Here is a 54976-nt window from a genome sequence, read left to right as displayed (position 1 = left end):
CGGATGCTGCTCGGCGGGATCGTGCTCAGCCTGCTGACCGTACGCCCCGCCGGACTGCGGACCCTGCGCCGGCCCGGAGCGGCCCGGTGGCTGGTGCTGAGCGTGCTGGTGACGGCCGCCTTCCAGGTCTGCTTCCTCCAGGCGGTGGAGCGTACGGGCGCCGCCCTCGCGACCGCCGTCGCCTTCGGGACCGTGCCGGTGGTCGGCGGCCTGTGCGCGCGCCTGCTCTCCGGCGAGCGGCCGACCCGGCGGTGGCTGTGGGGGACGGGTTGCGCCGTGGTCGGGATCGGCCTGTTGCTGCTGCCCGGCAGCGGGGCCCGCGCGGACGCGGTGGGCGTGGTCTGCGGCATGGTGGCCGGCGCGAGCTTCGGCGTGTACATCGCCGCGACGAAGGAACTGGGCTCCCTCGGCGTGGACCTCGGGGCCGCGGCGCCGGTGAGCGTGCTGTGCGCGGGGCTGCTGGTCTCCCCGTACCTTCTGATCGACCCCGAGGGACTGACCGCCCCGCGGGCGGTCGCACTGATCGGCTGGTTGGGCCTGGGTACGACCGCCCTCGGCTACCTGCTGTTCACCAGGGGCGTGGGGCGCCTCGGCGCGGCCACGACGGGAACGTTGAGCCTGACCGAACCGTTGGTCGCCACCGTGCTCGGAGTGGTGTTCCTCGGCGAGCGGCCCGGACCGCTCGCCGCTGCCGGTGGCGCCCTGCTGCTGGCCGGGCTCGTCCTCGTCTCGCTGCCGGAACGCCGGCGGGCCGCGGCCGCTCCGGACCCGGTGGGCGTCCGGGAGGTGCCTTCGGGTAGCCCCGGTGCTCCCTAACGGTCTTGGTAGGACGTCATGTTGTCGCGCACCCGGGAGGAGAAGAACATGGGCCCGACCGCGTCGGCCCAGGCCATCCCCTCCAGGGTCAGCCCGAACGACCCGTCGGTCTCCCGCACCCACCTCTTCTCCAACAGGGCGCCGAGCTGCGGCGCGAAGTCGTCCTCGAAGCGGGTGGCGAACTGCTGCTCGTAGCCGGCGGCGTGCAGGCCGGTCGACTCCAGCAGTTGCTGGAGCACGTACATGCGGCGCCGTTCGCCCTCGTCCATCCGGAACGCCCACTGCGCGCGCCGGAACTGCTCGGTGGGGGTGGCGATGTAGTCGTCGATGATGCGCCGCACCTCGGGCACGGCCACCGCGTAGTCGGTCGTGTAGTGCAGGTCGGTGGTGAACGAACGGGCGCCGACGCCGAGTCCGACCATGCCGGCCTGCTGGTTGTACTCACTGATGCTGCTGCCGTCGGCGTCCTCCACGGCGGCGGTCCCCAGCCGCCGGAAGACCCGCATCGACGTCTGCTCGTACCCGGCGGAAAGAAGGTGGTCGCGGCCGAAGCGGTAGAGCCGCAGCCGTTGGTCGTTCCAGTCCTGCAAGGTCTTGGCGTGCCGGCTGCTGAGTCCGGTCAGCGGGCGCACGTACAGCGGGTAGAGGTACACCTCCTCGGGCTCCCAGGCGAGCGCGGCGTCCAGCGACACCTTGAACGTGCGCTCGGTCTGCCCGTCGATGCCGTAGATGAGGTCGATGTTGAGGATCGGGAACCGGGCCTCCTTCAGCAGGGCGAGGGCGCTCTCGACCTCCTCGCGCTTCTGCGGACGTACGGCGGCGCGCGCCTCCTCGTCGATGAAGGACTGCACACCGATGCTCAACCGGGTCGCGCCCCGCTCGGACAGGACGGCGATCCGATCGGCGGTCGCCGTGGCCGGCGAGGTCTCCACCGACCAGGAGGCGGCCCTCAGATCGGCGCCCATGACGTTCTCGCTGATGTCGCAGAGCCGCGTCAGCTCGTCCGCCGTGAGGTACGTGGGCGTCCCACCGCCGAACGCCGCCAACGTGAACCGGATCGGCGCCCCCTGGGCCTCCAGGGCCTCACGCGTCACCCGGGCCTGCCGTTCCAAGGTGTCCAGGAACGCGCCCGTGACCTCCTCGGGGGCCCCGGTGCGGGTGAACAGGTTGCAGAAACCGCAACGCATCTCGCAGAAGGGTATGTGCGCGTACAGCGACAGCGTGTCGAGCCTTTCCTTGCTCCAGAGCTCGCTCAACAGCGGGCCGTCGTCCAGCAGGCGGTACGCCTTCTGGTGGGGGTAGGCGTACACGTACTGCTCGTACGGGGTGTCGGGCTCGGTGAGCGGAAGGGAGCCGCGGAGGGCCGGCATCGGGAGCGCAACGGTCTTTTGCACCACGGGAATTGACCTGCTTTCAGATCGAACGGACGCACTGTTCGTGACAGGGCGTCACTTTAGGTCGCCCTCCGCGTCGATCTCTGTAGTGGAATTCCCATGAGATGGCTTTCGCCGTATGGAGGTTCATATGTTCTTTCCGGAAGTAGGTCGCCTTCCTCCACGAATGTCGTCCTGTGGGCGGTCCGGACGGGTGGCGGTGCGCCGCTCGCCGGGATATTCGTGTCCGCCATGACCACCAAGCGACTTCTCATCGCGGCGGGCGGTGGCGGCGACGCCATCACGGCGGCGATGGTTCACGCCGCCCTCCACGGGGCCACCGCCCCCGCCCTCGTCCTGACCTATGCCTGGGAGCGCCTCGTCGTCGACCCGGTCCCGGGGCCGCGCCGCCCCGCGGACTTCACCGGTACGGAGCCGGCCGCGCCCGGTCTCGCCCTGGTCACCCCCGGCACCAGGCCCGTCCCGCCGGCCGGTTCGCTCCTGCCGCCCCTGGCCGCCGCACTGCGCCCCCGACTCGGGCTGCTGGACCCGTACGGGGGTGCGGTCGGCCTGGCCCGCCAGATCGCCGCGGCAGCCCGCTGGTGCGGAGCCGAGCGCATCGACCTCGTCGACGTCGGTGGCGACATCGTGGCCCACGGCGACGAACCCACCCTGCGCAGCCCCCTCGGCGACGCCCTCGCCGTCGCCGCCTGCGCGGCCACCGGCATGCCCACCAGCGTGTACGTCGCCGGGCCCGGCCTCGACAACGAGGTGCCCCTGTCCGCGCTCGTGCCCCGGCTCGGAGAACCGGCCTTCGCCCTCACCGCCGAGCACACCGAAGGCGTGCTCGGGGTCTTCGACTGGCACCCTTCGGAGGCGAGCGCGATGCTCGTCGCCGCCGCCCGCGGGGTGCGCGGCGTCTGCGGAACCCGCGACGCCCCCGCCCCCCTCGTCCTGGACGAGGCCTCCCGCGGCGTCCACCGCCTCGGCCTGCGACGCACGCTCGAACTCAGCCCCCTGGCCCGCGCCCTGGAAGGTTCCACGACCCTCGACGCCGCCGAGGAGGCCTCCCGCGAGGTCTGCGGGTTCTCGGAGATCGAACGCGAACGTGGGCGCGCCGCTGAGTCCGAACGCGCGGGAACGCCGCGCACGCCGCACGCCACGCGGACCGCTCCTCCGAGCGCGGCGACGCTCCGGTCCCGCTTCGCGGCCTGGGAACGCGACACGCTGGCCGGGGGCATCGAGTACGTCACCACCCGCAGGATCGCCGAGGAACTCGAACTCACCCCCACGGAGGGCCGGCTGCTGTTCGACGACCTGCGCGCCGGACTCTCCGTACCACGGGCGGCGCCCCTGTGGAAGCTGACGGCCGACCGCGGCCAGGAGCCGGGCCGGGAGGGCGCGCAGGGGTGAGCGGGGTGGGGGAGCGGGCCCGTCCGTCCGCCCGCTTCGACCGGGGGCAACCCGTAGGGTGTTCCGGTGAGTTGTTACGTGGTGATGGGATTCGGGGCCGCCGGGGCGGCAACCGCCCGCCTGCTCGTGGAGCAGGGGCACGCGGTGCGGGTGGTGACCAGGTCGGGCCGCGCGGCGGAGCCCGGGATCGAGCACGTCGCCCTGGACGCGACGGACCCGGCCGGGCTGACCGGGGTGGCGGAGGGCGCGGACGCGATCCTCCAGTGCGCCGCGCCGCCGTACGACCGTTGGGCGAGCGACCTGCCGCCGCTAGCCGCCTCGGCGTGCGCCGCCGCGGAGGCGACCGGGGCGGTCCTCGTCATGCTCGGCAACCTCTACGGGTACGGGCCGGTGGACGGCCCGATGACCGAGGACCTCCCGCTGTCGGCGACCGGCCACAAGGGGCGGGTCCGGGCCGCCGCCTGGGAGCAGGCCCGCACCCTGCACGAACAGGGCCGTATCAGGGCGGTCGAGGTACGGGCCTGCGACTTCTTCGGACCCGGCGTGACCGACGGCGGCCACCTCGCCGCACGCGTCATGCCGGCGCTGCTGCGCGGCCGGCCCGTCTCGACGCTCGGCGACCCGGACGCGCCGCACAGCTGGACGTACCTGCCCGACGTGGCCAGGGCCCTGGCCGAGGTCGCCGGCACGGAGCGGGCCTGGGGCCGGGCCTGGCACGTTCCCACGGAACCCGCCCTGTCGGTACGGCAGATGGTGGAGCGGCTGGCCGCCGAGACGGGGACCGGCCCCGTCCCGGTGCGCGGACTCCCGGCGGCGGTACTGACAGTGGGCGGGCTCTTCTCGCCGCTGCTGCGCGAACTGAAGGAGATCCGACACCAGTTCACGAGCCCGTTCGTCATCGACGCGAGCGCCTACGAGGCGGCGTTCGAAGTGCGGGCCACGCCCCTCGACCAGCAGGCCAAGGCGACGGTCGGTTGGTGGCGGGAACGACTTGCCGACGCGGCACGTCGGCCGTGACCACCGAAGCCTCCCGCGGCCGGCGGCGTCGGAGGGACCGCCGCGGCGCGAGCGGTCGGCGCGGCACGAGCGGTCGGGCGGGATCAAGCGATCGGAGGGGGCGGAGCGGTCAGAACAGCGTGCGTTCGATCCGGTTGAGCATTTCCGTCCTGCCGGACCGCTCGTCCCCCACGTCCGAGGAGGGGCCCTCCGCGGTGCGGCCCACGCGCTGGGAGAGGAGGTAGGCGATGACCTCGGCCTCCTGCTCCTGGACGTCGTCGTAGGTCGCCCGCAGGAGCATGTCCCGCACGAGGTCGGGGTCGAGGTTGGGGAAGAGGAAGCGGGAGCCCGCCTCGTCCAGCCAGCCGGCGCCGCGGTGGCGGCAGATGATGTGCCCCAGCTCGTGCAGGACGATGTGCTCCTGATGCGCGCCGGTCGTGTTGGCGTCGTAGAAGATCAGGTCCTCGTCGCGTGCGGCGACCCACATTCCGCACGGTTGGGACGCCGGCATCTTCATCGGTATGAGCGTGATCGGCCGCTCCCGGACATCGCCGAGGTAGCGACAGAGCTCGGCGACGTCGGCCCCGTCGGGCAGGCCGAGCTCGGCTATGCGCCGCGCGCCGTTCTTCCGGAGCTTCTTGAGGCGGCTGCGGCGGTCCTGGTCGGCCGCCCTGCCTTTCCCGGGGACCCTCACTCCGATGCCGCGGGGTCCGCGGGTTCCGCAGGGTCGGTGACGGGCGGCAGGCCCTGCATCTGCCGGTACTGGTCCATGATGGCCGTGATGGCCTGGAGGTTCTCCTTCTTCATGCCGGCCGCGCGCATCGCCACGGAGCGGACCCCGGCCTGGCGCAGCGCCTCGATGGCGGCGACCTCGCTGAGCACCGACTCGGCGACCTCGTCGTCGAAGAAGTAGGCGACGGACACCCCGAAGAACTTGGCCAGAGCGGCCAGCAGGTCGGGTGAGGGGTTGGCGCGCTTGCCCGTGCGGAGCTGGGACAGGTACACACCGCCGGCCTTGAGGTCGGGGTTGACCCGCTTCAGCTCGTCGGCGACCTCCGCGTTGGTCCAGTGCTTGCCCTTGGGACGCACCGTCTTGAAGAGGTTGTCCAGGCGTACTGCCAGCACCGGTCGTTCGTCAGTCTCGGACACTGCGCATCTCCCTTCCCTCCACCTCCTCGGCATTGCTCTCAGCTATCCGTCAGTTTTGCAGATTAGCGGTCAGTTGACAATCTGCCCGGAGTCCGTCACCGTGGACCTCGCCGATAGCTGCCAGCTAACTTTGCTCACGGGGGTGGTCAAGTCCGCAGGCGGCACCGTTCGGCGCGTTCCGTGCCGGCCCTCGGGGGATGAGGGCCGGCACGGAACGGCCGCATTCGGCCCCCGCCCGGGCCCGCCGTACGCGGAGGCGCCCCGGGACGGGTCTCATTTGCCGAGCGCACGCTTCAGTTCGGCCTTGTCCATGGACGAGCGGCCCTTGATGTTCCGCTGCCTGGCCTCGTTGTAGAGCTGCTCCTTGGTGGGCCCCTGCGCGCCGCTGTGGGAGTGCAGTCCGCCGCGCCGGGATGAGGACATGTCCTGGAGCGAGGACCGGCTCGCGGTCTTCGATTCGCCCGCCCGGGCCCGTTCCTTGTTGACGGTACGGGCGGCGATCTCCTTGGCGCGACCGGGACTCTCCCCGCGTTCCTCGGCGCTCTCCTTGATGTGCTCGTACTGGCGTTCACGCTTGGGGCTGGAACCGCGCGGCATGGGGACTCCTCGGGTCGGGTGCGCTCACTTCCTGCGGGCGGCGCCTACCCGGGGTCGCGCGGCGGCATTCCCGCACGGGTCGCGGGAGCGGCTCAGGGCCCCTGGTCGTAGGTGCCCGCCTGGACTTCGAGCGCGAGCTGTTGCAGCACCTCGATCGAGGAGACGTCGGTGCGGCCCGAGTCGTGTGCGATGGCGAGGCTGGTGAAGGCCAGGCTGAACCCGGAGACCATCGTGTGCAGGGCCGGGCCGAGGGCCACCGCCACCACCCGGGCCACCTCCTGGGGGGAGGCGTCGGCGGGCACCTTGATCGACGGGAGCATCTCGTTCAGGAGCTGCGTGGCGACCCCGGCCGTCGCCCCGGGGCCGTCGTCCTCCTCCCCGGCCTCGACCGCCCGACGGATGTCCTGGGCCTCGGTCAGGATGCCGATCACTCGCTTGAGGACTTCAGCACGTTCCATTCCCGCAGGGTAGCCCCGGAACGGCACGCCGCGGCAGGGCGCGTGCCGACGGTCGTGCGGCACGCGGGCGGTGGGCCGTTGTCAGTGGCGTCCCGCATGATCGGTGCGTCGATTCCTCACTTCGAACGGACGGTGGCGTCATGACGATCACGAACGAGCAGGTGGCACGGCACGGTTTCCTGCGGCAGCTCTACGCGGACTCCTACTACCCGGATCATGTCGTCGACAAGGGCAAGGAGATCCTGCTGCGGCTGTGCGGGCGGATCGAGGCCGAGCAGCCCTCCGACCTGGCGGCCCTGTACGCGCTCACCCACGCCGCGACGGAGGAGTTCAACCTCCTGCAGGCGGAGTTCGAAGCCGCCGGCAGCGACATCGAGACGGTGGCGCGGGAGGAGATCGCCGAGGACTTCTGGCGGGTCGCCCAGGCCTACGGGTTCGAGGGAGCGGACGTGGAGGAGCTGATCGCCACCCGCGATTGGTGAGGCGTCCGCCGTGCTCGCATCCTGCTTCGCCGTGCGTCCGCTGTGACTTCGCTCCGCGTGAGCCGTGCGGCCTCTCGGACGGGGGCGCGATGTGTCACATGTGGGGCTGGCCGTAGTAGCGGGCGAACTGCTCGAACGGGTTGGGGTCGCCCTCGTACTTCGCGTGGTCGTACTCCGGAGCGTTCTTGATCTGTTCCTTGGTCCGCTCGACGTACACCACCTCCTCGGCCGTATCGATCCGCCGGATCGTGCCCGCCGGTAGCAGTACGTGCTTGCCGAAGATCCAGCCCCCGGTGTCGACGACCAGGTACGAGGCCCCGACGTCGTCGGAGTGCTTGTCGATCTTCCCGATCGAGCCGTCGGTGGCCTCGACCTTGTAGCCGATCAGGTCGAGGCCCCTCTCGTGGCCCGCGTCCCGCCGGTACCCCCAGATGTTCTCCGTGGCCATGGCCGCCGCCTCACTTCCCCTGCGTCGCGGATCCGTCGTCCTTGCCGTCGGTGGGTCCCACCCAGCGCTTGCGGCCCGAGCCCGCGTCCGGTGCGGGGTGCGGCCGGTCGAGCCGGCTCGCCTCGTCCGTGTCGGCGGCGGGCGTGCGCCCGTCGTCGGGGCGCCCGCGGCGCGGTCTGCGGGGCGCCTGGTGGCCGTCGTGCGGTGGGACGCCTCCGGCGCCGCCCTGCTCGTCCATGGCTGCCTCCTCCGGTGTCCCCCCGGCCTGCGGGCCTGCCTGACGGGCGGCTGCCCGGCCGGGACCGGGCGAAACCCCGCGGGCCGATCGAGGGCCATGACGTTACGGAACGCGACCGGTGGGTAGGTGCGGCGTACGGGGTGCGGCTCGGCCACCCAGGCTGCGACGGGGTCGCACCCCGGCCCGCCCCCTCGATCCCCGGAGCCGCACCGGCCCGTGCGGCGTGGGTGGTCCCCGGTGGGGCTACGAGCGGGCCGGGTAGTCCGTGTAGCCGCGGGCGTCGCCGCCGAAGAAGGTGGCCGGGTCGGGGGCGTTGTAGGGGCCCTCGGTGCGCAGGCGGTCGGGCAGGTCCGGGTTGGCGAGGAAGAGGGCGCCGAAGGCCAGCAGGTCCGCGGTGCCGTCCTCGATCAGGCCGAGCGCCCGGTGGTCGGTGGGTCCCTCGGTCGCCGGGTTCAGGACGAGCGGCCCCGTGAACTGCTTGCGCAGCGCGAGGGTGGCCTCCCGGGCGTCGGGGCCGTACTCCATCACGTGCAGGTAGGCCAGTCCCAGCCCGTCGATCTCCTTGACCAGGGCCTCGTAGACGGGCTGCGGATCGGGCTCGGAGATGTCGTTGTACGGGTTCCCGGGCGATACGCGCAGCGCGGTGCGTTCGGCGCCGATCGCCGCGGCGACGGCCTTGACCACCTCGACGGCGAAGCGGATGCGGTTCTCGGTCGTGCCGCCCCATTCGTCCGTCCGCAGGTTCGTGCCCGGCGCCAGGAACTGGTGGATCAGGTAGCCGTTCGCCCCGTGCAGCTCGACGCCGTCGAATCCTGCCTCCACGGCGTTGCGGGCGGCGGCCGCGTAGTCGGCGATCGTCGCCCGCACCTCGGCGCCCGTCAGCTCGCGCGGCGTGACGAAGTCCTTGGGGCCGTCACCGGTGAAGACCTGGCCCTGGGGTGCGACGGCCGAGGGGGCGACCGGCACGAGGCCGTCGGGCAGCAGAGACGGGTGGCCGATCCGGCCCGAGTGCATCAGCTGGGCGAAGATCCGGCCGCCGGCCGTGTGTACGGCGTCGGTGACCCGGCGCCAGGCGGCGATCTGCTCCGCGTTGTGCAGACCCGGGGTGAAGGGGTAGCCCTGCCCGACGACGGAGGGCTGGATCCCCTCCGAGATGAGCAGTCCGGCCGAGGCCCGCTGGGTGTAGTAGTCGGCGACGAGGTCGGTCACGAGGCCGCCGTCCGCCGCCCGGCTGCGGGTCATGGGCGCCAGGGCGATCCGGTTGGGAAGGGTGTCGCCCGCGATGCGTACCGAGTCGAAAGCGCTGGTCATGTCTGCCTCACAGAATGATTGGTCGGCCAATGATTGGCTGTGGAAGCAGCGTACCTCATTACTTGGCCGGCCAAGGTAAAATTTCCGGGGCGGGTAAAGTTCATGACGAAGAGCAGAGACCGGAGGCCGGAGGCCAAGCCGGAGGGCCGGCGGCCGGCGGGCCGGACGGTCGGAAGATCGCAAGGCCATGGACCGGACCTGCCGGTCCCGACGGAGGAGGAGCGCCGCCATGACCGCGGAAGCCGCCCAGGAACCGCGTGCCACCCCGGAGTGTTCGGTGCCCGGCGCCGTGCTGGAAGGGCCGGTGAGCCACGCGATCAGCCGGGTGGCCCGCCTCCACCGGATCGCGGCGGGCCGGGCCCTGCGCGACCTGGGTCTGCACCCGGGGCAGGAGTTCCTGATGATGCACCTGTGGGACAACGGGGCCGTCCGCCAGTCCGAGCTGATCAAGACGGTCGGCCTGGACCCCTCCACCGTGACCAAGATGCTCCAGCGCCTGGAGCACGCCGGCCATGTGAGCCGCCGCCCGGACCCTTCGGACCGACGTGCCTCTCTGGTGGAGGCGACGGACAGCAGCTGTGGTCTGCTCGTCGAGGTCCGCCGGGCCTGGGGCGAGTTGGAGCGCCAGACCCTGGACGGCCTCGACGAGACGGAACGGGACGAGCTGGCCCGCCTGCTCGGCAAGGTGGAGACGACCCTGTGGGCGGAGGTCGCCCGCGGCGGGGGCGCCGAGTGCGGTGCGACGGGCGGGGAACCGGGCCTCTGCTGAGGTCCGCCGGACCGACGGGCGGGCAGCACAAGGCCGTTCAGCCGACGTTCACGCCGTGGTCGCAACGCCTCCCTAGGCTCCCGGCGTCCGTCATCCGCAAGGGAAGGGAATCCGGTGTCCTTCACCGCCTCCGTCCGTACGGCCGTCCTGCCCGCCGCCCTCGCGGCCCTCATCCTGGCGGCCGCCCCCGCGCACGCAGCGTCCGTCTCCGTCACCGCGACCGTCGAGACCGCCCCGGTCTCGCACAGCGGTGACGCGGCCGACGACCCCGCCGTCTGGGTCCATCCGACGGACCCCGCCAAGTCCGTGGTCGTGGCCACGGACAAGAAGGGCGCCCTGGAGGTCCACGACCTCGCCGGCACCCGGATACAGCGGATCAACGGCGACCACGGCAACAACGTCGACCTGCGCGGGAACATCGTCGTCTCCGCGGACGACGAGGCGGCGGGCGGCGACGGAGCCATGCACGTCTACCGCATCGACCCGGCCACACGGCAGTTGCGACACCTCGAGGACGTCCCCACCGAGGTCACCGCCCACGGCATCTGCCTCTACACCTCACCCGCCTCCGGGAAGCTGTACGCCTTCCCCAACTCGACCTCCGGCCGGGTCGAGCAGTGGGAACTGGCCGTGACCGGCGACGCGGTGACCGCCACCTCCGTACGCCTGTGGGACGCGGGCTCCGCCGTCGAGGGCTGCTACGCGGACGAGACCACCGGCAAGCTCTACCTCGGCGAGGAGGACGTCGGCGTCTGGGTGTACGGCGCCGAGCCCACCGCCGGTACCTCCCGCACCAAACTGGACTCCACCGGCTCCGGCGGCCACATCACCGCCGACGCCGAGGGCATCGCCGCCGCCGGCAACCGGATCTACGTGTCCTCCCAGGGCAGCAACGACTTCACCGTCTACGACCGCACCACCCGCGCCTACCTCGGCCGGTTCTCCGTAGCCAACGGAACCACGACCGACGACTGCGAGGACACCGACGGCATCGACGCCACCGCCGCCAACCTCGGGCCGGCCTTCCCGCAGGGCGTCTTCATCTGTCAGGACGGCTCCAACGGCGCCCCCGGCAACAGCGGCAACCAGAACTTCAAGTTCGTTCCGCTCCAGCGCATCACCGCGCTCTTCGCCTGATCCCCGCCGGCCGTCCCCTTGGGGGCGGGCGGCACCCCCGCACCGCGGCCGGTTCCCTCACTGCCCAGCACGCGGGCGGTGTGCGGCACCCCCCTCACGGACCGGTGAGCCCGGCCTCGTACGCGACGATCGCGGCCTCCACCCGGTTGCGGGCGCCCAGTTTGCCGAGGACGGCGCTGACGTGGGCCTTCACCGTGGCCTCGACCACCATCAGCCGGCCGGCGATCTCGGCGTTGGACAGCCCGGCCCCGACCAGGGCGAGGACGTCGCGCTCCCGCTCCGTGAGCCGTTCCACCGGCCGACGCGGCGGCAACCCGCCCCGGGACCGGCCGTCGCGCAGCCCGGCGACGACCCGCGCGGCGACGCGGGGCGACAGGTACGCCCCACCGGCGGCGACCGCGTGCACCCCGGTCAACAGCTCCCGGGGGTCGTCCGCCTTGAGCAGGAACCCGCTCGCACCTTCCCGCAGGGCGCGGTCGATGAACTCGTCCTCGCCGAACGTGGTCAGCATGACGACCGCCGTCCCGGGCAGGTCGCGGTGGATCCGCGCACACGCCGCGATGCCGTCGAGGCCCGGCATCTGGATGTCCAGCAGTGCGACCGCCGGCCGGTGCCTGCGCACCGCCTCGACGGCCTCGTGCCCGTCGGCCGCCTCGGCGACGACCTCGATCGCGGCGTCCCGCGCCAGGATCGCCCGCACGCCCGCCCGGACCATCGCCTCGTCGTCCGCGATCAGCACCTGAACCATCGGCGCAGTCTAACGACGTGCCACGGACCGGCCGTTCGGAGGGGGACCCCCGACGAAAGTAGGGGCAGCGGCCACCGCCTCCGGGGTGACGCGCACCCACCCCGACGCTTCCTACGGTCGTTCCCGTACCGGAAACACCGAAGGGACCGCAGTGATCACCCTGAGAAGGCTCACCAAACGCTACGGCGACACCGTCGCCGTCGACGGCCTGACGCTGGACATCGAGGAGGGACGGGTGACCGGCTTCCTCGGCCCCAACGGGGCCGGGAAGTCGACCACCATGCGCATGGTCCTCGGCCTCGACCACCCCACCACCGGCGAGGCGCTCATCGGCGGCCGGCCGTACGCGGCGATCCGCCACCCCCTGCGCGAAGTGGGCGCGCTCCTCGACGCGAAGGCCCTGCACCCCGCCCGCTCCGCCCGCGGCCACCTGATCGCACAGGCCCGCAGCAACGGCATTCCCACCCGCAGGGTGGACGAGGTGCTCGAAACGGTGGGCCTCGCCAAAGTGGCCCGGCGGCGCGCTGGGTCGTTCTCGCTCGGCATGCACCAACGACTCGGTGTCGCCGGGGCCCTGCTGGGCGACCCGCAGGTCCTCGTCCTCGACGAGCCGGTCAACGGCCTCGACCCCGACGGGGTCCGCTGGATCCGCGAACTCGTGAGGGCACAGGCCGCGCAGGGCAGGACCGTCCTCCTGTCCAGCCACCTGATGAGCGAGATGCAGCTCACGGCCGACCAACTCGTCGTCATCGGGCGGGGCCGGCTGCTCGCGAACACCACCATGGCCGAGTTCCTGACCCGGAGCGCTTCGGCCTCGGTACGGGTACGGGTGCCGGAGCCGTCCGAACTGCGCACGCTGATTGACCACTTGACCTCGTACGCAGGTGTGACCGCGGAGCCGGTCGGCGGCGAGCGGGACGAGATCGCCGTCCGGGGACTGACCACCGGGGAGGTCGGAGACCTGGCCCACCGGCTCGGCATCCGGCTCCACCGACTGGACGGCGTACCGGCCTCACTGGAGCAGGCGTACATGGAACTGACCGCGCACAGCTTGGAGTACGGGGTCGCGGGCAACGCCGCCGGCGACGGGGAACCGCACAGGAAGTCACGGGGGTGAACGGCATGCCGAAGGCCGGAGGCACTGAGAGCACGGAAAGCACCGAGAGCACAGGGAACGCCGGGAGCGCCGAGGGCGTCGTGACAGGGGCCGGGGCGCGGGCCGGAACCGCCGTCGGGACCGGACCGGGGAAGCGGTCCGCCGGCGGCCCCTCCGGCCGGGGGTTCGGCGGGGGGTTCGGTGGAGCCGTCGGAGCGGAGTGGGCCAAGCTGTGGTCCCTGCGCACCCCGTACGTCTGCCTCCTCGTGGGCTTCCTGTTGACGGGCGTGTTCACCTACTACTACGGCGCGGTGGCCCGGATCAACGACAAACCGGTCCAGCCGCTCGGCAACGCCCCGGTCTCGTCGGTGATGCTCGGCCAGTTCACCGTGATCGTCATGGCGATGGTGATGGTGACGAGCGAGTACGGGACGGGCAGCATCCGCAGCTCGCTCCTCTGGGTTCCCGTCAGGCACCGGGTGCAGCTGGCGAAGGCGCTCGTCGCGGCCGCTGTCGCCTTCGCCGCCGGAATCTCCTTCTCGGTGCTCGGCATGGCCGTCGCCCGGATCCCCTTCCGCGGGCACGCCTCCTTCGACGCGGCCGAGGCGGCCGGGCAGACCCTGGCCGTCGGCGCGTACTGCGCGCTGGTCGCGGTGCTGACCGTCGGCACGGCGTTCGTCGTACGGACCGCCGCCGGAGCGCTGTCCGCCGTCTTCGTCCTGGTCTCCGTCCTCCCGAGCATCTGCACGGGCCTGGGCGGTGAGTTCCTGCTGGCGGTCAACGACCATCTGCCGCAGACGTCCGGCGGCCACTTCATGCTCGGTGCGGACGGGGCGCCATACCCGCGCCCGGTCGGGCTCCTGATCATGGTGGCGTGGACCGGGGCCGCCCACCTGGCCGGTCGGCTCGTACTGCGCCGCCGCGACGCGTAGGGCGTGTTCCGAACGTGGCGCCGGGCGCCCGAAGGGCGCGGCGGAGCCGCCGGTAGCCTCGCCCGCAGGGCGGGGAGGACGCAACGATCGAGGGGGCACGGCGGTGGGGGAGACGGGATTCCGCGCGGCGAGGGGCACGGTACGGGCGCGGGCCGCGCGGGACTTGGCGCTGTGGGCGGTGCTGGCGGGGGCCGGCGTCCACGGCTACCGGCAGCAGTCCGACCCGTCACCCGTGCTCACCCTGCTGCTGCCGCTGCTGGTCCTGGCGGCAGCGGTGCCCATCGGGCGCAGCAGGCCCGGGGTGGCGGTGTTCCTCGCCAACGCCCTCGTCGCGCTGGGCCTCGCCCGCACCGTGCCGACGGCCAGCCCCTACCTGGTGGCGCTCGCCGTGATGGCGTACCTGCTCGGCAGCAGGCGGGCGGCCGTCCGGGGACCGCTCGCGCTGCTGGGGGCCTGCACGGCCTTCGACCTGGCGGTGTGCGCGGTCTTGGACGTCGACGTCGTGTACTGGTTCTACACGCTGTCGATGGTGCCCGTGGCGCTGGTCCTGCCCTGGCTCGCCGGCCGGTACCGCCGGGCCCGGCGGCACCTGGTCCGCGGGGGCTGGCAGCGGGCACGGAGCCTGGAGCGGCAGCAGCGGTTCGTCGCGGAGCGGGCAGGGCTCAGGGAACGCGCACGGATCGCGGCGGACATGCACGACTCGCTGGGCCACGAACTGAGCCTCATCGCCCTGCGCGCGGGAGCCCTGGAACTGTCGCCGACGCTGGCCGGCCAGGACCGCCGGGACCTCGCCGAGCTGCGGACCACGATCGCGGACGCGGTCGGCCACCTGCGCGACACCATCGGCGTCCTGAGGGCCGGTCCCGAGGGCGGGTACGACACCGACGGTGGTGCTCACGGCGCGGACGGGAGCGGCCACGGCGCCCACGGCGCCGACGGCACCGGTCCGGACCCGGCGTCGGCGCCGTCGTTGACGCCCTCGTCCGCCGAGTCGGTGGAGGGCCTCGTCCGGCGGGTCCGGGAATCCGGCGCGCCGGTGGAGCTCCGCCGAGAGGGCATGGCCCCGGCCCTGTCCCCGCTCGTGGACCGCACCCTGTACCGGGTGGTCCAGGAGTCGGTGACCAACGCCCTCAAACACGCCCCCGGGGCAGCGATCCGGATAGGCGTCACCCACGGGGACGGCAGGACCGTCGTACGGGTCCGCAACGCGGCCCCCGCCGCCCCACCGGCCCGAACCCCCGCGGGCGGCGGCCACGGGCTGGTGGGCCTGCGCGAACGGGTGCGGCTGATCGGCGGCACCCTGCGCACCGCCCCCCGCGACGGTGGCTACGAACTGCTCGCCACCCTGCCGGACCTGGTCCCCCCACCCCGCCCCGCGGCGCCCGCGGCGCGCCCGCCCGACGTGGGTGTCGCGCACCGGCACGCGGAGGCCCGGCGAAGTGCCCGGCGCCGTTTCGCCGTCGCGGCCGCCGTCCCGGCCGGCTTCGCCCTCCTGACCCTGGTCTGCGTCGCGTACCTCGCCCAGCAGCTCACCGCCTGCGTCCTGACGCCGACCGCCTTCGCCACCCTGCGGCCGGGCCAGGATCGGGCGGAGGTCGCCCGCGCCCTGCCCAGCCAGGAGTTCCGCCACGTACCCGACGCGGTGAGGGCCCGGCCCGCGCCGGACGGCACGGTGTGCGCGTTCTACCGCTCGAACGGCAACCTCCTGGACCCCGTGGACGTGTACCGGCTGTGCTACGCGGGCTCCCGCCTCGTGGCGGCCGACGCCCTGCCCGGCTGAGCGTCGGGGCGGGCGGCCCGGTTCCGCCGGGCCCGGTCCCGGACGGTGGTTCTCGCGGGTGGTGGCGGGTAGGCGCCCCCTCGGAGACCGCCGACCTCCCCGCTCCGGACGAGACGCGGGTCCCACAGCACCCGTGACGGCGGCCGGGGCGGCCCCCTCCGCGATCGGAGCCCTGCCATGACCCGCACGCCGTCCTCGCCCCGCACGCCGTCCTCGCTCCGCACGCCGTCGGCGCCCGGTCCCCGCCGGACCGGACCCGGACGCCGCCCCGGCCCCGCCGTCGTGCTCCACCGGGACCGGTGAGGCCGCCATGTCACCGCGCCTGCTCCTCGTCGCCGGAGCCGCCTGCACCGCACTGCTCGCCCCCGCCGCGGCTCCGGTGGCCGCCGCCGAACGGGTCGAGTCCCGCAGCACCGGGACGGCAGTGATGTCCATCCCCGCGATCGGCCTGACCGACCTCCCCGTCGTCCCGTACCAGGGCAGCCCCGACGACGCCCCGGGCACCCGTATCCAGGACCGCGGCCTGGCCGCCAGCCCGCACGGCCCCGAGGGCGGGGCCGGCCCGGGCGAGATCGGCAACTACATCGTCACCGGCCACCGGGTCGCCGCGGGCGGGCCGCTGCGGGACCTGCCGTCGTTGCCGACGGGCTCCTCGGTGTTCATCACCGCTGACGGAGTCACGTACCAGTACACGATCACCACGACCCGGACCACCTCCTTCCGGCAACCGGCCTCCATGGCGGCACAGCGCGCCGCGGTTCCCGGCTCTCCCGGTGCCGTGCCCCTCCGGGCGATGATCACCGTCACCACCTGCCTCACCCCCGAGGACGACGCGGCGGGCAACTTCTGGCGGGACGCCCAGAACAACCCCGAACACCGCCTCGACAAGATCGGCGTCCTCACCTCCACCAAGTCCTGACCGCCCGCGGTCCATCCCGTCCCGCCCCCATCCCGCGAGGCACCGGCTCCGAACCCCGTCGGAGGAACCCCCGCCAGGTGCCCGTCGCGCGGACCCGCCCGCGGTGTGCCAGTGACGTGCGGCGAGAGGAGACGGCGCGTGACGGCTGTGCGCGACCAAGGGCGGCAACGTCCCCCGACAGCGGCGTGGCCGGACGACCACCTGCTCGCGGTCCGGGCCTCGGAGGGCGACGAACAGGCCTTCGAGACCCTGGTCCGCAGGCACGGGCCCGCCGTGCTGCGGCTCGCCGACCGACTCCTCGGCGACAGGACGGAGGCCGAGGACGCCGTCCACGAGGCGTTCCTCAACGCCTGGCGCAAGCTCCCCGAATGCCGCGGTGACTCCGCGTTCGGCACCTGGCTGCACCGGATGGTGGCCCACCGCTGCCTGAACGTCCTGCGGTCCCGGCGGCCCGTCGCGGACCTGGCCGACGTTCCCGGGCCCGCCGCGCCGGAGCACCGGGGTTCTCCGGGCCGCGCGGCGGAGCCCCGTGCCGCCGTCCGCGAACTCGGCAGGGCGATGCGGACGCTCCCCCCGGAGCAGGGCGCCTGCTGGGTGCTGCGCGAGGTCGAAGGAGTTCCGTACGAGACGATCGCGGACCTGGTGGGGATCAGTCAGGAGGCCGCACGCGCCGGGGTCTTCCGGGCACGGCGCCGTCTGACGGGGGAGACGGGCGTACGACGATGAACCAATCCCTCGGATCCCGGCACGACCCGACGAACGCCGACGGGTTCCTGCCGCACGGCCGGGACCTCCCCGACCCGTGGGAACCCCAGGAACCCTCACCCCCGACCTCACCGTCGGACCGCCCGGACGGCTGCCCCGATCGCGCTGCCGTCCACCCGGCACACCGGGACGTGCCGGGCCGCTCGATGCCGGTGCGGATCACCATCACCGGCACCGGCATCTTGTGAGGGCGGAGGGCGGAGGGCGGAGGGCGGAGGGCGGAGTGCGGAGGGCGTCAGCGGTGGGTGGGCCCGGTTCAGCCGTCCCAGGCGGGCAGGTACGCGCCGAGGAGGGCGAGCACCAGCACCCAGGCGGCGAGCGTCACCGCGGCCGCCCCCACGCGCGGCAACAGCCGGTCGCCGTCCTCGGCCGCACCGTCGGCTCTCCTCGGGGTCGGCACCCGCGCTCCGGACACGGGCACGGCCGCCTGCCGCGAGCACACCCCCTCCGAAGGAACCCGTCCGGTGGACGCCGGGTCCGTGGACTCCCCGTCCGTCGGGCGGGGAGCCTCAGGGGCGCCGTGGGTCGGGGCGGCGGATCCGGGTGCCCTACGGGCGGGTGGGGTGGTCGGGCGGGGCCGGCCGTCGGCGTGTTGGGCGAGTCCCTGGAGGAAGCGCCGGTAGGCCTCGCGGCGCTTCCCCGTCGGCGTGCTGCGTCCCGACTCCCACGAACGGACCGTGGCCGGCCGCACGCCGAACGCGAGGGCCACCTGTTGGGGCGTCAGTCCCCACGCCTCGCGGAGCCTGCGGCGTTCTCCGGGCTCGGGGAGGAGGAGGCGGTGGCCGGTCGGTCGGGCCGACTGCCGGGACAGCGTGTGCGAAGTCGTCATACCCGTAGGACAATCCTCCCGGTCGCCCGTGACGGGGGTCGCCGCGTATTCACCCGTACGCCGCAACGGCCCTACGCGCGAGCCCCTGGGGAGTGCCGTCGAACGCCCCGGCCACCGCGAGGCGCCCGGTAGGCGATCCCGCCGCACCGGGCGTCGCGCGGCCGCCCGTCGCGCGGCCGCCCGTCGGCCGACGACGGGAGTTCGGCGACATGGCCCGGGGGTGGCACCCGGACCCCGGCTCACGCCGCCCCCGCGGCCCGTTCACGGAACGCACCGGCTCAGCTGGGGGGATGCTGTCGCGGCGGTGGGTCGTGCTCGGGCAGGAGCCCGAGGATGTCGAGGAGCGTGTGGAGGTCGGCGCGGTCGGTGGCGTGGGCGGCGACGGCCCTGCGGGCCGCCGCGCGGTCGCTCTTTCCGAACGGGGCGAGCAGGGCGGGGTCGTCACAGCCGAAGGGGTCTTTCATTCCGCTGATGCGACCAGGCTCCCGGCCGGTTCGCAGCCCGGCTTGCTCCAGTTGGCCGCCGGGGCGGCCCCGCGCGCGGGTCAGGTCGCGGGGCCGACGGGTGCCGGGGCGGTGAAGATCCGGTCCAGGTGGTGGTTCAGGACGGCGACGGCCGATTCCGGGTCGCGCTGGCCGACGAGGATGCTGGTGCCCATCGTCGCGGTCATGGCCAGCAGGCTGACCGCCTCCGTACGGGCGTCGACGCCGGGGTCGGCCAGGTCGTCGTCCTGGGCCTGCCGGATCAGGCTGGTCAGGGCGTTCTCGGCGGCATCGGGGTTGGCGATGAACGGCTGGGCGGCCAGCGCCTCGTCGGTCACCGAGAGGATCGCGTAGGAGCTGTAGAGGAGGTGGAACGTGCGGCTCTCCTCGTCGGTCGGGAGGGAGGCCAGCAGCAGTGCCTCCACGGTCGCCCGGGGCCCCGGGTCGGGGCCGACGGCGGCGAGGCGGGCGCCGACGCGCGCGGTGAAGCGCTCGGTCAGGTGCTGGAGTCCGTAGAAGAGCAGGTTCTCCTTGGTCTGGAAGTAGTACTGCACGAGCCGGAGGGAGACGCCCGCCTCGGCGGCCACGTCGCGCATGCCGACGGCGTGCAACCCCTGACGGCCGGCGACCCGGACGAGCGCCTCGGCGATCTGGGTCCGGCGTTCCTCGTGGTCCACGCGCTTCGGCATGTGCAGCGTCTCCGCCCGTCGATGTTCGGTCCGGCACCACGACCGGCCCGGACGCTTCATGGTACCGCCGTACCATCGACATGGTACGGTCGTATCACGAAGGATGGATCTTCCCGGAGGTGCCCCGTGCCCGATACCACGACCACGACGACGACCCGGCCGCGCCGCGACATCGGCCGCTACGCGAACGACACCTTGCGCGACCGCTACTTCGCCGCCTGCGACGCGCTCTACGCGCTCGGCGCCCCGACCCGTTCCGAGACGGACGTCGAGACGAGCTTCGGCACCACGCACGTCTACCGCTACGGCCCGACCGACCCCGCCGCCGAATCCCGTACGCCGATCGTCCTGATCCACGGCGCGGGCTACTGCAGCGCCATGTGGTACCCGAACACCCCCGGGCTCAGCGCGGAACGCCCCGTCTACGCGTTGGACACCCCCGGCGACGCGGGTCGCAGCGTCCACCGCGAGCCGATGTGGCAGCCCGAGCGTGCCGCGCAGTGGCTCGACGAGGCCCTGGACGCGCTCGGCCTCGACCGCGTCCACCTCGTGGGTTCCTCCTACGGCGGTTGGCTGGTCCTCAACCAGGCCCACCGCGGCCCCGACCGGATCGCCTCCGTCACCGCCCTGGACCCCGGCGGCCTGGAGAGGGTGGGCCTGCGCTTCTTCGCCTGGGTCTTCGTGAGCCTCTTCGCCAGCTTCGCCCCCAAGGCGCTGCGACCGCGCCTCGCCGCCTGGCTGGAGCAGCCTGCGCTCGTCGTCCCCGAGCTCCGCACGTTCGTGCAGACCGGCGCCCGGGCGTTCCGGATACGCCGCCCGGCGCCGCTCCCGCTGGCCGAGGACGCGCTGCGCTCCATCAGCAGCCCGCTCTACCTGATCATGGGGAGGCGCAGCCTGCTCGTGCACCCGCAGCGCCAGCTGGAGCGGGTCCCGCGGCTGATCCCCGGAGCCCGGGCCGAGATCATCGCCGCGACCGGGCACGGGCCCCAGATCGACCACCCCGACGTCGTCAACGCCCGCATGCTGGCCTTCATGGAGGACGTCGACTCCCGCGACCCGCACCCCGGCCGCGACGACGCGTGACCCGCACGGCGGGTCACCCGTCGGCGGCGCACCTTCGGCAGCGAGCTCCGGGCGTCCTCAGATGATGTGGATGCGCTCCAGGGCGCCGGCCGCGTCGCGGATCATCAGGTCGTTGCCCTTGGCCCGCTCGCGCTCGATGAACCCGAGGAGCAGGACCGCCCGGTTGATCACGTCCGACTTGCTGACGCCGCTCTCGGCCGTGAGTTCCGAGACGACGGTGACCGCCGGCGGGCAAAGGGTCACCGAATAGCGCTCGCTGTCGGGATGGGAGGGGAGTGCGTCCATGGCATTGCCTTCCTGGTCGAACAACTGGTGCACCAATGTTGCACCAGACATGCGCGTCAGCGCACCGTATTTGCATCGACAGTGCGCGAAGACGCGCTCGCGCGCGGGAGAAGAGGTCAGGAACCGACCGCTTCCCGGGGCAGCATGGAGGGCATGCAGAAGACCTCGGCGCGACTGCTCTCGCTGCTCTCCCTCCTCCAGGCGCGCCGGGACCGGCCGGGCGCCCTCCTGGCGCAACGGCTCGACATCAGCCCGCGCACCGTGCGCCGCGACGTCGACCGGTTGCGCGAACTCGGCTATCCCGTGGTCGCGTTCAAGGGCCCCGACGGCGGCTACCGGCTCGACGCCGGCACCGAACTGCCGCCGCTGCTGTTCGACGACGAGCAGGCCGTCGCCCTCGCCGTCGTACTCCGGAGCGCCGCCACGAGCGGCGCGGGCATCGAGGAAGCGGCGGCGCGCGCTCTGACCACCGTTCGACAGGTCATGCCGGCACGGCTGCGCCACCGCGTCGACGCGCTCCGGATCACCGCCGTGGAACGGCCCGGCGCCACTACGGACGCCCCCGTCCCCGGCAGCGTCCTCGTGACGCTCGGGGCCGCCGTCCACGCCCGCGAGGTCCTCCGTTTCGACTACGCGACACCGGGCCCGACGCAGGACGCAGCGGGAGGGGCTCCGGCCGCGCCCCCGCCGCGCCGGGTGGAACCGCACCACCTGGTGACCCGTGCGGGCCGTTGGTACCTCGTCGCCTGGGACCTCGACCGGGAGGACTGGCGCACCTTCCGCGCGGACCGGATCACCCCGCGCATCCCCACGGGCCCCGTGTTCCTCCCGCGGGAACTTCCCGCGGGAGCCGACGTGGCGACATTCGTCGAGGGCCGCTTCCGGGGCGCGGACGCCTCGGGGGAGTGGCCCTGTCGTGGCGATGTGATCCTCGGCCTGCCCGCGACCGTGTTCTCCCGACACGTCCGCGACGGACTCGTCGAGCCGATCGGCCCCGACCGGTGCCGGCTCGCCCTCGGCTCCTGGTCCTGGTCCGGCCTGGCGGCCGCCATCGGCGGGTTCGACACCGACATCGAGGTCGTCGGACCCCCGGAACTGCGGGAGGCCTTCGCCCGTCCGGCCCGCCGCTACGCCACCGCCGCGGAGCCCGTGCCTGCCGTACCCGCGGCGGGTCGCCCGCGGCAGCGACCCGCCGGAACCCACCCGACATGATCGGGCACAGGATGTCGGGTGCGGCCGGAGGCCCGTTGCCTAGCGTGGTGATCGCAAGAGAGGAAGGTGACCGGGCGTGTTGGACCGACTCAACCAGGTCATGGAGCACATCGAGGACCACCTCGACCGGCCCGTCGACGTGGCCGAGCTGGCGCGCGGCGCGGCGACCTCCGAGTACCACCTGCGCCGGATGTTCTCCGCCCTGGCGGGCATGCCGCTGTCGGAGTACGTCCGGCGGCGGCGCCTGACCGTCGCCGGAGCCGAGGTGCTCGCCGGACGCGAACCACTGCTGGGCATCGCGGTCCGGTATGGGTACGGCTCCGGGGAGGCGTTCGCGCGGGCGTTCCGCACCGTGCACGGCGTCGGCCCGGGCGAGGCCCGCCGCACCGGCACCGCGCTGGTCTCCCAGGCCCGGCTCACCTTCCGCCTCACCGTCGAAGGGAGCAACAGCATGCGGTACCGCGTAGTGGACAGGGAGGCCTTCACCGTCGTCGGTTTCAAGGCCCGGGTGCCCCTGGTGCACACGGGCCCGAACCAGGCGATCATCGACTTCGTCCGAGGCATCGACCCGCAACGAATGGAGCCGGTCGAAGCCCTCTCCGACCAGGAGCCGCAGGGCATCGTGGCCGTCTGCGACGATCTCGATCCGAGCCGCGCGGAAGGCACGGAACTGGACTACTACCAGGGCGTGATCACCTCGGCGCCGGCCCCGGAGGGAACCACCTCCCTGCCCGTACCGGCGGGGACCTGGGCCGTGTTCACCACCTCGGGACCGGCGCCCCAGGCCATCCAGTACCTGTGGCGGGACGTGTTCACCCAGTGGTTCCCCTCCAACCCGTACCGGAGCCGCCCCGGCCCCGAGATCCTGCGCACGCACTTCTTCCCGGAGACCTCCGAGGCCGACGCCGAGCTGTGGCTCCCGGTGGAACGGGAACCGGGACGGGGCGGGCCCGGGCCGGCCTCCGGCCCCGCGGGGGAGGCGGGGGAGTCAGCCCGCTGATCGGCGGGTAGTCGTCCTTCGAACGGATTCGGAACAGCCGGCGGTCAGGGGGTCGCGCACATGTCCCGGAGCAAGGTTCCCGACTACGTGACCGGCAGGCACGGACCGCACTGGACGCATTCCCTGCGCGCGGCGCAGCGGGCGGGCGCCGTGATCGTCGCCGACGATTCCGGCGAGCCCGTCCGCTACGCACGCGCGGACGGCGGCCCCGGCCGGTTCCGCCCCTGGATCGACGTCCACGGCACCCGCTACGACAGCCACGACGTCCACCCCGAGTGGTGACGCGTCCCGCGCGCCCGAGCCGCGTGCGCCGCGCCGGGGCGCGCCGGGTCAGCGGTCCTGCGAGCGGTACGCGCGCATCGCCAGGGGCATGAACACCACCGCGATGCCCACGGCCCACACCAGCGACCACATGATCGGACGACCCGCGGGAGCCCCGAGCAGCAATCCACGGACGGCGTCCGACAGTTGCGTGACCGGATTGACCTCCACCCACGCCTGAAGCCAGCCGGGCATCGTGTCGACGCGGGCGAAGGCGCTGCTGGTGAACGTGATCGGGAAGATGAAGGTGAACGCGTAGACCTGGACCTTCTCGGGGTCGCCCGCCATCATCCCGATGAGCACCGCCGTCCACGAGACGGCGGCGGCGAACACCAACAGCAACAGGGCCGCGGCGAGGAACCCCGCGAAGCCCCCGGTGACCCGGAAACCCAGCAGCACGCCCAGGACGACCATCAGGACCATGGCCCACAACTGCTTGACCAGGTCGGCCGCTATCCGCCCGAAGAGCGGCGCCGACCGCGCGATGGGCAGACTGCGCAGCCGGTCGAAGACGCCCTTCGTCAGGTCCGTGTTCAGGGACATGGCGGTGTAGGTGCTCATGAAGAGGGTGTTCTGGACGATGATTCCCGCGAGCGCGTACTGGAGGTAGTCCCGCGGGGATCCCGCCATCTGCCCACCGAAGACGTAGGTGAACAGGAACACGAACATGATCGGCGTGATGCTGTAGTCGACGAGCTCCAAGGGGTTGTGCTTCACCGAGACCAGGCTGCGCCACGCCATGGTGGCGGTCTGCCGCACGGCGGCCAGGGGGTGCACCCGGCCGCCCCGGCCCGTGCCCCGGGCGATCGTCAGGCCGGTCATGACGGGCGTCCCGTCCGCAGGGGCGTTCCGTCGGGGCCCGCGCCGGTGTCCTGAGCACCGGTGTCGTCCGCGCCGGTGTCGCGGGGGTCGACGTCGGGCGGCGGACCGCCGGGCACCGCGCGATGGCCGGTCAGGACCATGAACACCTCGTCGAGCGAGGAGCGTCGAAGGATGAGCTCGCCGACCTCGATACCCGCCCGGTCCAGCCCGCGCACGACCGCCGGCATCAGCGCCGGGTCGGTGACGGGCACCGTGATCCCATCGCCCTCGATCTTGGTCTGCGGCCCTGCCCGCTCACTGATCAGCGCGTGCGCCGCGCCCAGGTCGGCCGACCTGGCCGGCCGCAGCTCCAGCACCTGACCGCCGACCTGCGACTTCAGCTCGTCGGGGGTGCCGTCGGCGATCACCGTTCCCTGGTCGATCACCACGATGTGATCGGCGAGCCGGTCGGCCTCGTCCAGGTACTGGGTGGTCAACAGGGTCGTCATGCCCTCGGCGACCAGGACCCGCAGCATGTCCCAGACCTCGCCGCGGCTGTGCGGGTCGAGTCCGGTCGTGGGCTCGTCGAGGAAGAGCACCTGCGGTCTGCCGACGAGGCTGGCCGCGAGGTCGAGGCGCCGCCGCATCCCTCCCGAGTAGATCTTGGCGGCCCGTCCCGCCGCGTCGGTCAGGTGGAACCGGTCGAGCAGTTCGGCGGCCCGGGCCCGGGCGTCCCCGCGCGACATGCCGAGCAGCCGGCCGATCATGAGGAGGTTCTCCGTGCCGGTCAGGTTCTCGTCCACGGCGGCGTACTGGCCGGTGAGCCCGATCAGGGACCGCACCCGGCCCGCCTCCCGCACCACGTCGAACCCGCCGACCTCGGCGCGCCCCGAGTCCGGCAGGAGGAGCGTGGCGAGGACGCGGACCGCCGTCGTCTTGCCGGCGCCGTTGGGACCCAGCAGGCCGCACACCGTCCCGGCCGGAACCTGAAGCTCGATTCCGGTGAGTGCGCGGGTCTCCTTGAACCGCTTGGCCAGGCCCTCGGCCCGGATCGCGTGCCTCATGGGACCACCTGATTTCCCCGCGGGAAGCGCCGACAGTTCCTCCCACTGTGACCCATGCCACCGACAGCGCGCTTCCCCGCGGCCCTGCGGGCCGGTTCCGGGACCTCAGCGCCGCGGGCGGCGTCGTAGCGCGGTGTGCACGAGGCATCCCGCCGCCGCGCCGACCGCGTACCAGAACAGGTCGGGCGCGTTGAAGGTGGAACCGAGTACGAGGCGGGCGACGACACTGCGCCGGGACAACTCCGCCGGCAACGGGCCGAGCTGCAGGAACTCGACCGCCCAGCTCGCGGCCAGAGCCACCGCGGCCGCCCGCACGGGCGTCACGCGCGGGGCGGCCAGGACGACGAGCGCGAGCAGGAGGACTGTGTACAGCGCGTCCCCGCCGTACTTCGCGACGCCCCCGGCGGCCACCGCCCTGAGCCCGAGGCCCGCACCGACGGTGACCAGCGCGGCCAGGGCGGCGGCCACACGGATCCGCGTCGGGTCGCTGGCGGGACGGTCGGAACCCGCGGACGTGAGGATCACGCGATCATCCTGCCGGACGTCCGAGCGCGGACCGGCGGGGGAGTCCCTCCCGGGACACCCCGGTCAGTGGCGGCCCCTCCACCGGGCGATGAGTTCGGCGGGAGTGCGGGGCGAGGGGTTCCGCTCGGCCGGCCACTCCTCCTGGGGCGTGAGCGGAACGTTCGGCATGAGGTACCGCATGCCGTCCTTCTCCAACACGCACAGGGGCTCGCCGCCGGGGATGTCGGGGCGTTCGAGACGGACCAGGAACCGCTGCGGGCCGGCGCCCGGGATCTCACCCCGCAGGACGGTGGCCTCCGAGCGGCTCGTCCGCCCCGACACCACGGTCTTCCCGTCCACGAGGACCTCGGCGTGACGGTGCCGCAGGTCCCGGACGACGGTGATCGAGTGTCCGTCCTGGTCCAGGTGGAAACGGTGACGGTCCACCACGACGACCTCCCGGGAGATGTGCCTGCCCCCAGCCTATGGCGCCCGCCGCCCCGCCGCCCTTGCTCACCCGCCGTCCTCAGTGGCGTTGAGTACGGGTACTCAGGCGTGGCGCGCGCGGCCCCGCCACGATGGTGATCACCACGCTCGGCGGCGTGCCCCGCCTCCGCGCCGCGATTCCCGAGGAGAAACATGCGTTCCCCGCGCACGGTCGTCCGCCTGACCTTCTGCAACTGGCTCTCCGGCCCCTACCTAGGGCTCGCCTGCCTCCTCCTGCTGGTCGGCGCCGGCGACGACGGGAACCAGCCGGCGGGTCTGCTCGCCCTCCTGCTCACGGCACCGACCGGAGCCGTCCTCATCGGAGCCGTCAACTCGGCGGGGCCGGGGGCGCAAGGAGACGCGGCGATCTGGATCGCCCTCGCGGTCTCGTACCTCTTCCAGGCCTTCCTGCTCGGCCTCCTGGCGCGGGCCGTGCGCCGGGGCCTCACCCGCGCACGGGGCGGCTCGGCCGCCGGCGACCTGCCCGCCGTCGACTGACCGGGACGGGAGGCCGCTGGCGGCGCGGTCCGCGACCGGGTCAGTAGCGCAGCGCCCTGGCGGTCTCGGCCTTCGCCGTTCCCGCGAGCTTGTGGGTGCTGCGTGCGACACCCTGCCCCGTGCCGTTGCCCGCCACGTCGGACACGGTCAGTACGACCGTGTCGAGCCGGTTGCCGCTCTCGTCCTTGTAGTCGACCTGCACCGCGAACGACTTCTTCGAGGCGTCGGTGTTCTTCACCGTGACCGGGACGACGGTGTACCCCTCGCCGTCGGTCGTCACCGCGCCCAGCGTCACCTCGTCCTTGGCGTCCACACCGTTCTTGATCTCCGCGAACCTGTCCTGGGCCACGGCCGCCGCCGACGACGCGGCGTCCGCGGCGGCGGACGCCGCGGAGGACACCTTGGCCCCGGCCGACTGCACGGCCGACGCCGCCTTCGACGCGGCGTCCGACGCCGAGCCCGTCCCGTCGGAGCATCCAGCCGTACCGCAGACCGCCATCACGATCACCGCACCTGCCACCAGACCACGCCTCACCACGACCACCAGCCTCTCCACGACACTCTCCTTGCCGCCCATCCAACGTCCCCCCGCGCCCGCGCCCGGGCCGACCCGGCGACGCAACCGGGTGAACGCCCGACGGGTCGCCGCACCGGTGAGGAGGAGGGCGACGGGGCGGGCCGGCCTCAGCCGCCGGGAGTGGGACGGGCGCCCGGGTCCGGGGCGCGCCACATGGACCACAGGGTCGGCCCGTCATCCGGCAGCCGGATCTCTCCCGTGACCCGGAAGCCGAGCCCTTCGTAGAAGGGGACGTTGGTCGGCTTGCTCGACTCCAGGTAGGCGGCCTGCCCGAGCCGGTCGCAGTCGGCGAGCTGCTGGCGGACCAGGGCCGTACCGATGCCCGCGCCCTGGAAGGCCGGGTCGGTGCCCAGGGTCGGCAGGTACCAGTGCGGGGCGTCCGGGTGGGCCTCGTGCACCGCGTTCTGGACCTCCGCGGCACGCCGCAGCCCGCCCGGACCGAAGACGCGCAGGTACGACGGCATGGCGGCGAGTTCCCGGACCGGGGTGGTGCTCCAGTGTCCCGGCGCCGACCACAGCGCGGCTCCGAGCAGCCGCCCGTCACCGGTCGCGGCCACCCGGACCGCGCCGGTACGCGGCCGTAGTTGCCGTTGGGCCGGCCGGAAGTAGCGGGCGACACGGGGTTCCCGGTCGGACGGGTTGGGGAGCATCCAGGCCATGACGGGGTCGTCGGCGAAGGCGCGGGCGAGCAGCGTGGCGACCGCGCCCGCCTCGCCCCGTCCGGCGCACCGGATGCCGTACCCGGTGGACAGCAGCGCTGTGCGTGCGTTCATGGGGCCACGGTAGGGAGCGCGCCCGGTCACCCCGGCCGCACGCGCGGGGACACGCCGGGCGGGCCCCCCAAGGTGAGCCTCGACGCGTCCGGCGGACGCAGCGGAGCGCGACCACCGGAGGGCGGCGGCGGTGGCTCCCGGCCGTCCCGCCGGCCCCGTCCGCCGGGGGCGTCCGTCGCGAAGAGGGCCGAGCACGTACCCGTCGGCCGGACGGCCGGGCAGAATCCTCGGTGTGATCATCACCGCGCGCGAACTGAACCGGGCGACCTTGAGCCGCCAACTGCTGCTCCGAAGAGAGCCGTTGACCGCCTCCGAGGGGGTGCGGCGGGTGGTCGCGCTCCAGGCGCAGGAACCGGTCTCACCGTACCTGGCCCTGTGGAACCGGCTCGCCGACTTCGCGCCGGCCGAGCTCGACGGTGCGTTCACGGCGCGGTCGGTGGTCAAGGCGACCCTGATGCGCATCACCCTGCACGCCGTGCACGCCGAGGACTACCCGGCGTTCCGCGCGGCGATGCAGCCCACCCTGTACGCGTCCCGGCTCGGCTCCCGGTTCGCCGAGGCGGGCCTGACCCCGGCGGACGTCGACGAACTGCTCCCCGAACTGGTGGAGTTCGCGCGCCGGCCGCGGACCTCCGCGGAGATGCTGGCCTGGACCGAGGATCGGCTCGGCGCGGAGCGGCGGGACGGCGCGTGGTGGGGGCTGAAGGGGTACGCGCCGCTGCACCACGCCCCGACCGGAGCCACCTGGTCCTTCGGCCCCCGCCCGTCGTTCGTCACGGCCGGAGCCGGAGCCGGAGCCGGAGCCGGAGGCGCAGCCGCATCGGACCCCGCAACCGACCCCGGCCCCGACCACGTGCCCGTTCCCCTCCCCGTTCCCGTTCCCCTCCCCGTTCCCGTACCGGCGAGCCGGGAGGCGGAGCCGGGAGCGCTGTGCGCCCTGATCCTGCGCTACCTGGCCGGGTTCGGGCCCGCGTCCGCCGCGGACGTGGCGCAGTTCGCCATGGTGCGGCGGACGGACGCGCACGCGGCGCTCCGAGCCCTCGACGGCCTGGTGGAGCCGCTCCGGGGGCCCGCCGGCGAGACGCTGTTCGACCTTCCGGGCGCCTCCAGGCCGCCCGCCGACATTCCCGCGCCGCCCCGGCTCATGGCCATGTGGGACAGCACCCTGCTGGCCTACGCCGACCGCAGCCGGGTGATACCCCCCGCCTACCGGCCGCTGGTGATCCGGCGCAACGGCGATGTGCTGCCGACCCTGCTGGTGGACGGCCACGTCGCCGGAGTGTGGCGTCCGGTGGACGGCCACGTCGAGGCCACGGCCTTCCACCCCCTGTCGTCCGCCGACTGGGACGGACTGGCCGAGGAGGCCCGCTCCCTGACCGCCCTCCTCGCCGGCCGCGATACGGCCGTCTACCGCCGGTACCACCACTGGTGGTCGAAGCTCCCCGAGGCCGAGACGCGTCTCCTCCGGCCGTAGTCCACGAAACCGGGGACACCGGGGGACCGGAACCGGGCGCGACGCAGCAGCCCCGCGCCGGGCGGGCCCGGTGTTCTCCGCGGGCGCCGTGGCGCACCATGATGGTTCCATCGGCCTGCGTGGTACGGAACGCGCGACCCCGCACGGCCATGTCCGCGAAACCCGGGGGTGAACCGCACACCATGACCGAAGCACCGCCCGACATCGAGGAACTGGCCGCGACCGTTCTCGCCGTGGCCGCCGGACGGGGGCGAGCCGTCCTGCTCGGCATCGACGGCCCCGGCGCCTCCGGCAAGAGCACCCTTGCCGCGCTGCTCGCCGAGCGGCTCGGCCCGGCCGCCGTCGTCCACATCGACGACTTCCACCGCCCCTCGACGGAACGCCACCGCGCCGAACCCCTGTCCGTCGCCGCCCACTTCGACCTGCGGCGGCTCCACGAGCAGGTACTGCGCCCCGCCGCCGACGGCGCCGCGGTGCGCTACCAGCGCTACGACTGGGACCGGGACCGCCTCACCGGGTGGACGTCACTTCCGCCCGGCACCCCGCTCGTCGTGGAGGGAGTCCACGCCCTCCACGCGGATCTGCGCCACGTCTACACCTACCGGGTGTTCTGCGACGCACCCCGGCAGTTGCGCCTGAGCAGGGGACTCGAACGGGACGGCGAGGAGGCCCGCTCGCTGTGGGTCGACGAGTGGATGCCGGCCGAGGACCGCTACCTCGCCGCCCACGCCCCGCACCGCCACGCGGACGTCGTCCTCGGCACCCCACCGGACCTCCCGGGCCCGGAGTGCACGGACAAGGACACCTCCACGGACACCTCCACGGACGCCGGCAAGGACACCCGTACCGACCAGGACTTGTCCGGGCCGTCGCGCCTGCCCGGTTGGCGGCGGAGCGGGTGGCCGGGTCCTGCCGATTGCCGGCCGCCCCCGCCGCCCCCGCCGCTCCGTGCGATCAAGGCGTTCCGGGACGACGACAGGGGCGGTCGACGTGGTGTCGACCGCCCCTGCCCTACCGCTCCCGCACTACGACTGCTGCGGTCCTACTGCTCCACGACCGCCGGCCTTGCGCTGCCGGCGAGGCTTCAGTTGGTGCCGAAGTGCGCGAACTCCGCCCACTCCTTCTCGCCCTGGCTCGCGCAGGTCGAGGTGTAGGCGGGACCGAACGCGGCCGGCACGGCGGCGGCCGACGAACAGGTGGACGCGAAGCTCTTGTGCCCGCCCGAGAAGTAGTCGCTCTCGACGCCGTCGTTCGCAAGGGCAGCGCCGGCGCCACCCAGCAGGATGCCCGCGGCCAGGACGGAGGCGGTGAGGGCAGAGCGCATACGCATGATTTCTCCCAAGAGGATCTTTGGATGACGCGCCAGGAATGGTGCGCGTCGGCCGGTTCAACGTCACGGAAAGGTCACGGGAAACGGCACTTCACTCCAATGGCCCGCACCGCTCCTGACAGGGCCTGCGCCGTCCGTGTCCTCCCCGCTCCGGACGGGCCGGCGGGGCTGTCGCGTCAGTCCCGCAGGAGCAGCACCACGGCGGCCAGCACGACGGCCAGCGCGAGGGCGAGGACGCCGTAGGACACCCGGTGGTGACGCAGCACCGGCAGGAACCGGTCCACGGCGAAGCGGCCCGGGCCGGTGAGGGCGAGCGTGACGGCGGCGGCGGTGATCAGGGCCTCGAACTCGATCCCCTCCATGCCGACCACGTCGCCGGCCCACTTGGTGGTGATGGCATTGATCATGATGCCGACGACGGCGGCGGCCGACAGGGGGGTCAGGAGACCGAGGATCAGCCCCACACCGCCCAGCGTCTCGGTCAGGCCCGCGATCACGGCCATGGTTTCGCCGGCCGGGTACCCGGCCTTGCCGAAGAACATGCCCGTGCTCTTGACGCCGGGGCCGTCGAACCACCGGAACAGCTTCTGGGTTCCGTGGACGAACATGATCGCGCCGAGCACGAGGCGTAGGACGGGCAGGCCGACGTCGAACGGGGTGGTGGTGTTGCGGGTTCCGGCGAGGGGGGCGACGGGGTAGGCGGTCGTGGCCATCGTGGACCTTTCTGTCGGGGAAGTGCTGCCAGCCGTGCCCACAGTGACGAAAGATCGCCTGAAATGCCCGGTACGGTGATGTGCGAGTCGCCGTCCACCCCCGCCCCCGCCCCGGACCGCCCCCTCACCCCCCGGGGCCTCACACCGACGGCCGCGAACCGCCCCGTCGGCGGCGGATGCTCACCGCGGCCGCCGCTGCCAGCAGCATCCCGAGTGCGCCGGGCAGGACCAGGGCTCCCGGGGCGCCGCTGAAGGAGACCAGGGCGACGAGGGGCAGGCCCGCCACGAGAACCGCGGGCGCCGTGCGCAGGCGGGCGAACGCCGGCCGCCCGACCACAAGCAGCCCGGCCGCCACCGGTACGGCCGAGCGCAGCCCGTCGAGCGGGTGGGGCAGCTGCCATCGCGCCGACGCGACGACCAGGACCGCGGTGGCGGCCAGCGCACCGGCGACCGCGGCCGCCGTGCGCAGGCGCGGCGTCGGACGCAGGTCGGGCGGACAGAGCGCGGGCAGGAGCGCGAGCAGGAGCAGCGGGCCACCGGTGACGGCCGCGAACTCCACGCCCATGCCCGGTCGGAACGCCTGCGCGGCGAAGGTGGCGGCGCTGCCCGCAAGTGCGGTCCACGCCCCGACGCCCCAGCGGCCGGTCAGGGCCACCACGGCCCCCACGAGCGCCACGACGGCGCCCAGTCCCCGCAGGACCGTGAGGTCGACCTGCGCGGCCGGGTCGCCCAGGGTGAAGGGGGCGACCATCAATCCGGTGGAGGACAACGCGTGCACACCGACCGCGAGCACCGCGAACGGCGCCACGGCCGCCAGGAACCGTCCGGCGCGTCCGGTCGAGCCCAGGCCGAGCCGCATGCGCAGCGCGTGCCCGGCGACGTCGCCCGCCTCGCGCAACCGTGCCGTCCGGCCCGCGCCCTCGGTGGCCTCGCGGTAGGCGTCGGCGATCTCCTCGCCGAACTCCCGGCGGTATCCGGCCGGGTACAGCTTCACGAGCGCGGTCACGCGGTCACCGCCGAACCGAGACCGTCGATGCCGCCCGGCGCGCCCAGCCCCAGACGACGGGTCGCCTCCTGGGCGGTACGTGCGATCCTGGCCGCCTCCACGGCCAGGACCTCGCGCCCGCGCGGCGCCAACGCGTAGCTGCGCCGTCTGCGCCCGTCGACCACCTCCTCCTCGTGGACGGCGATGAGTTCCTGTTCGAGGAGCCGCTCCAGGGCCCCGTACAGGGTTCCGGTGCGCATCTTCGTGAGGCCCTGGGAGATCTTCTCGACCTCCTGGGCGATGGCGTACCCGTGGCGTGGCGCGTCGGCGATGGCGGTGAGGATCAACAAGGTCGGCTCGCGCAATGGTTGTTCGTTCACGAAGATCACGATAGCTCGGTCACCGACATATGTCGATGGCCGAGCTATCGGAACGTCCGGCCCGTGCGCGAGGGCGGTTCGCGGCGACCGGTCCCAGCGGCGGGCGTCCACCACCGCGGGGAGCTCGCCGCTCGTCGGGCCGTGGTCCAGGGACCCGCCGTCGACCGCCTCGACCATCAGGTCCAACAACCCCTCCGACACGGCCGACCGGAGCTCCGGACGCCCGGTCCCGCGCTTGCCCACCGTCGAGCCTGATCTGCAACTCCTCCCGGTGTGCGCCCTGTTCGTCGGCCGGCGCGAGGAAACACCGGTGGTCGAGCTCCAGGACGGAGAAGAAGCTGACGAAGCCGGCGCACCTGCCGCCGCAGTGGAACAGGTTGGCCGTACGGTCCCCGACCGGGTCGTAACCGGCGCCGTGCATCCGGGTGCCGTGGTCGTCGTAGCTGAACACCGACAGGGGGGCGCGCCGGTGCTGCCACCGCTGCGGAAGTACAGCTCGGCGTCGGCCCGCGCCGACTTCCTCGCCGACCCCTGTACGTCCTCCTTGCCCGGCAGAGGGCCCGCGGGCCCCGACAGGACGACCGGCGCGGCCAGGACGGTGCGCGACAGGTCGGCGATGTCGGTCACGGAGCCCGGGGCGGCGGCGCACACCTTCGTCGAGATGTCCGACGGATACGACCTGTAGGGCACGTGTCGGCTCCGACCGGGCCCACAATGAACCCATGTGGTCACGACTGGTGTTCGGGGACGGGTTGCGGGCCGAGCTGGGAACACCGAGGAACCCCCGCAGGCTGGGCAGCAGCCCCCGTTCGCGCGTGTGGCGCGTCGAGTTGCCCGGGGCGACGGCGGTGGTGAAGCAGCTCGTCGACGGCCCGCAGGCCGACGACCGGTACGCCCGCGAGGTCACCGCCCTACGGCTCGCCGCCCGCGCGGAGACCCCGGTGGCGCCCGCGCTCCTGGCCGCCGATCCCGCCGCACGCGTCCTCGTACTCGAACACCTGGATCATCGACCGCCCCCCGAGGACTGGGCCGTCGGATACGCGTCGGCACTGGCACGCCTGCACGCCACCGCCGGCCCCGCGGACGCGGGGACCCTGCCCCGATGGCGGGGCCCGGACAGCGCCGACATCGACTCGTTCCTCGCGCTGGCCGAGACCCTCGGCACCCGGGTCGCCCCCGGCGTCCGCGGGGAACTCGACGCACTGGTGGACCGACTCGGGCGGGCTCCCGGCCATTGCCTGCTGCACGGCGACCCCTGTCCCGGGAACGACCTCCACACCCCCGGCGGGACCCGGTTCGTCGACTTCGAACAGGCTTCACTGGGCAGCGGCTTGATGGAGCTCGCCTACCTGCGCATCGGATTCCCCACCTGCTGGTGCGTCACGGCGACGCCGACGGCGCTGCTGGAACGCGCGGAGAGCGCCTACCTCGCGCAATGGCGCAACGCGACCGGCTCGGAGATCGGGGCCGCCGAGTTGCGGGACGGTCTCGCCGACGCCTGCGCCGGGTGGCTGCTGCGCGGCGACGCGCTCGTCGAGCGGGCCCGTCGCGAAGGCCCCGACCACCTGGCCCGGATACCGCGCCGGGACTGGAAATGGGGCACGGCTACGGCGCGCCAACGGCTCGTCCACCGGCTGGGGGTGGTCGCCCGGACGGCCGCCGATCGGCCCGCTCTCACCGGAGTGAGCGGCTTGGCGGGCGCCATGCGACGACACGCCTTCCTTCGGCGGCCCGCACTCCGGCCGGTGCCGACAAAACGGCCGTAGTACCCGCCCGCCAGGGCGGTTCATGATCCCCGTCCGAAATTCCGTGCTCGTTGCTCTCTGGTGATGGGCGGTTCCGCCGTGTAGCTTCAGCTCAGCTGTCGTGGTTCGCAGTTCCTGCCCGCGCCCTGGCGTGGGCGTTTTGCTGTGCAGTGCCGGACCAGGGCGATCACCTCCGGGTCCGCGCGGTGCGGATCCGACATCGACTGAGAGGCATGACCATGGCCAGCGGAACCGTGAAGTGGTTCAACTCCGAAAAGGGCTTCGGCTTCATCGCGCAGGACGGCGGCGGTCCCGACGTCTTCGCGCACTACTCGAACATCAACTCCACCGGCTACCGCGAGCTCCAGGAAGGCCAGGCCGTGACCTTCGACATCACGCAGGGCCAGAAGGGCCCGCAGGCGGAGAACATCACCGCCGCCTGATCCACGTCGCAGGTGGTCAACCGCCCCGGAGCCCACGGCTCCGGGGCGGTCCCGCATCCAGGGTCCGCATCCAGGGTCCGCATCCACGGTCCGGATCCGTCGGACCGGTACCCGACCCGGTCGGGAGCCGCTCGGAGCCCCCTTGAGGGCCGATCGCGAGCCGTCTCCGGGCGAAGCCCCTGCGCCGGGCGCCGTGGGGGTGGCACCATCCGTGCCATGGCAGATGACAGCGGCGCCGCCTTCGAGGTGGGCCAGACGGGACTCATCGTCCCGATCCCCGAGGCGGAGCCGATCCTGCGGGGGTGGCGGGACCGGCTCGATCCGTCGGCCGAGGCCGGGGTACCGGCGCACGTCACCGTCCTCTATCCGTTCCTCGGCGCGAGCCGACTGGACGCGCGGGTGGACTCCGCCCTCGCGGACCTGGTGGGACGCCACCCCGCTTTCGACCTGCGGTTCGCGACCTGCGGGCGCTTTCCGGACGTGCTGTACCTCGTGCCCGAGCCCGACGAGCCCCTGCACCGGCTCACCCGGTCGATCGTCGAACGCTGGCCCGAAGCCCCGCCCTACGGAGGCCGGTTCACCGAGACGGTGCCGCACCTGACCGTCGCCCAGGGCCGGCAGGAACCCGTTCTGGACGCCATCGAGGCCGACCTCGCCGGCACGCTCCCGTTCACGTCGCACGTGACGGCCGTCGAGCTCATGGTGTACGACGGGACGCGATGGCGGGAACGGGCGTCCTACCCGCTCGGCGGCTGAGCCGGGTCCGGGTCGGCGCCCTCAGTCGGAGAAGCGGCCGCAGAGCCAGTTGCCCGGTTCCGCGGGGTCGTCGCTGGTCCAGAACTGGAGCCAGAGCTGAGCGAACTCCTCCCGACCGAGGTGGCCGTCGCCGTTCAGGTCGAGGAGCTCGAAGACGCCCGTGAGGTCCGTGGGCTGCCCGTTCCACGTCTCGACGAGACCGCGGTGCTCCTCCGGGGAGATGCGGCCGTCGCCGTTGGCGTCCACGGCGTCGAAAACGGTGTCCGCCGTCGCGGTGACGTCCGACACCATCGCGGGGAGCTGATCGACGAGGGAGAGCAGTTCACCCATGTCGACCGCACCGTCCCCGTTGGCGTCCCCCGCTTCCAGCAGCGCCGCCCACCAGCCCATCAACAGGGCCTCCACCCGCCTGCGCAGATCCGTTCCCGGCCCCACCCCGGGCAGCCGGCTCCACCGGTCGACCAACGCGGTGAAGTCCTCCTCCCGCAGGTAGCCGTCACCGTCCGCATCGAACGCGGCGAACATCCCCCTGAGCTTTCGCTCCTGAAACGCACTGGCCACGAGCGGCCTCCCTCGACGCCGAACCGAACCGTGAACGCCGCCCGATTCCGAGCGGATCGGCGGGCGGCGGCGCCGGTAACTATAGGTCGGCGCGCACATCCGCTCCCACGAGTACAAATGGGCGAGCGTTCACCCCTCCGACCGTGAACCGCCGACGCGAAACCACGCCGCGGGTCGGGCGGGCCCACGGGCTCGCGGGCCCGGTCGTGCATCGGTCGGGTATCGGTGAGCGCTTGGTCGTGCATCGATCCGGGGGTGCGGGGCGTGTTCGCCGTGGGACGCGGTCACCACACCGATGTCTGCCATATCGTTCCTGACAGGTCGCCGCCCACCACCCACCGCTCGTCCGTCCCGCCGTCCGACCAGGAGCCGTCCGCCCGTGTCCTCGCCCGCCCACCCCCCGGCCTCCCCGCAACCCGTGCGCGTGCTGCTGGTGGAGGACGACGACCTGATGCGCCGGTCCTTCACCGTCGCCCTGGAGCGGTACGGCTACCTGATGCGGACCGCCGCGGACGGGCTCACCGGGCTGGAAATCTTCCGCGACGAGGACTTCGACCTGCTGGTCCTCGACGTGATGCTGCCCGGCCTCGACGGCATCGGCCTGTGCCGCAGGGTCCGCGAGACCAGCCTGGTGCCCGTCCTGATGATGTCCGCACGGGGCGACGGGCTCGACGTCGTCGCGGGTCTGGAGGCCGGCGCCGACGACTACGTCGTCAAACCCGTCGACACCTTCGTGCTCGTGGCCAGGATCCGCTCGCTGCTGCGGCGGGCGACGTACGCACCGACTCGCGCCCCCGGGCCGCCCGCCGCCCAGGAGCCGCCACCGGCCGAGGGCGAGCTGCTGGTCTTCGGGGACCTGACCATCGACACCGGCGGTCTGGAGGTGCGCGTCGCCGGCAGTCCGGTGGCGCTGACCCCGACCGAACTGAAGCTGCTGCTGGAGTTCGCGGCCCGCCCGGGGATCGTCCTGGAACGGCACACGCTGCTGCGCGACGTGTGGGAGTACGGCTGGGACGGCGACAGCCGGGTCGTGGACCTGTGCGTGCAGCGGCTGCGCGGCAAACTGGGCCGCGACCGGATCGAGACGGTCCGCGGCTTCGGCTACAAGCTCAGGCGCTGACGCCGTGCCGCCCTCCGTCCCCGGCCCGGGCCGGCGCCGCGTTCCGCTGCGCTGGAAGATCGCCGCGCTCGCCGCGGCCACGGCATGCCTGGTCGTGGCCGCCGTGGGCGTACTGGTCCACCTGTGGACCGCGCAGGACATCCACCAGCGGGCCCGGGCGCAGGCCCTCAACACCCTGTACGCGGCCATGGACGTCCACCGGCGCACCGGAGCACTGACGGACGGCGCGGAACTCGACCCTCCCGCACTGCCCGCGTCCCTGCGGCACCCTGCGGACGGCGACCGCCACACGGCCGAGGACGACCACGTCGACGGGAACCTCGGGCCGAGCGTCTGGGCCGCCCAACGGGTCGGCGGACCGGGCAGCGCGGTACTGGCCTACCGCGTCAACATGAGCCCGGACCTGCACGATCTGCGACGCCTCGACGTGACCATGGTGCTGGCGTCGCTGCTCGCACTCGCGGCCGCCACCCCCCTGGCCGTGTACGGAGCGGGACTGCTGGCCCGGCGACTGCGCCAGGTCTCCGAGACCGCGGGCCGGATCTCCGCGGGGGACCTGGACGCCCGGACCGGCCCCACCGGGGGACGCGACGAGGTGTCCGACATCGCCGCCACCGTCGACCTGATGGCCGACACCCTCAGCCGACGCCTGCGCAACGAACGCCGGTTCACCGCGGACGTGGCCCACGAACTGCGCACCCCCGTCGGCGGGCTGCTCGCCACCGTCGACCTGCTGCCCGCGGGCGAGACGGAGGACCTGCTCCGGGCGCGGGTGCGCGACCTGCGGGGCCTGGTGGAGGACCTGCTGGAGATCTCCCGGCTGGACGGGGGAACCGAGCAGCCGGTCCGCGTCCGCGTCCCGCTCGGCGCCGTCGTCACGGAAGCCGTGGCACGGACCGGCCTGGAGACGGAGGTCACCGTCACCGCCCCCGGGACCGCACCGGCGGTGGAGACCGACCCGCGTCGCCTCGAACGCATCGTCGGCAACCTCGTCCTCAACGCGCACCGGCACGGAGGAACCCCGGTGCGGGTCACCGTCGAGGGGCGGACCGTCGTCGTGCTCGACCACGGCCCCGGCTTCCCCGCCGACCTGCTGCGCGACGGCCCCCGCCGCTTCCACACGGGCGCCACCGAGCGCGGCTCGGGCCACGGCCTGGGGCTGACCATCGCCCTGGGACAGGCCCGGGTCCTCGGGGCCGACCTGCTACTGGACAACGCACCGGACGGCGGCGCCGTCGCCACCCTGCGGCTCCCCGCCTGACGGCCCCCGCCCGACTGCTACGTGGCCGAGCGGCAGCCGATACACGACGGCCCGGACGCCGATACGTTCCCCGGACACCCTTCGAAGTGCACGCGTCGCACCCCGCGCACCTCGCGCACCGCGCGTCTTCCGCACCTGAAGCACCGAAGTGGAGCCCCCGTGACCGTCGACCCCTTTGTCCCGCACACGCCGTTCCCCCCGCACGCGACGGCGACCGGCACCGCGGCCGCCGGCACTACCGACCTGTCGAAGGTCTACGGCAGCGGCGACACCCGCGTCGTCGCCCTGGACCGGGTCAGCGTCTCCTTCCGGGAGGGCGGGTTCACCGCGATCATGGGGCCCTCCGGGTGCGGCAAGTCCACCTTGATGCACTGCGCCGCCGGCCTCGACTCGTTCACGTCCGGATCCGCCCGGATCGGCACGACCGAACTCGGCACGCTCGGCGACCGGCAGCTGACCCAACTGCGCCGCGACCGGATCGGGTTCATCTTCCAGGCGTTCAACCTGCTGCCGACGCTGACCGCGCTGGAGAACATCACGCTGCCGCTGACCATCGCCGGGCGCCGCCCCGACCGCCAGTGGCTGGACCGCGTGGTGTCCATGGTCGGCCTCTCGCAGCGTCTCGGGCACCGGCCCGGACAACTGTCGGGCGGGCAGCAGCAGCGGGTCGCGGTGGCCCGGGCCCTGGTCTCCCGCCCCGCGATCATCTTCGGCGACGAGCCCACCGGGAACCTCGACTCCCGTTCCGGGGCGGAGGTGCTCGGTTTCCTGCGCGACTCGGTGCGCGAGCTCGGCCAGACCGTCGTCATGGTCACCCACGACCCCGTCGCCGCCGGCTACGCGGACCGCGTGGTGTTCCTCTCCGACGGTCGGCTGGTCGACGAGATGACGCAGCCGACCGCGGACCGGGTGCTCGACCGGATGAAGGCGTTCGACGCCCGCTCCCGCTCCCGCACCGGCTGACACCGGGCCGACGGCGACTGAAGCCGGCCGACACCGGCAGACGCCGCCCCACTCCCACGGACGCAGGACGACACCGACTGACGCCGGACGGCTCCCACGGACGTCGGACGCCCGACGACGGGCGTCGACGGGCCGTCGTCGCCGGCCGCGCCGTCCCCCCGGTCCCGACCGAAAGCCACCCGCTCGCAGTTGCCGAGCCCACATCCCAGGATCCGCACCCCATGTTCCGTACCGCCCTGCGCAACGTGTTCGCGCACAAGGCCCGCCTGCTGATGACCGCGTTCGCGGTCATGCTCGGCGTCACCTTCGTCTCCGGGAGCCTCGTCTTCGGCGACAGCCTGAGCCGGGCCACCGCCGCCCGGGCGACCGACGGCTACGAACGCCTCGCCGTCAGCGTCTTCCCCGAAGGGGCCCCCGCCGGCGGGGGACCGGCCGGCGTCGACGCCGCCACCGTCGCCACCCTGGCCAAGGTTCCGGGCGTCGCCCGCGCCGCGGGCCGGGTCGACGGCTTCGCCGCCGTCGCCGGCCGCGACGGCCGCCCGATCGCGAACGACACGTCCCACCGGGGCGGCAACTTCGCCCCGGGGGCGAACGGCACCGACACCGCCTACCGGTTCGTCCGGGGCTCCGGCCCCACGGGCGACCACACCATCGCCCTCGACGAGGCCACCGCCAGGAAGGGCGGCCACCGGGTGGGCGACAGCGTACGAGTCGGCACCAACCAGGGCGCCTCCTCCTACACCCTCAGCGGAATCTTCCGCACCGACGGGACCAAGCTGCCCTCCGGCGGCAGCCTGACGCTGTTCGACGAGGCCACCGCGCAGCGGCTCTTCCTCCAGCCCGGCCGCTACGCGACCGTCGAGGTGACGGCCGCGCCCGGCACCGACACCGTGCAGCTCCTGGCCCGCGTCGAATCGGTGCTCCCCCCGAACACAGGCGCCGCCACCGGAGCGCAGCTCGCCCGGATCCAGGAGAACCTCGCCACCAACGACAGCGACACGATGAGCCAGATCCTGCTGGGGTTCGCGGCGGTCGCCCTGTTCGTCGCCACGTTCCTCATCTCCAACACCTTCACCATGCTCGTCACCCGACGGACCAGGGAGCTTGCCCTCATGCGGGCCGTCGGAGCGACCCGCAAACAGGTACGACGCATCCTGCTGGCCGAGTCCCTCCTCGTCGGCGCCCTCGCCTCCGTGGCCGGCCTCGCCGCCGGTACCGGGGTCGCCGCCCTGCTCAGGACGGTCTTCGCGTCCTCCGACGCCCCGTCCGGCCCGCTGGTCCTCACCCCGGGCACCGTGATCACGTCGCTGCTCGTCGGCACCGCGCTGCCCACGATCGCCGCATGGCTTCCGATCCGCCGGGCCATGGCCATCCCGCCCGTCGCCGCGCTCGGCGCGGCCGAGCCCGCGGCGCCCGCCCGCACGGGTTCCCTGCGCACCGGCCTCAGCGCCGCCCTGCTGCTCACCGGCGCCGCCGCCTCGCTGTACGGGGCGCTCGCCGCGGGCAAGGACGCCCGAACCGTCATCGGCCTGGGGGCGGTCCTCACCCTGACCGGGACGATCGGCTTCATCCCGCTGCTGTCCAGGCCGTTCGTCGCCCTGCTCCGGCCGCTGCTGACCCGCCTCCACCCGGTGCACGGCGACCTCGCCGCCCGGAACACCGTGCGCGACCCGCGTCGTACCGGCGCCACCGCCGCCGCGCTCGCCATCGCGCTGACCCTCGCCACGGGGCTCTCCGTGCTCGGGGCATCCGCCGCCCAGTACCTCGACCGGGCGACCACGCACGACTTCGCCGCCGACTACCTGATCAAGCCCGCCGAGGGCGGCATGCGGATGACCCCCGCGACCGCGGAGCCCCTGAAGAAGCTGCCCGGCGCCGCGTTCAGCCCGCTCAACCAGTCCACCGCGTACCAACTGGCGGGCGTCCCGTCCGTACTGACCGGCGTCGACCCCGCAACCATCGGCCGGCTGCTCCGCTACGACGTGATCGAGGGCTCCCTCGACTCCCTCGCCCAGGGCCGGATCGCCGTGGCCGACTTCAAGGCCGAGAAGGCGGGCTGGCACGTCGGCCAGACCCTCCCCCTGCGGCGTGAGGACGGCGGGCAGGGCAACGTCACCATCGGCGCCGTCTACCGGGCGGACGAGCAGAGCAACCTGCTGCCCAGCATCACCGCCCCCGACGCACTCGTCGCCCGCTACGACCCCAACCCGAGCACCGCGGCGATCCTGCTGGCCGCGGACGGCGGTCCCGGCCCGACCGCCCTCGGGAACGTCACCCGCGCCCTCGGCGACAACCCCGCCCTGGCCGTCCTCGACGAGCCCGGCATCCGGGAGCAGGAGAGCGGGTCCATCGGGGAGCAGCTCAACGTCTTCTACGCCCTGTTGAGCATGGCCCTCGTGATCGCCGCGCTCGGCATCGCCAACACCCTCGCCATGTCCGTCCTCGAACGCCGCAAGGAGATCGGGACCCTGCGGGCCCTCGGCATGGACCGTTCCGGGATCACCCGCATGATCCGACTGGAGGCCCTGCTCCTCGGCGGACTCGGCGCCGGCCTCGGTACCGCCCTGGGCGTCTTCCTGGGCTGGGCCCTCGGGCGCACCCTCCAGGAGAGCGTCGTCGGCTACACGTTGGTGATTCCGTGGGGGCGCCTCGCCCTCGGCGTACTCATCGCTCTGGCCGGCGCGCTCCTCGCCTCGCTCTGGCCGGCACGCAGGGCCGCCCGCGTCGACATCCCCGCGGCGACGGCGGCGCAATGACAGGGCCGCGCCGGCGGGGGAGGGACGGTTGAGGGGCACGGCGGCCGGCCGAGCCGGCCGCCGGCCCGAACGGGGGCGGGGCGGTCAGGCGGGCGGGCCCGTCCGGTGGGCGGTGAGGAGCAGGTACTCCCACTCCATCACCCCGTCGCGGGTGTTCTCCTCGGCCAGCGCGTCCAGTTCGCCGTCCAGCGCCGCCACCCGGTCCGCGTCGTCCCCGAGGGCACGGTAGACCGCGATCGTCGGCCCGTAGCAGGCCTTGAAGAAGGTGCGGAAGGCTCCCGGCTGCGGAAAGGCGTCGATGCGCACGGTGCGACGTTGGGCGTCGACGTCCGTGACGCGGTCGCCGAGGAGCCCGTACACGTGCTCCTCCTCGCCCCAGAGGGGCGGCGGCCGGGCTCCCGGCGGTGGGGGCGGAGCGTACGGCTTCATCGTCGCGAACATCCGGCCGACGAACCCCTGCGGCGTCCAGTTCGCCAGACCCACCGTCCCGCCGGGGCGGCAGACGCGCACCAGTTCGTCGGCGGCGGCCTGGTGGTGCGGGGCGAACATGACCCCGAACGAGGACATCACGACGTCGAACTCCGCGTCGGCGAAGGGCAGGTGCTCCGCGTCCGCCTCGCGCCACTCCAGGTCGGCCCCACGCACCCCGGCCAGGTTACGGCCGATTTCGAGCAGCTCGGGGGTGAGGTCGCTGGCCACGACGTCCGCCCCCGCGAGGGCGGCGGGGATGGCGGCATTGCCGGCGCCGGCCGCCACGTCCAGTACCCGGTCTCCCTGCCGCACCCCGCACGCCCCGACGAGTTCGGCACCCACCTCCGGGATGACGTGCGAAGCGACGGACGGATAGTCGCCCCAGGCCCACATGGCCCGGTGGCGGGCCTTCAGCGCGCGATCGGCCCCGACCGCGTCGTTCCCCTCGGACATGACCCACCTCCAGGGCTCGGACAGCCTCCATCCGAGCGTATGCGTCACGGGCCGGGGGCGCAGTCCGACCGCCCCGGCCCGAGCCGGGAGCAGGTGGCGGCAGGGCCTGCCGCCACCTCCGGGCCGTGCGCCCTCCGGACGAAGGAGCGGGTGACCGGATCGCCCCGGCAGGAGCGCGCCCGACTCCCCGCCGCTTCGGTTTTCGGTCAATTCCACTTCGTTTTGGCCGAGTTGGCCCGACTGATGCCCATTCAGGCAAATCTGACCGAAGATCATCCATCTTCCCGCGCTCCGTCCCCGCATGATTCTCACGGACGCCCGGCAGGCGCCGGCCGAGGGCGGCACGCAGCCGTCGGCAAGCAGTGTGGGAGGGGCGGAAGTGATACACGTACTGGTCGAACGCGACGAAGTGCTCCGGGCCGCGGCCACCGCACTGGACCGGGCGCGCACCGGCAGGGGCAGCTGGCTGATGCTGGCCGCACCGCCCGGCCGGGGCCGCAGCGCGGTCCTCGACGCCGTCGTCCGAGGCGCGAGCGCCGACGACGGCGTGCGCGTACGGTCGGCGCGGTGCGCACCCGAGGAGACGGACTTCCCCTTCGCCCTCGTGCGCCAGGTCTTCCCCACCACCCGCGGCATCCCCTTCACCGACCCCGATGGCGGGCAGGAGCAGGAGGTCTTCCACCGGCTGCTGGACCTGCTCGCCCGCAGCGCCGGCGACCGGCCGGTCCTGCTCGCCGTCGACGACCTGCACTGCGCGGATCCCGTCTCCCGCCGCTGGACCGGATACCTGGCCCGCCGGATCGTCGGGTTGCCGGTCCTGCTGCTGGCCACCGCCGAATGCCGTGAGCACACCGATGTCGGCTGGTTGCCCCGGGCCACCGGGGTGTGCCACCCCTTGCCCCCGCTCGGGCCGGAGGCCGCGGCGGGGCTGGCGCGCGACCAGGGGTTGCCGCCCGAACGGCACGCGATGTGCTGGGACGCGACCGGCGGCAACCCGGCCCTCCTCCAGGCCCTCCTCGCCGACCTGACCCACCCCCTGACCCCGCCCCGTCCACCCACCGACCCCTTGAACCGGGGAAGCCGTGCTGCCGGGTCCCTGGGCCCGGTCGGCGCTGCCGGCGGCTCGGGACGCTCTGTCGCAGGCTCCCTGGATCAGGGACGTCCTACTGCCGGTCCCACGGGCCCGGCCGGTCCTTGCGTCGGCGCCGTCGATTCGGGACGTCCTGCTGCCGGTCCCCTGAACCAGGTCGGCTCTTGGGCCGGTGTCGCCGATTCGGGACGTCCTGCTACCGGTTCCCCGGGCCCGGTCGGCTCTTGGGCCGGTGCCGGTGCCGGTGCCGGTGACGCGGGGCGCCTCGACGCGGCCCCCGTCGACCCGGTCGGTCTTCGCACCGGTATCGCCGAGCCGGGATCCGCCGGCGCCGGTTCTCTCGCCCCGGGACGCCCCGCCGCCGGACCCCTCGACCCGGTCGGTCGGGACCCGCGCACTGGCCAGCGCCCCCGGTGCGCGTCGGACTGCGACGGGCCCGGGCTCGTCCGGTACCGCGACGCGATCACCCGCTGGATCCGGCACCGCGCCGACGAGGAGACCCGGCGTACGGTCCTCGCCCTCGCGGCGACCGCCCAGTGCTCCGCCGCCACCGGCCCCGACCTGCTCCGAGAAGCCATGCCGTTGCTGCCGGCCCGGCAGGCGACGGCCCTGCCGGGCACCCCGCTGGCCCGGATGCTCTCCCAGCCGCTCGCCCTCGAAGCCGTGCTGGACGCGGCCGATCCCGCCGAACTGGCGGCCCTGCACACCCGCGCCGCCCGGCTCCTCCACGACGGCGGCGCCCCCGCCCCACAGGTGGCCGCCCGGCTGTTGCGCCTGGACCACCTCCGCGAGGCGTGGATGGCGCGCTGCCTGGAGGACGCCGTCGACGAGGCCGTCCGGGCCGGGCACACCGAGGAGGCCGCCGCGCTGCTGCGCCACGTGCTGCGCGCGCAGCCGACGCCGACCGGGCAACGGCACGCCGCTCTCACCCTGCGCCTGGGATCCCTGGAATTCCCGCACAGCGCCGAGGCCGGCATCCGCAGGCTCCGCGAGGGCCTCGACCTGCACCCCGACCGCCAGGAACGCGCCGCCGCCGCACCCGCCCTCGGCGCGGCCCTCGTCGCCGGCGGCCGCACGGAGAGCGCGCTGAGCGTCCTGCACCGGGCGAGCCACGGCGCCGCCGAGGACGACGAGCTGGTGCACGTCCTGCGCACCGTCACCGCCCTCATCTCCTCGCACGACGCCGTCGCCTGGCGCAACGCCATCGCGGGCCTGCGCGCCCTCGCGCCCACCGCCCCGGCCACCGTCGAACCGCTGGTCTGCGGGCTGATCACCGAGTACGAGACCGGCGCCGGGCTCCTCTCCGCGGCCGAGGTCCTGGCCCGGATCCGGCCCCGACTCGCCGCTGCGCCGGTCCACCCGCTGCTGCGCACCGCCTGGCTGGGCAGCGCCGCCACCCTGTTGCAGTGGGCGGACCGGTTGGAGGACACCCGTACCCTCGCCGAGCAGGCACTTCCCGTACCGCCCGCACGACCGGACCTCACCGACGTCGGCCTGCAGTGCCTGCTGAGCGCCCGGGCGGAGGCCGCGCTCTGGGCCGGGGACTTCCGACGCGTGATCGCCGAGAACACCGAACTCGCCCACACCTGCACCGGACGCGGCATCCGCGCACCCCACCTGGTCTCCATGGTGGCGCTCGCCCGGTACGAACTGGGGCAGCGCGACCAGGCCTGGCAACTGCTCTCCACCCCCGACACCGCCACCGCCGACAGCTCCTGGGAGTGGAACGAACTGCGCCATGCCCGGGCCCTGCTCCACGGGATCGAGGGGCGGTGGGAGGCCGCCCTCGACGACCACCTCGCCTGCGGCACGGGCCAGAGCGCCCGGGACTTCGTCAGCCCCGTGGCCACGCCGTGGCGGTCCGGCGCGGCCCTCGTCCTGGCCCGCCTCGGCCGGGCGGCCGAGGCCCGCGAGCTCGCGGAGGAGGAACTGCACCACGCGCGCCGCTGGGGAACCCCCCGCACGGTCGGCAGGGCGCTGCGGGCCCATGCCGCGGCCGTCGGCGGGCGGCGGGGCCTGGAATCGCTCGTGGAGGCGGCGGCGCTGCTCGAAGGGGCGCCCGCGCCCGTGGAACGCATCGAGACGCTGATCGACCTGGGCCGGGCCCGCGTCGAAGCCGGGTTCGGCCGCCGGGGCCGTGACGACCTGCGCGCCGCCGACGCGGAGGCGGTCCGCCTGCTGCTCCCGTCACCCGGGACCGATGGCGACCCGTACGCCCCGCACGGTCACGCCGGCGTCGCCCCGGGCGGCGCGGGCGCGGGTGAAGGCGCCGTCGCCGGCCCGGAACCCGTGCCGACGGGCCGGCTCCTGCGGGCGACGCGCGCCGCGCTGCGCGCCGCGAACGCCCGTACCACGACCCGGGCGACGACCGGTCCGAGCGCACTCACCGGAGCGGAACGCCGGGTCGTCGACCTCGCCGCCTTCGGACACACCAACGCGCAGATCGGCGAGGCCCTGCACCTGACGCGCCGCACCGTGGAGTCCCACCTCACCAGTGCCTTCCGCAAGCTCGGGGTGAACCGCCGGACCCAACTCGCGGTGGGCCTGGCCGGCACGGACGCCGCCGGGGGAACGCGAGCCCGGTGAGGTTCCGGGGCCCGGAAGGGGGCGGGCTCGTAGGGGTGTCGGGGTGCGGACCACGAGGACGGGCCGGGCTCCGTGTTCGTGGTCTTCCACGATGTGCGCGGACCGGACCGGCGGACAGAGTGGGCACCGCGCCGGACCGGCCCCCGCGGTCCGGCTTCACCTCCCGTCGCCACCGGCGCCGCCGCACCCGCGGCAGGTCCGCGTACGAAAGGCACTCAGCATGAACTTCACGAAGCGCACGTCCGCCCGCTCGGCGCTGGTCGCCCTGATCGCGGTCGCCGGGACGAGCCTCCTTCCCATGAGCACCGCGGAGGCCCGCTCCGCGACGGCTCCCACCGCGCAGACCGCCTCGGACACGAGCGCGAGCCTCGCCCCGAACCAGCTGTGGCAACTGCGCAAGCGGGGGAGCCGGTCCGAGATCGTCAACAACCACAGCGGCATGTGTCTGAAGGTGAAGAGCGGCTCCAACGACAACGGCGCCCCGGTGGTCCAGGCCGAATGCGGCACGGCGAGCGAGGGGCTGTGGAAGTCGGAGGTCACGGACGGCGGCAACTTCATCCAGCTGCGCAACGCCAACTCCGGCAAGTGCCTCGACATCTCCGGGGGCAGGGCGACCCGGGGCGCCAAGATCGTCCAGTGGGACTGCAACGGCGGTCTGAACCAGAAGTGGTGGGACACGGACAACATCGACGGCGACAACGGCTACTGGATCAGCGGCACCACCCCCAGCGGCGCCCCCACCTGGATGTGTCTCGACATGCCCGGCCGCAGCACCAGCTCCGGCACACAGGCCGCCATGTGGGAGTGCTCCTAGGGTGTGGGGGTGGACTCCCGTCGGCCCCCGGCGACGACGGGTGTCCACCGACAGGCCCCCCGGGCCCCTGCCCGGCAGGGGAGGGCAGGAGCACGGGCGGGCACCCGACGGGAGCCGCCGGCCCGCGGGGAGTCGAGCTGCGGCCGTCGGCCGCCTCGTCCCCGTCGGCCGCCGCCTCCCAGCCGGCCGGGACCGCGGCATGCGGCACCCGGTAGCCCGAACGGCGGGACCCGGACGCCCGGGTGCCCGGTTGCCGGGTTGCCCGGCTGATCCGCACGTTCCGTGCCCGTGCCCGTGCCCGTGCCCGTGCCCGCGCCCGGGCCCGGAACGGGAAATCCGAACCCGGCCCAGGTGGCGGCGATTTCGCCGTGCGCCCCCCCGTCAGACCCCGGGCCGGGGCGCGGCTCCGGTGTAGCGGCGCACGATCATCTCCAGGTAGTCCACGTGTGGTCCCGCCAAGGCCGCCAACTCGTCCGGGCAACGCACGAACGCGATCGCGTCGAGCTCGGGTTCGCGGCCCTCCGCGCGCTCCGCCGCCACCAGCGCGGCGAACCGCTCGCGCAACTCCGCCTCCGGCCGGGGCGGCGCGAGGTGGGTCAGCCCGACACTGCCGTGCGCGCCGCGGGTGGCCGCCCACAGCCGCAGGTCCGACGGTTCGACCTCGACCCCGATCTCCTCGACCAGTTCACGTGCCGCCTGACCGCCCAGCGAGGCCTCGTCGAGCACCTCACCGGCCCCGGGCGGCTCGACGGCTCCGCCGGGCAACTGCCACCGTCCGGGGGTGGCGGTCGAGGCCGACATCCGCGCAACGAAAACCCGTCCCTCGTCGGTCGGTTGTACCGCGTTCACGAACAGGGACGGTAGCTTCCGCGCACCGGGCACCCGGCGCAACGCCCGGTGCCGGTACATCACCGCGGCCCAGCGCAGGAACAGCGTGTCGGGATCGATCCGTCGGAATTCCACGCACCCCACCACCGGCCCGTCGAACAGCGCCGGGTTGGCCTGCACGGCCCGCTCCCACTCACGGTCCCGTGCCGCTTCGAGGGCGGGGGACAGGGTGGGGGCCGCGCCCTCGGCGAGCCGAACGCGGCGAACGTCGTGGATTTCCGGGCCCGAAGGCGGAGTCTCGGTCACCCGCCCCATCGTAGGGGCGCCGACCCGTGTCTCCGCGGACCCGGAACGCGCCCGCCGGGCGCGGCACGGAGGCTCGTGCGGGGCCGTTCCTTCAACTTTCCTGATTGCGGGGCCCCTTGGGGGTGGCGCACCTACGATCAAGCGCATGAGACCAGTGATCGCCCCCCTGCCGGGAGGTGCGCCCGCGCAGCTCGGTGGGCACCGGATCCTGGGGGTGCTCGGGTCCGGGGGCATGGGTACGGTCTACCTGGCCCGGCGCCGCGGCCGTGCCGTCGCCCTCAAGACCATCCGCCCCGAACTCTTCCGGGACGCCGACCTGCGCGCACGGTTCGGTCGCGAGGCCGCGGCGGCGGCGGCGGTGCGCAGCCCCTTCGTCGCGGCGGTGCTCGGCTCCTCGGCCACTGGTCAAGTTCCTTGGCTGGCAGCCGAGTTCATACCCGGGGCCACGCTCGCCGATGCCGTGCTGCGGCACGGTCCGCTGCCGACGCCCGCCGTCCGCGTCCTGGCGGCCGCCCTCGGTAGGGCGCTGACGGCCCTCGGCGGGGCCGGTGTCGTGCACCGCGACCTCAAGCCGTCGAACGTCATACTCGGCTCCGACCGGCCCCGGGTGGTCGACTTCGGGATCGCCCGGGTGGCGGGTGACGCGACCCTGACCGCGACCGGGCAGCGACCCGGAACTCCCGGCTACATGTCGCCCGAGCAGGTCGTGAAGGGGCCCCTCGGACCGCCGAGCGACGTCTTCTGCCTCGGTGCGCTGCTCGTGTTCGCGCTGACCGGCCGGCACGCCTTCTTCGACGGCGACCCGGTCCGCGCCGACTTCCGCATCGCCTACGAGGCCCCCGACCTCGCCGGAGTGCCCTCCGCACTGCTCCCGGTGGTCCGGGGCTGCCTTGAGAAGCGCCCGGCCGACCGGCCCACCGCCGCGCAGGTGACCGGAGAACTCGACCCGCAGGGTGCGGCCCTGCGCCGAGCCACCCGCTGGCTCCCGCCCGCCGTGAGCGCCGACGCCGCCGAGATGCGGCGGGCCGCCGCCGCATTGGGCGCCGGCCCCCGGCTGCCCGCCCGACGTCGGCTCCTCGCCGGCGCCGGCGCGGCCGCGCTCCTCACCGCGACCGGCGCCACGACCCTGCTGCGCCTCGGGGACGCCAACGGCTCCGCCGGGCCCCCCGCACCCCGCTGGAGCGGGCCGCCCGGCACGGTCCCGCAACCGCTGTGGACGTACGACGGCGCCGCCACCGAACCGGCCTTCGGGCCGGTCGGCGCCGACGGGGCCGTGTGCTTCGCGGACGGCGACGGCGGGGTGGCCCTGCACGATCCGGTGTCCGGTGAACGGCGCGGCCGCGGTCCGACCGCCCGGGCCCTCGTCGGCGGCCGGCGCCCGGTCGCGCTGGCCCCGGACGGCACGCTCCTCTTCCTGGACGCCGCCACCGGCGCGGTCCGTCACCGCGTGGCCGACGGGGCGGGCGCACTGCTCGCCGCCGACGAGGAACGGGCCTACGTCCTCGACGAAGCCGGGCGCGTCGCCGCGCTGGCGCCCGCGGACCGGGCGGCGCGCTGGCGGGTGCCCTCGCCGGTGCCCGGGCAGGGGTTCGTCGCGGCCACCGGGCAGGGACTGCTGCTCCTGGCGTCCGCGACCGGCGGGGTGGCTGCCCTGTCGGTCTCCGACGGCCGCCTCGTGTGGCGGCGCCCCGCGGGGAGCGACGGCCGGTGGACGGCCATGTCCGCCCGTGTCGTCGTCGCGGGCGGTGGCGGCCACCGGGCCCTGAACTGTTTGGGCAGGTCCGACGGCGAACAGAGGTGGACGCTTCCCGCCGACGACCCGGCCGGCTTCGGCGTGCCCACTCTGGTCGGTGACACCGTGTACGTGGCGGACGGCCGCCAGCTCCGCAGCATCGACGTGAACACCGGGGCTCCGGCCTGGACGGTCCAGGCCGCCGACGAACTGGCACAGGACCAGGCTCCGTTGGTGTCCGGATCCGCCGTCTTCGCGCCGTTGCGCAAGCCCGAGCTCGGCATCCTCGTCGTGGACACCGGGCGGGCGGCCGAACAGTACGCCTTCGCACCGGCCCCCGCGGCGGGGGTACGCGCCGAAACGCCCTGGCGGGGAGCGGTCGTACGGGGCGGCGTCGTCTGGCAGCGCGGCAGCACCGTCCGCGCCCTGCCGGGCATGTGACCGGTCCCGGCCCGGGGCCACGAGGGGGAGGGGAAACGCATGGGACGCGGACATCCGGGGGTGGGGCTGCTGCCCGAGGACCCGAGGGCCACCGGGCCGTACCGGCTGCTGGCCCGCTGGCCCGGCCCCAGGCCGGCCCCGCCGCACCACGGCATGTACGTCGGTCGGGACCGTGATCACGGGCACGCCGTGGTCTGCCTCCTGCCCCCGGCCGCGTACGAGGCCGCCGGGTCGCTGCACCGGGCCCCCGTGCCGGGGGTGCCGGCCGTGTTGGACCTGGGGACGGGGACCGTTCCCTCCTGGGTGGCCCTCGCGTACACCCCCGCCGTGTCCCTGGCCGACGTCGCGGGACGGCCCGGTTCCGGGGCCGGGATCCTGTCCCTGGACCGGTCGGTGGGGGTCGCCGCGGAGGTCGCCGCGACCCTGGCCGCCCTGCACGCGCGGGACATCGGCTACGGCGCCGTGGCGCCCGAAGGGGTGTGGCTCACCACGGGCCGCCCCCTGCTGATGGCCCTGCACGCCTGCCGCACGCTCACCGGACCCGAAGGGGAACCGGCGCCGGAGCCCGATCCGGCGCCGGAGCCCGATCCGGCGCCGGAGCCCGAGCCTGGGCACGAGCACGAGCACGAGCACGAGTCCGCGCCTGGGCCTGGGCGCGAGCCCGAACCGGACCCGGACGGTCGGTCGCGACGCCGGGCCACCGGGCCCGCGCCGGCCGAACCTCGGAGCCGCGTGTCGACGGTTCCCGCCGCCTTCATGGCCCCGGAAGTGGCGGCCGGCCGGCCCTCCTCCGCGGCCGCCGACGTGTACGCCCTCGCGGTCCTGCTGATCCACACGGCCACCGGGCGACTGCCCTTCGGGGACGGCCCGCCGCCGGTGCTGGCCTACCGGGCCGTCCACGACCGGCCCGAACTGCCCGCGCTGCCCGGCGAACTGGGGCGGGCCGTGGCAGCCGCACTGGCACCCGCCCCGGCCGACCGGCCCACGGCCGCCGAGTTGCACCGGGCGATGGCGCTCCACGGATCGGAGACGGCCAGAGGCCCGGCCGACGGGCAGCGGCGGCCGGCAGGGCAGGACGGCCCGTCGCCCGTGGGCCCGCTGCCGGGTCGGATCGTGGCGGCCCTGGCCGTGCGCGCGCAGGAGATCGCCGACCTGGAGACGGAAACCCGGGACGCCGACACCCCGCCCACGGACGCCCCGTACACGGACACCCCCGACCCGGACGCCGGGCGCCGGGTGGACGGCCCGGCCTCCACGGACGACGACCCCTCACCCCGCGGCCGCCCACCGGGGCCCCTCGACGGTCCGCACGGTCAACCGGCAGGCCGCCCGGACGGCGACCCGTACGAACACCCGCACGCCGACCCGCACCCGCGGGGGGCCGGCGGACCGCACACCCCCACGACGCCACCGGGCCCGCGCCCCACCCGCCGCCGGCTCCTGACCCACCTGCTCGCCGGCGCGGCCCTCGGCGCGTCCGGCACGCTCGCCTGGTCCGCCCTCACCGGGGACGACGGCCGGACCGGGCCGACGTCCGGGGCCGGCGCCGCGACGGGCACGAGCCCCCGGGTGCCCGGGATGCCGCCGCCCGCGCTGTGGCGCTTCGACGACAACACGGCCCGTACGCGGCTCCTTCCGGTCACCGGCGCCGACCGCTTCCTGATGCTGCGCGGCGACGACCTGTACGGGCACGACCTGCGGACGGGCAAGGAGGTGTGGCGGATGCCCGGAGTGAGCGGCAGCAGTCCGCTCGCCCAAGTGCCCGGAGACCGCTTCCTGGTGATCACGCGCGAGGGAATGTCGCTCTGCTCGCTGAGCGAGGGCCGGGCCCAATGGCTGCAACGCTTCGAGAACCTCTCCGGCGTCCTGGCCGTCGAAGGCACCACCGCGTGGCTGGTGGTGGGGGACGGGAACCCTTCGGGCGGTCACCTGCTGGCGGCCTTCGACCTGGACCGGCGCAAGGAGTCGTGGCGCACGCCGCTACCGGCCGGCTTCGACTACCGGTTGGCCGCCTTCGTCGGCCCGCGGACCGTCGTCGTGGAGGTGACGGAGCCGCCCCAGGAACTGTTCCACGACGTCACGGCCGTCCGGACGCTGGCGATCGCGGGCTACGACCGGACCGGCGGACGCATGCTCTGGAACCGCTCCTTCCGCGACGTCGACGCCGGCCCCACCTCCGCGGTGGACCCGGCGGCCGGCGGTCGGTTGTTCCTGCTGTCACGAGGGCACGCGCAGGCCTACGACCTGGAATCCGGCACCCGGCTGTGGGAATCGCAGGCCGTGGTCGTCGGTACGAACTGCCGGCCGCTCGTGGCCGGCGGCACGCTGTACCTGGCGGACGACGGTCGGGGCCCCATCGTCGCCCTGGCACCGGACACCGGACGGACGTTGTGGACGCAGAGCCTCGACGAGAACCTGGAGTGGTTCATGGTCGGCGGCATGGTGACGAGCACGTCCGGACGCACCCTGTACCTGTCGACCCTGAACCAGGTCACCGCGACCTCCCTCCCCTCGGGCAAACGCCTGTGGCAGGCGGGGCTCGCCGGGGTGGAGGCCCGTCAACCGTTCCAACTGGTCCCGGCGCCAGGCGTGTTGCTCGTCGCCCGGCCATCGGCGGTGATCGCCCTTCCGGCGGACTGACCGCGCCCGCTCCGCGCGTGGGTCGTCCCCTGAGGGGACCCCCCGCACCACGACCCGGCGCCGTCCACGTGCCGGCCCGGCCCCGCAGCCTCCGCCCGCCCCGCAGCCCCCGTCGCGAAGGATCCCACCGGCCATGTCCACGCTCCTGCCCCTCCTGCCCGACGACCCCGAACGGCTCGGCGCGTACACGCTCCTCGGCAGGCTCGGCGGCGGCGGCATGGGAACCGTTTTCCTGGCCCGCACCCCCGGTGGCCGGCTGGCCGCCGTCAAGACCGTACGGGCCGACCTGCGCGACCGGCCCGGCTACCGGGAGCGCCTGACCCTGGAGGCCGAGGCCGCGCGGTCCCTGGGAGCGGAACACACCGCCGCGTTCCTCGGCGCGGACCCGGACACGACGATGCCGTGGCTGGCCACGGCCTACCTCATGGGCCCCTCGTTGGCCGAGGCGGTGGCGGCCGGGGGGCCGTTGCCCGAGGGGGCCGTCCGCGGACTCGGCACCGCCCTCGCCGCCGCCCTCGCGGCGCTGCACCGTGCCGGACTCGTCCACCGCGACCTCAAACCCTCCAACGTACTGATCACCGCGCAGGGTCCCCGGCTCATCGACTTCGGCCTCGCCCAGGCCCCCGGCAGCCCCCGCCTCACCGAGGCGGGGGGAGTGGCCGGCACACCGGCCTACATGTCCCCCGAGCAGGCCCGGGGCGGGCCGCCCGGCCCGGAGGGCGACGTGTTCGCCCTCGCCGCCGTCCTGGTGTTCGCAGCCACCGGACACGGCCCCTACGACGCCCGCGGCCGGCAGAGCACCCTGCAACTCCTGCGCGACGGCGCCGCCCCCGACCTGACCGGCACCCCCGACGGGCTGCGCGAAACGCTCGCCGCCTGCCTCTCACCGGAGCCGGCGCAACGCCCGCGCCCGGACCGGCTGTCCGAACGGTGGGGGCCGTTCGACGCCGGCGCGTTCGCCGACCTGCTGCCGCAACCGCTCCTGACCGACCTGTCGCGCCGGATCGAGGAAGTCGCCGCGGTCACCACCGCCCCGCTGCGCGCGCCCGCCCCGCGACGCGCCCTCTCCCGCCGCACCCTGATCGCGGGTACTGCGG

Annotated in this window: 58 protein-coding genes (1 of these 58 cut by a window edge); 32 read left to right on the top strand and 26 right to left on the bottom strand. The window is 74.0% G+C overall.

Annotation, left to right across the window (positions count from 1 at the left end; genetic code table 11):
• Positions 1-816, top strand: the 3' portion of a protein-coding gene (locus ACFVS6_RS04605) for a DMT family transporter (RefSeq protein ID WP_389700588.1). The gene continues 135 nt to the left of window position 1, outside the view; only the last 816 of its 951 coding nucleotides appear in the window; its start codon lies beyond the left edge, outside the window; it ends in the stop codon at positions 814-816.
• Here the strand turns inward: ACFVS6_RS04605 and ACFVS6_RS04600 are convergent.
• Entirely contained in the window at positions 813-2186 is a 1374-nt protein-coding gene (locus ACFVS6_RS04600) for an STM4012 family radical SAM protein (RefSeq protein WP_389701123.1), read from the bottom strand. The genes ACFVS6_RS04605 and ACFVS6_RS04600 overlap by 4 nt on opposite strands.
• A 255-nt stretch (positions 2187-2441) precedes the next feature.
• Here ACFVS6_RS04600 and ACFVS6_RS04595 point away from each other — a divergent pair, with 255 nt between their 5' ends.
• Positions 2442-3602, top strand: coding sequence for a DUF1152 domain-containing protein (locus ACFVS6_RS04595; RefSeq protein WP_389700586.1), 1161 nt, complete (start codon positions 2442-2444; stop codon positions 3600-3602).
• A gap of 66 nt (positions 3603-3668) precedes the next feature.
• On the top strand, positions 3669-4619 hold the full coding sequence (locus ACFVS6_RS04590; protein WP_389700584.1) for an NAD-dependent epimerase/dehydratase family protein: 951 nt from the start codon (positions 3669-3671) through the stop codon (positions 4617-4619).
• Positions 4620-4728: 109 nt separating this feature from the next.
• Here the strand turns inward: ACFVS6_RS04590 and ACFVS6_RS04585 are convergent, their stop codons facing one another.
• From ACFVS6_RS04585 to ACFVS6_RS04570, 4 genes are all read right to left on the bottom strand, one after another.
• Positions 4729-5292, bottom strand: a complete 564-nt coding sequence (locus ACFVS6_RS04585; protein WP_389700583.1) for a toxin — start codon at positions 5290-5292, stop codon at positions 4729-4731.
• Positions 5289-5747, bottom strand: coding sequence for a helix-turn-helix domain-containing protein (locus ACFVS6_RS04580; protein WP_389700581.1), 459 nt, complete (start codon positions 5745-5747; stop codon positions 5289-5291). Before ACFVS6_RS04580 ends, ACFVS6_RS04585 begins: the two co-directional genes overlap by 4 nt.
• A gap of 273 nt (positions 5748-6020) precedes the next feature.
• On the bottom strand, positions 6021-6344 hold the full coding sequence (locus ACFVS6_RS04575) for a plasmid stabilization protein (RefSeq protein ID WP_389700579.1): 324 nt from the start codon (positions 6342-6344) through the stop codon (positions 6021-6023).
• Positions 6345-6436: 92 nt separating this feature from the next.
• Entirely contained in the window at positions 6437-6802 is a 366-nt protein-coding gene (locus ACFVS6_RS04570; protein ID WP_389700578.1) for a hypothetical protein, read from the bottom strand.
• 140 nt (positions 6803-6942) lie between these two features.
• Here ACFVS6_RS04570 and ACFVS6_RS04565 point away from each other — a divergent pair, with 140 nt between their 5' ends.
• Entirely contained in the window at positions 6943-7284 is a 342-nt protein-coding gene (locus tag ACFVS6_RS04565) for a DUF5713 family protein (protein ID WP_389700576.1), read from the top strand.
• 94 nt (positions 7285-7378) lie between these two features.
• On the opposite strand, the gene ACFVS6_RS04560 is transcribed toward ACFVS6_RS04565, so the two are convergent.
• The 3 genes from ACFVS6_RS04560 to ACFVS6_RS04550 all read right to left on the bottom strand — a co-directional run bounded on the left by ACFVS6_RS04560 (position 7379) and on the right by ACFVS6_RS04550 (position 9281).
• Entirely contained in the window at positions 7379-7732 is a 354-nt protein-coding gene (locus ACFVS6_RS04560) for a PRC-barrel domain-containing protein (RefSeq protein WP_389700575.1), read from the bottom strand.
• Positions 7733-7742: 10 nt separating this feature from the next.
• Positions 7743-7970 carry a hypothetical protein gene (locus ACFVS6_RS04555; protein WP_389700573.1) on the bottom strand — a complete coding sequence of 76 codons (228 nt, stop codon included), beginning with the start codon at positions 7968-7970 and terminating at the stop codon, positions 7743-7745.
• 243 nt (positions 7971-8213) lie between these two features.
• Positions 8214-9281 (bottom strand): alkene reductase, encoded by a 1068-nt coding sequence (locus ACFVS6_RS04550; protein ID WP_389700571.1) that lies wholly within the window; start codon positions 9279-9281, stop codon positions 8214-8216.
• A 229-nt stretch (positions 9282-9510) separates the two neighbouring features.
• Here ACFVS6_RS04550 and ACFVS6_RS04545 point away from each other — a divergent pair, with 229 nt between their 5' ends.
• Positions 9511-10050 carry a MarR family winged helix-turn-helix transcriptional regulator gene (locus tag ACFVS6_RS04545; protein ID WP_389700570.1) on the top strand — a complete coding sequence of 180 codons (540 nt, stop codon included), beginning with the start codon at positions 9511-9513 and terminating at the stop codon, positions 10048-10050.
• A gap of 114 nt (positions 10051-10164) precedes the next feature.
• A complete protein-coding gene (locus ACFVS6_RS04540) occupies positions 10165-11187 on the top strand; it encodes a phytase (protein ID WP_389700569.1) in 1023 nt (340 codons plus the stop codon).
• A gap of 94 nt (positions 11188-11281) precedes the next feature.
• On the opposite strand, the gene ACFVS6_RS04535 is transcribed toward ACFVS6_RS04540, so the two are convergent.
• Positions 11282-11935, bottom strand: coding sequence for a response regulator (locus ACFVS6_RS04535; RefSeq protein ID WP_389700566.1), 654 nt, complete (start codon positions 11933-11935; stop codon positions 11282-11284).
• Between the two features lie 151 nt (positions 11936-12086).
• Here ACFVS6_RS04535 and ACFVS6_RS04530 point away from each other — a divergent pair, with 151 nt between their 5' ends.
• The 6 genes from ACFVS6_RS04530 (at position 12087) to ACFVS6_RS04505 (ending at position 17615) form a co-directional block, all read left to right on the top strand.
• Positions 12087-13052: an ABC transporter ATP-binding protein gene (locus ACFVS6_RS04530; protein WP_389700564.1), complete on the top strand. Its 966-nt coding sequence runs from the start codon at positions 12087-12089 to the stop codon at positions 13050-13052.
• 5 nt (positions 13053-13057) lie between these two features.
• On the top strand, positions 13058-13963 hold the full coding sequence (locus tag ACFVS6_RS04525; RefSeq protein WP_389700562.1) for an ABC transporter permease: 906 nt from the start codon (positions 13058-13060) through the stop codon (positions 13961-13963).
• Between the two features lie 103 nt (positions 13964-14066).
• On the top strand, positions 14067-15743 hold the full coding sequence (locus tag ACFVS6_RS04520) for a sensor histidine kinase (RefSeq protein ID WP_389700560.1): 1677 nt from the start codon (positions 14067-14069) through the stop codon (positions 15741-15743).
• 310 nt (positions 15744-16053) lie between these two features.
• Entirely contained in the window at positions 16054-16662 is a 609-nt protein-coding gene (locus ACFVS6_RS04515) for a sortase domain-bontaining protein (protein WP_389700558.1), read from the top strand.
• Positions 16663-16809: 147 nt separating this feature from the next.
• Positions 16810-17388, top strand: a complete 579-nt coding sequence (locus ACFVS6_RS04510) for an RNA polymerase sigma factor (protein WP_389701122.1) — start codon at positions 16810-16812, stop codon at positions 17386-17388.
• Positions 17385-17615 (top strand): hypothetical protein, encoded by a 231-nt coding sequence (locus ACFVS6_RS04505; RefSeq protein ID WP_389700557.1) that lies wholly within the window; start codon positions 17385-17387, stop codon positions 17613-17615. Before ACFVS6_RS04510 ends, ACFVS6_RS04505 begins: the two co-directional genes overlap by 4 nt.
• A gap of 68 nt (positions 17616-17683) precedes the next feature.
• Here the strand turns inward: ACFVS6_RS04505 and ACFVS6_RS04500 are convergent, their stop codons facing one another.
• From ACFVS6_RS04500 to ACFVS6_RS04490, 3 genes are all read right to left on the bottom strand, one after another.
• Entirely contained in the window at positions 17684-18256 is a 573-nt protein-coding gene (locus ACFVS6_RS04500; RefSeq protein ID WP_389700555.1) for a helix-turn-helix domain-containing protein, read from the bottom strand.
• Positions 18257-18534: 278 nt separating this feature from the next.
• On the bottom strand, positions 18535-18720 hold the full coding sequence (locus ACFVS6_RS04495) for a hypothetical protein (protein WP_389700554.1): 186 nt from the start codon (positions 18718-18720) through the stop codon (positions 18535-18537).
• Between the two features lie 80 nt (positions 18721-18800).
• Complete coding sequence (locus tag ACFVS6_RS04490) at positions 18801-19427, bottom strand: TetR/AcrR family transcriptional regulator (RefSeq protein WP_389700553.1); 627 nt, start codon at positions 19425-19427, stop codon at positions 18801-18803.
• A 126-nt stretch (positions 19428-19553) separates the two neighbouring features.
• On the opposite strand from ACFVS6_RS04490, the gene ACFVS6_RS04485 reads away from it, so the two are divergent.
• Entirely contained in the window at positions 19554-20510 is a 957-nt protein-coding gene (locus ACFVS6_RS04485) for an alpha/beta fold hydrolase (RefSeq protein ID WP_389700552.1), read from the top strand.
• 57 nt (positions 20511-20567) lie between these two features.
• Here ACFVS6_RS04485 and ACFVS6_RS04480 read toward each other — a convergent pair whose 3' ends face one another.
• A complete protein-coding gene (locus ACFVS6_RS04480; protein WP_389700550.1) occupies positions 20568-20846 on the bottom strand; it encodes a hypothetical protein in 279 nt (92 codons plus the stop codon).
• Between the two features lie 102 nt (positions 20847-20948).
• On the opposite strand from ACFVS6_RS04480, the gene ACFVS6_RS04475 reads away from it, so the two are divergent.
• The 3 genes from ACFVS6_RS04475 (at position 20949) to ACFVS6_RS04465 (ending at position 23289) form a co-directional block, all read left to right on the top strand.
• On the top strand, positions 20949-22007 hold the full coding sequence (locus tag ACFVS6_RS04475; RefSeq protein WP_389700548.1) for a helix-turn-helix transcriptional regulator: 1059 nt from the start codon (positions 20949-20951) through the stop codon (positions 22005-22007).
• A 76-nt stretch (positions 22008-22083) separates the two neighbouring features.
• The gene (locus tag ACFVS6_RS04470) at positions 22084-23007 is read left to right on the top strand and encodes a GyrI-like domain-containing protein (RefSeq protein ID WP_389700546.1); all 924 of its coding nucleotides are present in this window, start codon (positions 22084-22086) and stop codon (positions 23005-23007) included.
• A 60-nt stretch (positions 23008-23067) separates the two neighbouring features.
• Positions 23068-23289 carry a hypothetical protein gene (locus tag ACFVS6_RS04465; RefSeq protein ID WP_281207973.1) on the top strand — a complete coding sequence of 74 codons (222 nt, stop codon included), beginning with the start codon at positions 23068-23070 and terminating at the stop codon, positions 23287-23289.
• Positions 23290-23337: 48 nt separating this feature from the next.
• Here the strand turns inward: ACFVS6_RS04465 and ACFVS6_RS04460 are convergent, their stop codons facing one another.
• The 4 genes from ACFVS6_RS04460 to ACFVS6_RS04445 form a co-directional block, all read right to left on the bottom strand.
• Positions 23338-24150, bottom strand: a complete 813-nt coding sequence (locus ACFVS6_RS04460) for an ABC transporter permease (protein WP_389700545.1) — start codon at positions 24148-24150, stop codon at positions 23338-23340.
• Complete coding sequence (locus tag ACFVS6_RS04455) at positions 24147-25193, bottom strand: ATP-binding cassette domain-containing protein (protein ID WP_389700544.1); 1047 nt, start codon at positions 25191-25193, stop codon at positions 24147-24149. The genes ACFVS6_RS04460 and ACFVS6_RS04455 overlap by 4 nt, the downstream gene beginning before the upstream one ends.
• A gap of 105 nt (positions 25194-25298) precedes the next feature.
• Positions 25299-25718 carry a DUF2809 domain-containing protein gene (locus ACFVS6_RS04450; RefSeq protein WP_389700543.1) on the bottom strand — a complete coding sequence of 140 codons (420 nt, stop codon included), beginning with the start codon at positions 25716-25718 and terminating at the stop codon, positions 25299-25301.
• 63 nt (positions 25719-25781) lie between these two features.
• On the bottom strand, positions 25782-26147 hold the full coding sequence (locus tag ACFVS6_RS04445; RefSeq protein ID WP_389700542.1) for a hypothetical protein: 366 nt from the start codon (positions 26145-26147) through the stop codon (positions 25782-25784).
• 189 nt (positions 26148-26336) lie between these two features.
• Between ACFVS6_RS04445 and ACFVS6_RS04440 the strand changes: the two genes are divergently transcribed.
• Complete coding sequence (locus tag ACFVS6_RS04440; protein ID WP_389700541.1) at positions 26337-26681, top strand: SCO4225 family membrane protein; 345 nt, start codon at positions 26337-26339, stop codon at positions 26679-26681.
• A 40-nt stretch (positions 26682-26721) separates the two neighbouring features.
• Here the strand turns inward: ACFVS6_RS04440 and ACFVS6_RS04435 are convergent, their stop codons facing one another.
• Entirely contained in the window at positions 26722-27237 is a 516-nt protein-coding gene (locus ACFVS6_RS04435; RefSeq protein WP_389700539.1) for a hypothetical protein, read from the bottom strand.
• Positions 27238-27365: 128 nt separating this feature from the next.
• Positions 27366-28031, bottom strand: a complete 666-nt coding sequence (locus ACFVS6_RS04430) for a GNAT family N-acetyltransferase (RefSeq protein ID WP_389700537.1) — start codon at positions 28029-28031, stop codon at positions 27366-27368.
• A 232-nt stretch (positions 28032-28263) separates the two neighbouring features.
• On the opposite strand from ACFVS6_RS04430, the gene ACFVS6_RS04425 reads away from it, so the two are divergent.
• Together ACFVS6_RS04425 and ACFVS6_RS04420 are read left to right on the top strand one after the other, a co-directional pair.
• Positions 28264-29505 (top strand): winged helix DNA-binding domain-containing protein, encoded by a 1242-nt coding sequence (locus tag ACFVS6_RS04425; protein ID WP_389700535.1) that lies wholly within the window; start codon positions 28264-28266, stop codon positions 29503-29505.
• 182 nt (positions 29506-29687) lie between these two features.
• Positions 29688-30659, top strand: coding sequence for a uridine kinase (locus tag ACFVS6_RS04420; protein ID WP_389700533.1), 972 nt, complete (start codon positions 29688-29690; stop codon positions 30657-30659).
• Here the strand turns inward: ACFVS6_RS04420 and ACFVS6_RS04415 are convergent.
• The 4 genes from ACFVS6_RS04415 to ACFVS6_RS04400 form a co-directional block, all read right to left on the bottom strand.
• On the bottom strand, positions 30590-30835 hold the full coding sequence (locus ACFVS6_RS04415; RefSeq protein ID WP_389700531.1) for a hypothetical protein: 246 nt from the start codon (positions 30833-30835) through the stop codon (positions 30590-30592). The two genes, ACFVS6_RS04420 and ACFVS6_RS04415, sit on opposite strands and share 70 nt — an antisense overlap.
• 176 nt (positions 30836-31011) lie before the next feature.
• Positions 31012-31548, bottom strand: a complete 537-nt coding sequence (locus ACFVS6_RS04410) for a DoxX family protein (RefSeq protein WP_389700529.1) — start codon at positions 31546-31548, stop codon at positions 31012-31014.
• A gap of 139 nt (positions 31549-31687) precedes the next feature.
• Positions 31688-32554, bottom strand: a complete 867-nt coding sequence (locus ACFVS6_RS04405) for a hypothetical protein (protein WP_389700527.1) — start codon at positions 32552-32554, stop codon at positions 31688-31690.
• Positions 32551-32913, bottom strand: a complete 363-nt coding sequence (locus ACFVS6_RS04400) for a PadR family transcriptional regulator (RefSeq protein ID WP_389700526.1) — start codon at positions 32911-32913, stop codon at positions 32551-32553. The genes ACFVS6_RS04405 and ACFVS6_RS04400 overlap by 4 nt, the downstream gene beginning before the upstream one ends.
• Before the next feature lie 235 nt (positions 32914-33148).
• Here ACFVS6_RS04400 and ACFVS6_RS04395 point away from each other — a divergent pair, with 235 nt between their 5' ends.
• The 4 genes from ACFVS6_RS04395 (at position 33149) to ACFVS6_RS04380 (ending at position 35857) form a co-directional block, all read left to right on the top strand.
• Positions 33149-33598, top strand: coding sequence for a hypothetical protein (locus tag ACFVS6_RS04395; RefSeq protein WP_389700524.1), 450 nt, complete (start codon positions 33149-33151; stop codon positions 33596-33598).
• A 37-nt stretch (positions 33599-33635) separates the two neighbouring features.
• A complete protein-coding gene (locus tag ACFVS6_RS04390) occupies positions 33636-34679 on the top strand; it encodes a phosphotransferase family protein (protein ID WP_389700523.1) in 1044 nt (347 codons plus the stop codon).
• Positions 34680-34897: 218 nt separating this feature from the next.
• Positions 34898-35101, top strand: a complete 204-nt coding sequence (locus ACFVS6_RS04385; protein ID WP_328929665.1) for a cold-shock protein — start codon at positions 34898-34900, stop codon at positions 35099-35101.
• A gap of 216 nt (positions 35102-35317) precedes the next feature.
• A complete protein-coding gene (locus ACFVS6_RS04380) occupies positions 35318-35857 on the top strand; it encodes a 2'-5' RNA ligase family protein (protein WP_389700521.1) in 540 nt (179 codons plus the stop codon).
• 21 nt (positions 35858-35878) lie between these two features.
• On the opposite strand, the gene ACFVS6_RS04375 is transcribed toward ACFVS6_RS04380, so the two are convergent.
• Positions 35879-36418: an EF-hand domain-containing protein gene (locus ACFVS6_RS04375; RefSeq protein WP_389700520.1), complete on the bottom strand. Its 540-nt coding sequence runs from the start codon at positions 36416-36418 to the stop codon at positions 35879-35881.
• A gap of 379 nt (positions 36419-36797) precedes the next feature.
• On the opposite strand from ACFVS6_RS04375, the gene cseB reads away from it, so the two are divergent.
• From cseB to ACFVS6_RS04355, 4 genes are all read left to right on the top strand, one after another.
• Positions 36798-37538, top strand: a complete 741-nt coding sequence (gene cseB / locus ACFVS6_RS04370; RefSeq protein ID WP_389700518.1) for a two-component system response regulator CseB — start codon at positions 36798-36800, stop codon at positions 37536-37538.
• A gap of 4 nt (positions 37539-37542) precedes the next feature.
• Positions 37543-38799 (top strand): sensor histidine kinase, encoded by a 1257-nt coding sequence (locus ACFVS6_RS04365; protein ID WP_389700516.1) that lies wholly within the window; start codon positions 37543-37545, stop codon positions 38797-38799.
• 243 nt (positions 38800-39042) lie between these two features.
• Positions 39043-39762 (top strand): ABC transporter ATP-binding protein, encoded by a 720-nt coding sequence (locus tag ACFVS6_RS04360; protein ID WP_389701120.1) that lies wholly within the window; start codon positions 39043-39045, stop codon positions 39760-39762.
• Between the two features lie 221 nt (positions 39763-39983).
• The gene (locus ACFVS6_RS04355) at positions 39984-42518 is read left to right on the top strand and encodes an FtsX-like permease family protein (RefSeq protein ID WP_389700514.1); all 2535 of its coding nucleotides are present in this window, start codon (positions 39984-39986) and stop codon (positions 42516-42518) included.
• Positions 42519-42602: 84 nt separating this feature from the next.
• Here ACFVS6_RS04355 and ACFVS6_RS04350 read toward each other — a convergent pair whose 3' ends face one another.
• On the bottom strand, positions 42603-43442 hold the full coding sequence (locus ACFVS6_RS04350) for a class I SAM-dependent methyltransferase (RefSeq protein ID WP_389700512.1): 840 nt from the start codon (positions 43440-43442) through the stop codon (positions 42603-42605).
• A 379-nt stretch (positions 43443-43821) separates the two neighbouring features.
• On the opposite strand from ACFVS6_RS04350, the gene ACFVS6_RS04345 reads away from it, so the two are divergent.
• Positions 43822-47118 (top strand): LuxR C-terminal-related transcriptional regulator, encoded by a 3297-nt coding sequence (locus ACFVS6_RS04345; protein ID WP_389700510.1) that lies wholly within the window; start codon positions 43822-43824, stop codon positions 47116-47118.
• Between the two features lie 220 nt (positions 47119-47338).
• The gene (locus ACFVS6_RS04340; protein WP_389700508.1) at positions 47339-47932 is read left to right on the top strand and encodes an RICIN domain-containing protein; all 594 of its coding nucleotides are present in this window, start codon (positions 47339-47341) and stop codon (positions 47930-47932) included.
• Positions 47933-48313: 381 nt separating this feature from the next.
• Here the strand turns inward: ACFVS6_RS04340 and ACFVS6_RS04335 are convergent, their stop codons facing one another.
• Positions 48314-49066, bottom strand: a complete 753-nt coding sequence (locus tag ACFVS6_RS04335; RefSeq protein WP_389700506.1) for an NUDIX domain-containing protein — start codon at positions 49064-49066, stop codon at positions 48314-48316.
• 145 nt (positions 49067-49211) lie between these two features.
• Between ACFVS6_RS04335 and ACFVS6_RS04330 the strand changes: the two genes are divergently transcribed.
• The 3 genes from ACFVS6_RS04330 to ACFVS6_RS04320 all read left to right on the top strand — a co-directional run.
• On the top strand, positions 49212-51239 hold the full coding sequence (locus ACFVS6_RS04330) for a PQQ-binding-like beta-propeller repeat protein (RefSeq protein ID WP_389700504.1): 2028 nt from the start codon (positions 49212-49214) through the stop codon (positions 51237-51239).
• Between the two features lie 39 nt (positions 51240-51278).
• Positions 51279-53879, top strand: a complete 2601-nt coding sequence (locus ACFVS6_RS04325) for a PQQ-binding-like beta-propeller repeat protein (RefSeq protein ID WP_389700502.1) — start codon at positions 51279-51281, stop codon at positions 53877-53879.
• 133 nt (positions 53880-54012) lie between these two features.
• Positions 54013-54976 (top strand): protein kinase (locus ACFVS6_RS04320; protein WP_389700500.1); only part of this gene is annotated, 964 nt, incomplete at its 3' end.

Origin of the sequence: Streptomyces sp. NPDC057939, assembly GCF_042887545.1 — a bacterium.
Classification (GTDB): Bacteria; Actinomycetota; Actinomycetes; order Streptomycetales; family Streptomycetaceae; genus Streptomyces.
The sequence above is the reverse complement of the archived record's forward strand: the minus strand, read 5'-3'. Positions and strand labels throughout refer to the sequence as shown.

Excerpts from the sequence above, each read along its gene's own strand:
- ACFVS6_RS04600 (WP_389701123.1), bottom strand. The coding sequence starts at position 2,186 with ATGCCGGCCCTCCGCGGCTCCCTTCCGCTCACCGAGCCCGACACCCCG.
- ACFVS6_RS04595 (WP_389700586.1), top strand. The coding sequence starts at position 2,442 with ATGACCACCAAGCGACTTCTCATCGCGGCGGGCGGTGGCGGCGACGCC.
- ACFVS6_RS04575 (WP_389700579.1), bottom strand. The coding sequence starts at position 6,344 with ATGCCGCGCGGTTCCAGCCCCAAGCGTGAACGCCAGTACGAGCACATC.
- ACFVS6_RS04570 (WP_389700578.1), bottom strand. The coding sequence starts at position 6,802 with ATGGAACGTGCTGAAGTCCTCAAGCGAGTGATCGGCATCCTGACCGAG.
- ACFVS6_RS04565 (WP_389700576.1), top strand. The coding sequence starts at position 6,943 with ATGACGATCACGAACGAGCAGGTGGCACGGCACGGTTTCCTGCGGCAG.
- ACFVS6_RS04560 (WP_389700575.1), bottom strand. The coding sequence starts at position 7,732 with ATGGCCACGGAGAACATCTGGGGGTACCGGCGGGACGCGGGCCACGAG.
- ACFVS6_RS04555 (WP_389700573.1), bottom strand. The coding sequence starts at position 7,970 with ATGGACGAGCAGGGCGGCGCCGGAGGCGTCCCACCGCACGACGGCCAC.
- ACFVS6_RS04550 (WP_389700571.1), bottom strand. The coding sequence starts at position 9,281 with ATGACCAGCGCTTTCGACTCGGTACGCATCGCGGGCGACACCCTTCCC.
- ACFVS6_RS04545 (WP_389700570.1), top strand. The coding sequence starts at position 9,511 with ATGACCGCGGAAGCCGCCCAGGAACCGCGTGCCACCCCGGAGTGTTCG.
- ACFVS6_RS04535 (WP_389700566.1), bottom strand. The coding sequence starts at position 11,935 with ATGGTTCAGGTGCTGATCGCGGACGACGAGGCGATGGTCCGGGCGGGC.
- ACFVS6_RS04525 (WP_389700562.1), top strand. The coding sequence starts at position 13,058 with ATGCCGAAGGCCGGAGGCACTGAGAGCACGGAAAGCACCGAGAGCACA.
- ACFVS6_RS04515 (WP_389700558.1), top strand. The coding sequence starts at position 16,054 with ATGTCACCGCGCCTGCTCCTCGTCGCCGGAGCCGCCTGCACCGCACTG.
- ACFVS6_RS04505 (WP_389700557.1), top strand. The coding sequence starts at position 17,385 with ATGAACCAATCCCTCGGATCCCGGCACGACCCGACGAACGCCGACGGG.
- ACFVS6_RS04500 (WP_389700555.1), bottom strand. The coding sequence starts at position 18,256 with ATGACGACTTCGCACACGCTGTCCCGGCAGTCGGCCCGACCGACCGGC.
- ACFVS6_RS04495 (WP_389700554.1), bottom strand. The coding sequence starts at position 18,720 with ATGAAAGACCCCTTCGGCTGTGACGACCCCGCCCTGCTCGCCCCGTTC.
- ACFVS6_RS04490 (WP_389700553.1), bottom strand. The coding sequence starts at position 19,427 with ATGCCGAAGCGCGTGGACCACGAGGAACGCCGGACCCAGATCGCCGAG.
- ACFVS6_RS04480 (WP_389700550.1), bottom strand. The coding sequence starts at position 20,846 with ATGTCTGGTGCAACATTGGTGCACCAGTTGTTCGACCAGGAAGGCAAT.
- ACFVS6_RS04475 (WP_389700548.1), top strand. The coding sequence starts at position 20,949 with ATGCAGAAGACCTCGGCGCGACTGCTCTCGCTGCTCTCCCTCCTCCAG.
- ACFVS6_RS04465 (WP_281207973.1), top strand. The coding sequence starts at position 23,068 with ATGTCCCGGAGCAAGGTTCCCGACTACGTGACCGGCAGGCACGGACCG.
- ACFVS6_RS04460 (WP_389700545.1), bottom strand. The coding sequence starts at position 24,150 with ATGACCGGCCTGACGATCGCCCGGGGCACGGGCCGGGGCGGCCGGGTG.
- ACFVS6_RS04455 (WP_389700544.1), bottom strand. The coding sequence starts at position 25,193 with ATGAGGCACGCGATCCGGGCCGAGGGCCTGGCCAAGCGGTTCAAGGAG.
- ACFVS6_RS04440 (WP_389700541.1), top strand. The coding sequence starts at position 26,337 with ATGCGTTCCCCGCGCACGGTCGTCCGCCTGACCTTCTGCAACTGGCTC.
- ACFVS6_RS04430 (WP_389700537.1), bottom strand. The coding sequence starts at position 28,031 with ATGAACGCACGCACAGCGCTGCTGTCCACCGGGTACGGCATCCGGTGC.
- ACFVS6_RS04420 (WP_389700533.1), top strand. The coding sequence starts at position 29,688 with ATGACCGAAGCACCGCCCGACATCGAGGAACTGGCCGCGACCGTTCTC.
- ACFVS6_RS04415 (WP_389700531.1), bottom strand. The coding sequence starts at position 30,835 with ATGCGTATGCGCTCTGCCCTCACCGCCTCCGTCCTGGCCGCGGGCATC.
- ACFVS6_RS04410 (WP_389700529.1), bottom strand. The coding sequence starts at position 31,548 with ATGGCCACGACCGCCTACCCCGTCGCCCCCCTCGCCGGAACCCGCAAC.
- ACFVS6_RS04390 (WP_389700523.1), top strand. The coding sequence starts at position 33,636 with ATGTGGTCACGACTGGTGTTCGGGGACGGGTTGCGGGCCGAGCTGGGA.
- ACFVS6_RS04385 (WP_328929665.1), top strand. The coding sequence starts at position 34,898 with ATGGCCAGCGGAACCGTGAAGTGGTTCAACTCCGAAAAGGGCTTCGGC.
- ACFVS6_RS04380 (WP_389700521.1), top strand. The coding sequence starts at position 35,318 with ATGGCAGATGACAGCGGCGCCGCCTTCGAGGTGGGCCAGACGGGACTC.
- ACFVS6_RS04355 (WP_389700514.1), top strand. The coding sequence starts at position 39,984 with ATGTTCCGTACCGCCCTGCGCAACGTGTTCGCGCACAAGGCCCGCCTG.
- ACFVS6_RS04350 (WP_389700512.1), bottom strand. The coding sequence starts at position 43,442 with ATGTCCGAGGGGAACGACGCGGTCGGGGCCGATCGCGCGCTGAAGGCC.
- ACFVS6_RS04340 (WP_389700508.1), top strand. The coding sequence starts at position 47,339 with ATGAACTTCACGAAGCGCACGTCCGCCCGCTCGGCGCTGGTCGCCCTG.
- ACFVS6_RS04330 (WP_389700504.1), top strand. The coding sequence starts at position 49,212 with ATGAGACCAGTGATCGCCCCCCTGCCGGGAGGTGCGCCCGCGCAGCTC.
- ACFVS6_RS04325 (WP_389700502.1), top strand. The coding sequence starts at position 51,279 with ATGGGACGCGGACATCCGGGGGTGGGGCTGCTGCCCGAGGACCCGAGG.